The following is a 55,999-nucleotide window of genomic DNA, read 5'->3' as shown; positions in this document are numbered from 1 at the left end:
TAAGAGAGTAATTGATATTGCATGATTGATTCCTTTTTGAATTAACGTTTTTGCCGTAAAAGCCAAGAAATAGCCTCCGGACTGTTAAATACCGCATCCCAAGTATTATGTGGATTATTATTGAGAATACCGTTGTCACCGAGTTGATTGAAACTGAATTCAGTATATTTAACATATGGATTTTTAAGTTGTTCAGCAATTATTTGATAGTTAATACGTGAGCCTGCAACAGGAGAAACTTTATCTTCTTTGCTGTGGAAAAACCAAATAGGTGTTTTGTTTACCGGAGCAAGATTTTCTTTCGTTGCATTACCATCGAGCCATTCTATTGTGTAAGCTTCTCTGCCGCTCATCAGTAGCGCAGCAGCAAAGAAATCAGGACGATCGAGTAATAAATATAGTCCGCCTTCCGCCCCTCTGGAAAGTCCAACAATATAAATACGGCTTGTATCAATTTCGGGATTTTCTTGAATTGTTTTATCTATCATGGCTAATAGTAGTTTACGGCGATTTTCAGTTTGCCAATGAACGCCGCCTTATTGCCCTTTGGTAGTATCATCAAAAGGGTCAAATACACTGGCATATTGCGGTGCTAATACAAAACCGTCCTCATATTTTAGGGTTGAGATAGCGCCTTTGCTGGACGACAACTGGGCAATATTATCAGTACCGAGTTGTCCTGAACCATGCAAAAAAATTGTCAGGGGGTATTGCTTGCGAACCGCACTTTGTTGTGGCTTATAAAGTTGGTAATGCAGCGTATTTTGCGGATTGGTTAAGTGAACTTGATTGGCTTGGAATTGATCAATAATGGAGTTTTTTAGGTTATTCGGTTCTGCACTTATATGAATCTTATTCGGGGCGATAGTTTTACCGTTGCTGAGTTTAATCATCCCTTTTTGCTGTATGACATATTGTAACCGCACTTTATAGTATTCGGGAACACGGTTACTTTGTACAATTTCTCTGGTAATCAATGCATTTTCTTCATTTCTCGCACGAAATGACATCGGTTCGTTATTTTCCGTTTTTAATGAATATAAATCGGCGTTTTCATCTTGTTTATTGAGTTCAAGAACAATATATTTACCGGATTTGGGGAGAGAAGATAATACGGCACTATCCATACTGTATGCTTTTAGAATTTGGCGCTTGCCTAGGGGGGTATCATCTAAAAATACGTCGATTTGATACAGATCTTGCAGTTCATCACCACTCAACAGATTATCTTCATATTCCAATGCGACGGCTGCGATTTTTTGCCCTTTGGCGGTCACTTCAGTCAGCAGGGCGGCATGAATCGATTGAGGCTGTAATGGTTGATCCGAAAGTGCGGTATTGGTATTTTCCGCTAATATGGGTGAGGAAGAAAACAGGGAAAATAACACGATAAAAATCGTTCTAAACATAACAGCCCCTTTTGTACGGAATAAAAACGGGCAATCATGCTTGCCCGTTGCGTCGAAAAATTAAAGTTTTCGGTTTTGTGTTTGAACATAGACAAGGATAATCGCCAGTATGCCGAGTGGGAAGATTAAATCAAGAATCGATCCGTCTTGCCCCCAAACCAAATTGGCCAGAACCACGCCGCTGCCACCGATTGCCCAAGCAATCGTTGTCGGGATTGACCAGACAATCATTTGTTTCTTCACATCGTTGATACCCATCATACGGTTAACCACCCAGAAAAGACTATCATTGAAGTAACCGAAGAAGAGTGAGCCCATCGTGGCGGCTTGTGCGGCGAGTAACATATTAACACCGGGAATCTCCATTAAAATCGGTGCGGAAATTGAAGCTGCGGTAATCATGGCGACAGTCCCGGATCCTTGGATAAAACGTACCAAAGTAGAGACGATAAACGGAATCAGAATCGGTGAAATCGGTAAATTTGCGACTTGCTCCGCTAGCTGTTGACCTGCGCCGCTGTCGCGTAATACCGCGCCTAACGCACCGCCGGCACCGGTGACTAGTAAGATAATCCCTGCCGTTTTTACCCCTTCTTCCAAGTGAAGTGCGGTCGTATTTTTATCTGCGTTCGGCAATAAGGCATAAATCGAAACCAATACACTGATCGCCAATGCAATAATCGGGCTCCCGACGAAGGCTATCAGCTGGTAAATGGTTGAATCCAGAATCCAAGCAAATTGTTGCTGTTTCGCCATCAGATCAACAATTGCTTTGATGAAGATAAGCACAATTGGCAGTGCGATTGGCAGCATAGAAATTCCTAAGCCCGGTAGGTTTTTCTTTTCTCTGCTTTCAATATAATTATCAAATTTTTCTTTCAGTTCTTCTTGCGTAAAGACTTCTTGGTTAAAGGTCGGATATTTTTTATCTAGCCATTTGGCATAAAGGACAATCCCGATAACAGCAGGAATTGCCAGTGCCATCCCTACCAACAACATCGCACCAATATCAACGCCGAACAACCCGGCAACACCTAACGGCCCTGGTGTCGGCGGCACGGTATGGTGGGTAACTACCAAACCACCGGCCAGTGCGACCCCCAGTGTGAGCAGCGAACGTTTACCGTTTTTAGCCAATGCTTTGGCGACGGGGTAGAGAATGACGAAAGCGGAATCAACAAAAATAGGAATACTGACCACATAGCCGGTGATTGCCAATGCCCATTCTTCTTTTTTCTTGCCTAAAAATTTAATGAAGCTGTACGCCATTTTCTCGGCAGCGCCTGATACTTCAAGGATACTGCCCATCATCACCCCGAGTCCGATAACAATCCCGATACTGCCGAGTGTGCCGCCAAATCCCTTGGAAATGACAGCCAGTGTTTCAGTCGCATTTAATCCGCCGACAATTCCGGCAATGGCTGAGGCGATTAACATAGCAATAAAAGCGTGGACACGGGTTCTCAATACTAAATAAACCAAGACAACAACAGCAACAATGAGACCAATAATGGGAATCGGTAATCCGAACATTGGGTTATCTCCTATAAGTCATGCTGAATAAATTGATTGATAACATCGGTGAAATTATTATCCACGTGAAAACCGAGTGCTGAGGCTTGACTACAGTCAATTTTGGCTGGCCAACTAGCAACAATGTCATGAATTTTTTTATCAAACCGGAATTCGATTTTTTCCAGAATTGTTTCGCCTTTAATAGATGCCAGATCCCGCAGCATGGACTCCACACTGACGGTGAACCCCGGCAGATTAATCACATGCCAATCTCTTGCGGCAAGCGAAGGCAGAGTCAATGCGTGGATAAAGTTACACACCACCGTATTCGGGCTGGAAATCCAGAGTAATAGCGCTTTTGAAACCGGACAGACCGCACTTTCACCGTTTAACGGTTCACGGATAATGCCACTGACGAAAGAGGATGCCGCTTTGTTCGGTTTTCCCGGACGAATACAGATGGTCGGTAAACGAACAGCGATACCATCAACAAAGCCTTTGCGCGAGTAGTCATTAATTAATAGTTCGCACATCGATTTCTGTGTGCCGTAGGTCGATTGTGGTGTGACCGCAGTGCTGTTGGTGATGACTTCCGGTAGCTGTCCGCCATAAACCGCTAATGAACTGGAGAAGATAAAACGAATATGAGGGTTTATTTTACGGCAGGCTTCTAACAGATTTTTGGTTGCTAAAAAGTTGATCTCGTAGCCTAAATCCGGATCTTCTTCGGCATGGCTGCTGACAATGGCGGCCAAGTGAAAGACAGCGGTTGTCTCTTTGGTAATAATATCGTTTAGTCCGTGGGCATGGCGTAAATCCATCTTAATACTGCGTACTCGGCTGTCATTGCTTGGAATTATAGGCTCGTTCACATCAACCAATATAAGTTCTTGAATCTTGAGTTCGTTTTGCTGCAATAGTGTTTTGGCCAAGCGTTGTCCGAGAAATCCCTGACCACCGGTAATAACTATTTTCATTGTCGGATCCTTATGCATTTGTGAGTGAAAGAGAGGCTATTTATATGGTTTAAACCAGCCCAAACCATCTGTTGTTTTGCCACGTGGGTTATATTCGCAACCGACCCAACCTTCATAACCGATTTCGTCCAGTTTATCGAAGATGTGGCGATAGTTGATTTCGCCCTCGTCCGGCTCATGGCGTTCAGGAACTGAGGCGATTTGAACGTGGGCAAATTTACCGTTGAGCGTGTCGGTTAATCGGGTTAGGTTGCCGTCTACATTTTGTGCATGGAAATAATCGAGCTGCACAAAGACATTGTCACGATCGATCAAATCGACCAACTCCAACGTTTGGAATTGACTGGCGGTAAGATAGTTAGGTTTGACTTGCGGGCTGAGTGCTTCTAACAAGATCTTGATTCCGTGCGGTTGGAATTTATCAGCGGCATAGCGCACATTGTCGATAAAGGTCTGTTTGTATTTTGCATAGTTTTCACCCGGTGGAACGACTCCGGACATAATATGGACATTCGGACAATTCAACGCTAAGGCATATTCCAGCGCTAAATCAATATCACGATGACTGTCAGCTTCTCGCCCCGGAATCGCTGACACGCCCCATTCACCGGCCTGAACATCACCGGCGGCAGTATTAAATAAGACTTGTTGCAAGTCATTGTCTTGTAATTTGGTTTTTAGTACATCTTTTGGATAATCATAAGGGAACAGATATTCCACATATTTAAAACCGGCTTTGGCGGCGGCTTCAAAACGCGCTAAAAAAGGAACTTCAGTAAACATCATAGATAGATTAGCAGCAAATTTAGGCATATTATTTCCCTCTATTTTTTAAATCATTGACTTCATCATCGGTCAGATACCGCACTTTTTGTGTTTGTAGCAGGAACATCAGTTTGGCGGTTTCTTCCAATTCTTCGGTATTGTCCACAGCATCGAATAAATCGCTGCCACAGACAACAACGCCGTGGTTTGCCAGTAAAAACGCTTTGGCGTCTAACGCTCTTTCACTGAGTTCGCGCGCAATTTCCGGCGAGCCGGGGCGGTAGTAAGGGATCACCGGCAGTTTGCCGACGCGCATTACGTAATAAGGTGTAAATGCTTTGATGGCATTTTCAGTATCCAATCCTGCCAGACAGGAAAGTGCGGTCAGGTAAGTCGAGTGCAGATGAACAATCGCATGACACGCCGGATTACGTTTGTAGATGGCCAGATGGAAAACAGATTCTTTTGACGGTTTTTTGCCTTCAAGCAGGTTGCCGTCGCTATCCAATACCGAAAGATCATCGGCTTGCAGCCGTCCTAATGAGGAGCCGGTCGGGGTAACCAAAAAGCGATTGTTGTCCAGTCGAACAGAAATATTGCCGGCACCGCCGACACTGTATCCGCGTTCAAACAGTGAACGAGCCAGATTAACCAAATCGATTTTTTGTTGTTTTTCATGTGCAAGTGCGGTCATACAAACATCTCCTGTGCATAGGCAAAAAAGGTTTCGCTGCCGAAGTTGCCGGATTTCAGCGCTAAAAAGACCTCCTCATCCAGCGCTTTCAGCCAAGGCACGCCGGGGGCAATCTGTTTGCCGATTTGAAAACCGTCAAAACCCAATTCCTGCACCACAATACTGGAGGTTTCGCCGCCGGCGGTGATGAAGTTTTTCACGCCGTACCGTTTTAATTTTTTCGCCAATGTCGCAAAGGTGCTTTCAATGGCATGGCTGGCGTTATCGGCGCCAAATTGTTGTTGGATTTCTTTTAGTTTTTGTGGCGGTACGGTGGCGTAAACCATCGGCGCATAATCGTCGTTCAGGTGTTCAATCACCCATTGATACAGTTCATCGGCATAATTCGGGTTATTCAGGCTTTGCTCCACATCGAGCCATTTGTGTGCCGCTTTGGTTTTGTAGGCTTCGACTTGTTTATTGGTCATCACTGAACATGAACCGGATAAAACGACGCTGTCGGCTTTTGTCGGTAAAAGTGCGGTTTTTTGTGTTTTTTGCGGGGTATTTTTGCTTTTATGCGCCGCCATATAGGCTGCTAAGCCGGAGCCGCCGGTCACCAGTTTGAAATCATCGATCGCTTTTGCCAGCACCGCCAGTTGTACGTTATCGACAGCATCGACAACGGCGTAGCGATAGCCTTGCTGTTTCAGTTGATCAAAACAACATTTAACGTGATCGGCTCCCCGAATGACATCGGCGTAGCCGACCAATCCGGTTTTGCCGTCGGCTTGCGCATCCATCAGCCGCATTAAATTGGCGTCTTTCATCGGCGTAATCGGGTGGTTTTGCATACCGGATTCATTCAATAGGGTTTGCCCGACAAACAGGTAACCGTTGAAAATCGTACGACCGTTAATCGGCAATGCCGGGGTAATCACGGTAAAGTCGGTATCCAGTGCATTCATCAACGCATCGGTTACCGGCCCGATATTGCCGTTTGCGGTGCTGTCGAAGGTGGAGCAGTATTTGAAATAAAATTGGGTGCAGCCGTTATGTTGCAACCAATTCAGTGTGTTGAGCGACTGTTGTACGGCTTCCTCAACCGGATTGGAGCGGGATTTCAGGCTGATCACCACGGCATCGACCGCACTTTGCAGCCGGCGTTTCGGCACACCGTTCATTTGTACGGTGCTGAGTCCGTTTTCGACTAAAAAACTGGCGATATCACTGGCGCCGGTAAAATCATCTGCAATAACACCTAACATGGTTATGCCTCCTCTTTTTTCGGCAGTGTGATGCCGTTGAAAATCTTGATCACGGCACTGTCGTCTTCTTTGCCGTAACCGGCATTACTGGCGGAGGTAAACATATTGAACGCTGTGCCGGCAAGCGGTAACGGAAAATGTAGCGATTTGGCGGTATCGGTTACCAATCCGAGATCCTTGACGAAAATATCAACCATGGAAAGCGGGGTGTAATCACCGTCGACAACATGTTTCATTCGGTTTTCAAACATCCAAGAGTTACCGGCGGCATGAGTCACCACGTCATACATTAAATCCAACGGAATGCCGGCTCGGGCGGCCAATGCCATCGCTTCCGCACCGGCGGCAATATGTACGCCTGCCAACAATTGATGAATAATTTTAACCGTTGCGCCCAACCCGATTTCTTCACCGATGTTATACAGTTTTCCGGCAACCGCATTGAGTACCGGTTGCAGCTTGTCAAACGCTTCGGCAGAGCCGGACGCCATTACAGTCATTTCCCCTTGAGCGGCTTTTGCAGCCCCGCCGGATACCGGTGCATCCAACATAATCAGTTTTAATGCTGTTAATTTTTGTGAAATCTCTTTAGCATCTTGTGCGGATATTGTCGATGAAACCATCACGGCGGTGCCGGCTTTCAGTTTGGCGGCGAGGCCGTTTTCACCGAATAAAACGCTTTTGACTTGCCGGGCATTGACAACCAGTAATAATACGGCATCGAGTTTGTCTGCAAATGTGTCGGCATTGGCGGCGGCTTGTTTGGCGCCTGCTTGCTTTAATTTGTCGAGTAAAACCGGGTTTAAATCAATTCCGTAGGTCTCTAGTCCGGCATTAATGCAGGAAAGTGCGGCACCCATGCCCATTGCTCCAAGCCCGACGACTGCGACTGAATAACTCATATCATGCTCCGTTTGTTGTAAAGCCATTGAATAGAAATTGTGTGAACGTATCTTGCCTTAATTCAAACTGGAAAACCACGATCAGGATCACAAATATTCACAAATTATGTTATTTATTGTTAATTATTGGTTTTTAATGCGGACGGTTTGAGTTGTCTGCACATAAAGTGTTATTATTTCACTAAATTTCACAATAAATAATGAGACTGGCGAGATGATTCCGGCAGAAAGGCAAAAAAAATTACTGACATTGGTGACGGAGCATGAATTAATCAGCATTACGGAGTTGGTCGACATTATGCAGGTGTCGCATATGACGGTGCGCCGTGATATTCAAAAGCTGGAAGAGCAAGGGAAAGTGGTGTCGGTTTCCGGTGGCGTTCAGTTGTTGCAGCGTTTGTTGAGTGAGCCGACCCATGACGATAAATCATTGTTGTTCCAGTTGCAGAAGCAGGCGATCGGTGAAAAAGCGCTGGCGCTGATTGGTGAAAGTAAAACCGTTTACCTTGATGCCGGCACGACCACGCTGGAGATTGCACACCAAATTGCCAAACGCAGTGATTTATTGGTGATTACCAATGATTTTGTGATTGCCCATTTTTTGATGAAAGAGGGAAAAGGCGAGCTGATCCACACCGGCGGTTATGTTTGTAAAGAGAATTATTCTTCCGTCGGCGAACTCTCCGCTCAGTTTTTGCGCAATATTTCGATTGATGTGGCTTTTATTTCGACGTCATCTTGGAATTTGAAAGGCTTAACCACGCCTGATGAGAAAAAACTGCCGGTGAAACGGGCAATTGTGGCGTCCAGTAAGAAAAATATTTTGGTCACCGATGCTTCTAAATACGGCAAAGTGGCAACTTTCCGGATTTACGGCTTGGAGGTCTTTGATACGATTATTACTGACCGTACTTTGCTCGAAAGCGTGCAAAAAAATATTCAGAATTTGAATATCGAATTGGTATTGGCGTGAGACTGCGTCAGCCGCCGCGCGCTGTGTGGAATCGAGGGCGCCGGTATGGCTTTTTACTATGTCGGGCTTGTCGGTAAACACAATCCGGCAGAGATTGTCTGCCGGAGGTCTAAAGTGCGGTCAGCTGCCGATTAAGCGGTACAGGTCGGTATCTTTGCGATCCAGATAATGGAATGACTGAATACGGCGAATGGTTCGGGAGCGGCCGCGAATCAGCAGGGTTTCCGTGGTGGCGAGATTGCCTTTACGGTGGATCCCTTTCAGCAGATCACCGTTGGTGATGCCGGTGGCGGAAAAAATCAAATTATCGTCACGTACGATATCTTCCAGTTGCAATACGCTATTGACTTCTACGCCCATTTGCTGACAACGGGCGATTTCTTGCCGTGCGATAGCACGGTTTGCTTCGGTATCGCCTTTCACTTGGTTGCGTGGTAATAACCGCACTTGCATTTCGCCGCCCAACGCACGGATTGCCGCCCCGGCAACCACGCCCTCCGGCGCTCCGCCGATGGCGTACAGCATATCGACATTATTATCCGGCAGGCAACACAAAATAGATGCGGCGACATCGCCGTCGGGAATCGCCAGCACTTTGACGCCCAATTGCTGCATTTGGGCAATGGTTTCCTGATGGCGCGGTTTATCGAGCGTGATCACGGTCAGTTGAGAGAGTAGTTTGCCGAGTTTAGAGGCAACACGACGTAAATTTTGCTCCAGCGGCAGGTTGAGATCGATCATGCCTTTCACTTCCGGACCGACCACCAGTTTTTCCATATACATATCCGGCGCTTGTAGAAAGGTTTTCGGGCCGCCGGCAGCCAGCACAGACAGAGCATTGGCTTGCCCCATTGCCGTCATGCGCGTGCCTTCAATCGGATCGACCGCGATTGAGATCTGATCGCCTTGTCCGTTTCCCACTTTTTCACCGATATATAACATCGGCGCTTCGTCAATTTCGCCTTCGCCGATAACGATCTCGCCGTTAATGTCAATTTGGTTTAACATGATTCGCATGGCTTTGACGGCGGCTTCGTCGGCGGCGTCTTTATTGCCGCGCCCCAACCAGGCAAATCCCGCCAGTGCGGCGGCTTCGGTAACGCGGGAAAATTCGATTGCAAGAGCTCTTTTCATTTTGTGTGACCTTATTCGTGAGAGGTTAACGGTGATGTAGCCTGATGGATTTTGCTATTATCCACACAAAATAGTATTCTAGCACAGACTGGGGCGATATGGCAGAGCTGCGGCAAGATGCGGGCGGGAAAGGCAAAAAACGCCGCGGACTTTCAATTTCTATGTGAAATCTGCCGTCAACTAGGCTAGAATAAAGCGGATTTTATTGGACACTTATTACTATTAAGGATTTACTATGTCTTTCGAACTTCTTGAACAACTCGATGAAAAAATCAAACAAGCCGTTGAAACCATTCAATTACAGCAATTGGAAATTGAAGAGTTGAAAGGCAAACATGACAATGCGCAAAATGAATTGAATGATCTGCGCGGCGAACGTGATGCGATTGCCGGTGAGAATGAACATTTGAAAAATGAACTGAATAACTGGAAAGAAAGAATCAGCTCTTTGTTGGGAAAAATTGATAATATCTAGTTCTTTCCTTTTGTGAACCGCACTTTTGTGTTTTGAAGCCGAGATATCCGTCTCGGCTTTTTCTTTCCGATATCCCTTTTTTGAATAAATATAAACTCCATCTCGAGCATTTATTTAATTTGATAAAATAATGTGATCTATACCCTGATTTTTGACTTTTCCGATTGTATCTTAAACACTCTTATGCCACTCTTAGAAATAAGCACATCAATGGTGGTGCAAGTTTCATGAAGCTAATTTAAATTGATATTTTTTAATGAAATATTAAGTTCATTTGAATTTTTTTATCAACATCGAAATAAATCATTCGGTGCTTAAAGTAATCGAAATGGAGATAAAAATGAGCGTTTTGGTAGAAACAGCAGTAATAGAAGCCCTGTTAAGCGGCAGGCACTCGGATCCTTTTGCCGTATTGGGGATGCATGAAACGGATAACGGGATCGAAGTGCGGGTATTGATGCCGGACGCTTCCAGTGTTTCGATTATTGATAAAGAGAGTCAGCAGGAAGTCGTGGCATTGACGTGTTTGCATGAGGACGGCTTTTTTGCCGCCGTAGTGCCTGATGTACATGATTTTTTTACCTATCAGCTGAATGTTTTCTGGGGACATGAAAACCAGATTTTAGAAGATCCTTACCGTTTCAGACCGATTTTGTCGGAGTTGGACAATTGGCTGCTGGCGGAAGGCACACATTATCGCCCTTATGAGAAATTGGGGGCGCATTTCACCGAAGTGGAAGGGGTCGCAGGCGTTAATTTTATCCTGTGGGCGCCGAATGCCAAGCGGGTCTCCGTGGTCGGGGATTTCAATTTCTGGGACGGTCGTCGCCATCCGATGCGTTTTCATCCGGAAAACGGCTTGTGGGAAATTTTCATTCCGAAAGTCAGCTTGGGCAGCCTGTATAAATACGAATTGCTTGATGTGAACGACACCGTCCGTTTGAAAGCCGATCCTTATGCCTTTGCCTCGCAATTGCGTCCTGATACCGCTTCTCAAGTCAGCCCCTTACCGAACATTGTGCCGATGACCGAGGCGCGCAAAAAAGCCAATGCGTTTGATGCGCCGATCTCGATTTACGAAGTCCATTTGGGATCGTGGCGGCGTAATCTGGAAAATAATTTCTGGCTCGATTACGAGCAAATTGCGGATCAGTTGATTCCGTATGTCAAAGAAATGGGGTTCACCCATATCGAATTGATGCCGATTAATGAGTTTCCGTTTGACGGTTCTTGGGGGTATCAGCCGTTAGGATTGTATTCGCCGACCAGCCGTTTCGGCACGCCGCAGCAACTGCGTGCTTTTATTCGGAAAGCCCATGATGCGGGGATCAATGTGATTTTGGATTGGGTGCCGGGTCATTTTCCGAGTGATACGCACGGTTTGGCGTATTTCGACGGCACCGCACTTTATGAACATGCCGATCCGCGCGAAGGTTTCCATCAGGATTGGAATACCCTGATTTACAATTACGGCCGTAACGAAGTGAAAAACTTCCTTTCAGGGAACGGATTATATTGGCTGGAGCGTTTCGGGATCGATGCATTACGTGTCGATGCGGTGGCGTCGATGATCTACCGCGATTACAGCCGTAAAGACGGCGAATGGATTCCGAATCAGTATGGCGGCAGAGAGAATCTGGAAGCGATTGATTTTCTGAAACACACGAATTATGTGATTGGCAACGAGCTGGACGGCAGTATGACGATTGCCGAAGAATCCACGGCGTTTCCGGGAATTACCAACCCGCCGGAGATGGGCGGATTGGGCTTCCACTATAAATGGAACATGGGCTGGATGAACGATACGCTGTCTTACATGAAGCTGGATCCGGTCTACCGACAACATCACCATAATCAATTGACGTTCGGTATGCTGTACAACTACACCGAAAACTTCATTTTGCCGTTGTCACATGATGAAGTAGTGCACGGCAAAGGCTCTCTGTTGGATAAAATGCCGGGCGATGCGTGGCAGAAATTTGCTAATTTACGTGCTTATTACGGCTATATGTGGGGGCATCCGGGTAAAAAACTGCTGTTTATGGGGGCGGAGTTTGCACAAGGGCGTGAATGGGATTATCAGGAAAGTTTGGACTGGTTCCTGCTGGATGATCAAAACGGCGGCGGTTGGCACAGCGGCGTACAAAATCTGGTAAAAGATTTAAACCGTTTTTATACCCGCACCCCGGCAATGCACCAATTGGATTTTGATCCGCAAGGCTTTGAATGGTTGGTGGTTGATGATTATCAAAACTCGGTCTTTGCATTTTCTCGTAAGGATCGGGAAGGCAGGGAAGTGCTGGTGATCAGTAACTTCACGCCGGTGCCGCGTGAAAATTATCGCATCGGCGTTAATCTCGCCGGGCGCTATCAGGAAGTGTTGAACACCGATTCCGAGTTTTATCATGGTTCGAATGTCGGCAATGCCGGACTGTTGCAGAGCGAGGAAATCGCCAGTCATAACAAAGTGCGGTCGATTTCGGTCACACTGCCGCCATTGGCGACAATTTATTTACAACATCAGGATTAACGGCTTTTTAAGAAGGTTTTGGCAAGATGATCGGCAGGGTGAAAAACGGCATGAAGCAACCGATGGGGGCTTCTTTGCAAGTTATTGACGGGGTAAGCGGTGTCAATTTTGCGGTCTTTTCCGAACACGCATCACTGATTGAACTGTGTCTGTTTTCGTATAGTGGAAAAGAGCACCGTTTCAAAATGAATTGCAACGACGGGCATATTTGGAGTTTATGGCTGGCGGGCATTGAGCCGGGAATCAAATACGGTTTCCGTGCACATGGGGAAAACAGACCGCACTTGGGGCTTTGTTTCAACCCGCAGAAATTGCTGCTGGATCCTTATGCCAAAGCGGTCGACGGCAAACCGCAATGGGAGACGGAGCAACAGGCCGCACTGTTTGATTTGAACAACGATTTAGATAATGCCGATGCCGCCCCCAAAGGGATAGTAGTGGATCTGCCGCTTGACGGGCAAGACGACGGTTCGCCGAATCACAGCTGGGCGGAAACCATTATTTACGAATTGCATGTGAAAGGGTTCAGCCAACTGAATTCCGCCATTCCGCCGGCGTTGCGCGGCAGCTATGCCGGCTTAGCGCACCCGGCGTCGTTGGATTACTTGAAAGGTTTGGGCGTAACCGCACTTGAATTGATGCCGGTCGCTTTCCATGCCGATGAAATGCATTTGCAACGTAAAGGGCTGCGTAATTATTGGGGTTACAACGTATTGGCGCCTTTTGCTGTGGATGACCGCTATTGGTCGGGACGGGCGGGAACGACACCGGCCGGTGAATTCAGGCAAATGGTTAAAGCGCTGCATCAAGCGGGATTCGAGGTCATTTTAGATGTGGTGTTTAACCATACCGCCGATTCCGATTTGCAGCAACCGACACTCAGCCAGCGCGGATTGGACAACGCCAACTACTATTGGTTGACTGAACAGGGCGAATATCATAACTGGAGCGGTTGCGGCAATGCGCTTAACCTGAGCAGGCCGAATACGCTGCAATGGGTGCATGATTGTTTGCGTTATTGGGTAGAAACGTTTGGTGTGGATGGTTTTCGTTTTGATTTGGCGACCATTATTGGGCGTGAACCGCACTTTAACCGACAGGCGGAAATTTTTCGTCGAATTGCCGCTGATCCGCTGCTGAAAGATAAAAAATATATTGCCGAACCTTGGGATATTGGTTGGGGCGGATATCAATTAGGGAATTTTCCGGATTATTTTGCCGAATGGAACGACCGTTTCCGTGACGATATGCGGCGTTTTTGGCTGCATCATCAGGGCAATATGGGGCTGTTCGCCCAACGGTTCAGCGCATCTGCCGATATTTTCCAACATGACGGCAAATGTCCGAGTGCATCAATTAATTATATTTGTTCCCATGACGGTTTTGTGTTGACTGATTTGGTCAGTTACCAATATAAGCAAAATTGGGCAAACGGCGAAGAGAATCGGGACGGACACGGCGAAAATTTCAGTCGGAATTTCGGCGAAGAAGGCGAAAGCCGTGACGCGCAGATTTTGGCGCAAAGGCAAACAATGAAGCGCGCATTGCTGGCAACCGCACTGTTAGCCAACGGCACACCGATGTTGTTGGCCGGCGATGAGTTCGGTCATACGCAGGGCGGCAACAATAACGCGTATTGTCAGGATAATGACATCACCTGGATTGACTGGTCGAAACAAGATCAGCAATTATTAGCCTACAGCAGGGCAATTATTCAGGTACGTAAACAGATTACCGCACTTTCCGCCGGTGATGACTGGTGGAATGATAGCCATGTGCAGTGGTTGAATCGGGAAGGACAGGGCATGAGCATTGCCGACTGGGAAGACGGTGGCAGTGGCGGCTTCCAGATTCAGCTGGGCGGAAAATGGTTATTGCTGGTCAACCGTGGCGACGGGGAACGGCATTTCCGCCTTCCGAATGGTGAGTGGAACAGTATTCAGCAACAATCTATTGTTCTGGATAACAATAATTTGAAGCTCGAAAAACCGGGTCTTTATATTTTATATCGTTAAGTGGAGTTGTATGTAGTACCACGTAGTATTTTATTGCGTTTGTTTGAGAATATTACCCAAGGGGAAAGTTATGGATGAGATTTTGAAAAATTCACCAAGTATGTTACGTATCACGGATGATACTTTAGTTCTGATTCTAGCCGGAGGACGAGGTTCCCGTTTGTACGAGCTGACTGATAAGCGAGCCAAGCCGGCCGTTTATTTTGGTGGCTCTTGCCGTATCATTGACTTCGCCTTGTCCAATTGTATCAATTCCAACTTGAATCGCATCGGCGTCGTCACGCAATATATGGCGCACTCTTTGTTGCGTCATTTACAGCACAGTTGGTCATTTCTGCCGCGCGAGCGCAATGAATTTGTCGATATGCTGCCGGCACGCCAACAGCTGGACGACAGCACTTGGTATCGCGGTACGGCAGATGCGGTATATCAAAACTGTGACATTATGAAAGGCCATTACAAACCGAAATATGTTTTGATTTTGGCCGGTGACCATATTTATAAAATGAATTACGCCCAAATGCTGCTGGATCACGTTTCCAGCGGCGCAAAATGTACGGTCGGCTGTATTGAGGTCGAGAAGGACAAGGCCTCCGAATTCGGCGTAATGGGCGTGAATGAAAACTTACAAGTGACGGATTTTATTGAAAAACCAAAAAATCCGCCAACTATGAAAGGCAAGCCGGATACATCGTTGGCATCGATGGGAATCTATGTTTTTGATGCGGATTATCTGTATGAAATACTGGATCGTGAATTTGCCAAACCGGAATCAAGCCATGATTTCGGCAAGGATATTATCCCGCAGTCTTTGAAAGAGGGCGTATTGTATGCCCATCCGTTCAGTCGTTCTTGTATGGGGCGTAATCCGCAAGGCGAAATTTACTGGCGCGATGTGGGCACGATTGATGCGTTGTGGGAAGCCAATATTGACTTGGTGACGGAACATCCGCAACTGGATATTTTCGATCAGCGTTGGCCGATTCGTTCGACGCCGAAACAGACTTTCCCGTCCAAGTTTTTCTATAAAAACCTGCGCAAAACCCGTGCGCTGGATAACTCTCTGGTCGGCGGCGGCTGCATTATCAACGATGCGATTATCAGCAACTCGGTTCTGTTCGATCATGTGGTGGCGAAAGAGGGATCGCAAGTCGAGTATTCCGTGGTTTTGCCTGAAGTTACAATCGGTAAAAACGCCGTGATTAAACGGGCAATTGTCGATCGCCATTGCCAAATTCCCGACGGTATGGAAATCGGGGTGGATTTGGCGTTGGATGCAAAACGTTTTCGGGTCAGTAAAGGGGGGGTTGTGTTGGTGACCTCCAGAATGTTGAACAAACTGAAAACCGAGGCGGAAGAACAGGACAAAAAAGCCTATAAGGCGGAGCCGTAAAATGAATTATCGTCTCCGCCGGAATCGGCGGAGACGGTTTTTACGGATAACAGATACAGGTAGGAAAAAATGAAAATTTTACATGTTTGCTCGGAACTCTATCCTTTATTGAAAACCGGCGGATTAGCCGATGTGACCGGTGCTTTACCCTTTGCCCAGCAGCAAAACGGCGATGATGTGCGGGTTTTGCTGCCGGCATTTCCGTCCGTGGCGGCGGGGCTGCCGGCGTCAACGGCGGTCGGTACGTTTGATACCTTTGCCGGCGAGGCTACCCTGCGCTATACCACATACCACGGTTTGGGAATCTATCTGATTGATGCACCGCACTTGTATCACCGTGAAGGCAATCCTTATCATGACAGCGGCTATAACGATTATGCGGACAATTATCAACGGTTTGCTTTATTGGCATGGTTCGGTGCCGAATTGGGCGACAATTTAGACGGCTGGTGGAAAGCCGATGTCGTACACGCTCATGATTGGCACGCCGGCTTAGCCTGTGCCTATTTGTATGCCAAAGGCAGACCGGCAAAATCGGTATTCACAATCCATAATCTGGCTTATCAGGGGCAATTCCATTACAACCATATGTTTGAAATCGGCTTGCCGCTCGAGATGTTCCATGTCGACGGATTGGAATTGAACGGGCAAATTTCTTATTTGAAAGCCGGTTTATATTATGCCGATCACGTCACGGCGGTCAGCCCGACCTATGCGCGGGAAATCACTACGGCGGAATACGCTTACGGGCTGGAAGGGTTATTGATCACTTTACAACGACAAAACAAATTAAGCGGCGTGTTGAACGGCGTGGATTATACGATTTGGAATCCGGAAAACGATACGCATTTGCCGGCCAATTACAAACTGAAAAGCATGACGGGGAAAGGCAAATGTAAAGCCGAACTGCAAAAAGCGTTCCGCTTGCCGCAAGAGAAAAACGCACTGCTTTTTGTGATGGTCACCCGTCTGACCGCCCAAAAAGGGGTAGATTTGCTATTGCAAGCACTGCCGCAAGTATTGCAGGAAGGCATGCAATTTATTTTGCTCGGTTCCGGCGATAAGGAATATGAGCAGGCTTTTTCCCAATTGGAATTACAATATCCGCAGCAAGTCAGTATCGAAATCGGCTATAACGAAGCATTATCGCACCTTGTCATTGCCGGCGGTGATGTGATCCTAGTGCCGAGCCGTTTTGAACCTTGTGGCTTAACACAGCTATATGGGTTAAAATACGGCACATTACCATTGGTTCGGGCGACCGGCGGGCTGGCGGATACCGTAACGGACAGCAGCAAAGCGAATCTGAAAGATCGCAGTGCGACCGGATTTGTTTTTGATGCGGCCGATGCCGAGGAGCTGGCTTCCGCTTTTGAGCGGGCGGCAACGCTCTGGCGCGCCAAACCGCAATGGTATAAAGTTCGTATTAATGCCATGGAGGCCGATTTCAGCTGGCGGTTGGCGGCTGAAAAATATTCTGTTATCTATCAACGTTTATTCAACTGAACTCTCTGTATTAAACGTTTTAATTAAGGAACTTAATCTAATGAGCAATACCATTCTCCACCATTCTCCATTGTCCAATGTTGCGGCGGTCAAAGACTCAATTGTGCAAAAATTGGTTTTTGCAATCGGGCGTGATCCCGGTGTGGCCAGCCAGCGCGACTGGCTGAATGCAACATTATTGGCTGTGCGTGATCTGGTCTCTGAAGGCTGGCTGAAAACACAGCGTGCGACACAATCGCAAGATTGCCGACGGGTCTACTATCTTTCAATGGAATTTTTGATGGGGCGCACTTTATCCAATGCCATGATGGCGGTCGGAATTTATGATATCGTGCATGAAGCGTTGGAGCAATTGGGGCTGGATCTGGAAGATGTGATTGAAAAAGAGGTCGATCCGGGCTTAGGAAACGGGGGCTTGGGACGTTTGGCCGCTTGTTTTTTGGATTCCATTGCGACATTGAATTATCCGGGCATGGGATATGGAATTCGTTACGAGTACGGTATGTTTCGCCAGAAAATCGTAGACGGTCAGCAGGTTGAGCGCCCTGATATTTGGCTGGAAAAAGGTATGCCGTGGGAGTTTGTACGTCCGACCAAACGCTATAAAGTGGAATTCGGCGGACGTATCTATTTTGAAGGCGGTAAATGCCGTTGGATCGATACCGATCAGATTGTCGCATTGGGTTATGATCAAATTATTCCCGGCTATGAAACCGATATGGCCAACAGTTTGCGGCTGTGGTCGGCTCATGCCGGCGATGTTTTTGACCTGAATAAATTTAACCGCGGTGACTATTTTGCTGCGATGGAACGTCAAAACAAATCCGAGAACGTATCTCGGGTACTTTATCCCGATGATTCAACTTATGCCGGCCGTGAGTTGCGTTTGCGTCAGGAATATTTCCTAGTGTCGGCATCGCTGCAAGATATCATCAACCGCCACAGATGGCAGCACAAAACACTGAAAAACCTTGCCGAAAAGGTCGCAATTCATCTGAACGATACTCACCCGGTTTTGGCGATTCCGGAATTAATGCGGATTTTAATCGACAAAGAAGCGTTTGCTTGGGACGATGCATGGGAAATTACCTGCCAAGTGTTCTCCTATACCAATCATACCTTGATGAGCGAAGCGTTGGAAACCTGGCCGGTGGATATGATGGGTGCGATTCTGCCGCGTCATTTGCAACTGATTCTGGAAATTAACGAAAAATTCCTCAACAGCATCAAAGCCTATACGGAAAAAGATCCGGATTTGCTCCGTCGGGTTTCATTGATTGATGAAAACGACGGACGTAAAGTGCGGATGGCATGGTTGGCAGTTGTGGCGTCACATAAAGTCAACGGCGTGGCAAAATTGCATTCCGATTTAATGGTTAAATCCATTTTTGCCGATTTTGCCAAAATTTATCCGGAACGTTTCTGCAATATGACCAACGGCATCACGCCGCGGCGCTGGATCGGCGTGGCCAATCCGGGGTTATCGGCGGTATTTGACAAATATATCGGAAAATCCTGGCGCAAAGACTTAAGTCATTTGGAACAGTTGAAACAGTATGCGGATTTCCCGAAATTTATGGACGAAGTGCGGTCGGTGAAACAAGCCAATAAGGTGAAGCTGGCTAATTATATCGCACACAATTTGAATATTGTGGTAAATCCGGATTCCCTGTTTGACGTGCAGATCAAGCGAATTCACGAGTATAAGCGCCAACATTTGAATTTGTGTCATATTATTGCCCGTTACAACGAAATTCTGCGCAATCCGGAAAAAGACTGGGTGCCGCGTGTGTTCATTATTGCCGGTAAGGCAGCATCGGCTTACTATCAGGCTAAGCAGATTATCCGTGCGATTAATGATGTGGCGAAAGTGATCAACAATGATATGCGGGTGCATGATAAGTTAAAAGTGGTCTTTATCCCGAACTACAGCGTCAGTCTGGCGCAGTTGATTATTCCGGCGGCGGACGTGTCGGAACAGATTTCGCTGGCCGGCACAGAAGCTTCCGGTACCAGTAATATGAAATTTGCCTTGAACGGGGCGTTGACGGTCGGCACACTCGACGGTGCCAATGTGGAAATTCTACAAAACGTCGGTGAGGAAAATATTTTTATTTTCGGCAATACCGTTGAACAAGTGGAAGAGCTGCGCAGTAAAGGCTATAACCCGTCGACCTATTATGAAAATGATCCGCAATTGCGTGAAGTTTTACAGCAAATTACCGGCGGTGTTTTCAGTCCGGAAGAACCGGGGCGTTATCAGTCTTTTTCGCTGTTAAATGATTATTATCAGGCGTTTGCCGATTTCCGCAGTTATGTCGATGTTCAAGAGAAAGTCGATGAAGTGTATGCCGATCATAATCTTTGGGTGGCAAAAGCAATCCAAAATATCGTTAACATGAGTTATTTCTCCTCCGACCGCACAATTAAAGAGTATGCGGATCAAATCTGGAACTTGGAGCCGGTGAAATTGTAATCCAACGCTGACAAACAAACCCGTTATTTTGCAATAACGGGTTTTTTATTTTGGATTGAAAACTGCGATTCTGTGTCTCCGAAGAGGCGCTTAAAGCAATTTTACCAAGCGGTTGAGATCGCTTTGAATAGCGCCGGCAGTCATGGCGGGGCCGGAACTCGGGCCATGGATAACTAACGGTTTGTCGCGATACCATTGGCTGCGGATAATATACAGATTTTCGCCGGGCAAGGTTCGGCTGATCAAATCGTCGGGTTCCAATTCTTCCAGACAGACACTGGATTGCCCGTCGGCATTAAAGCGGGCGACATAACGTAATGTCAGGCCGTCGTCATGTGTGTTCAGATACCGCTCTTCCAGCCGTTTATTCAACGGATTCAGCGATTCGAAAAACGTATTCAGCGACAGTTCTTCCGCATTGGGGTCAAGTAACGATTCAACTTTGATTTGCTGCGGATCCAAATCATAGCCGGCACTGCGGGCGGCGATCACCAGCTTACGCATGGCGTCCATGCCGCTCAGATCTTCACGCGGGTTACGTTCGCTCAAACCCTGTTCCCATGCCTGTTCAATCAGCTCGGCAAAGCTGTGGCTATGCTGCTCGTATTGGTAAAAAAGCCAAGTCATCGTATCGGAAAACGTGCCTTCCACCGATAAAATGGTGTCGCCGCTTTCGACTAAGTCGCGTAAAATGGTATTAATCGGCAGACCGCTGCCGATGGTGGCGTTATACAGCCAGTGGCTGCCGGATTGTTGAAACGCATTTTGCAGTTCATGAAACGCCGCCAGCGGAAAGGCGGCACCGCGTTTATTGGCGCTAATCACATGAAAGCCGTGTTTGGCGAAGCTCATATAATGTTTGGCAACTTCTTCGCTGGCAGTGATATCCAGAATCACCAGTTCGTCAAACGGATGCCCGCTCATCCAATTCAGTAATTGATTCGGTTCCAGTTCTTGTGCCTGCTGCTCGAAAGCATCGTCCAAAGTGCGGTTTTTCAGCTGCGGAATCAAGCCTTGATAGCTCAGCCAGCCTTTAGTGCTGGAGACCAGCCCGATTAAGGTGAAATTGAATTTGCTGCGAGCGGACAGTTCTTCACGCCGTTGACGGTACAAGTCAAGCCAGGTTTTGGCGATCGGGCCCTTGCCGAGCACAACCAGTCCGATGGTTTTATGCGGACGAAACAAATCGTCATGCACATTACGCAGTAATTCACGGTTGACTTGACGGCGCAGAATCGCCACTACGCTGATCTGATCGGGCGATTGCCAGACGAATTCAACCGGCTGGGTTTTCAGCATTTGCAGAAAACGCATCATCTGCAATGAGTTACGGCAAACGCCGTAACCGACAATGGCCAGTAACGACAAATCGTAACGAATGGAAGACGATTCCACCGGCAGCGGCAATTGCTTGAATTGAATATACACATTGTCGATATATTCCACCGGGTAGGCCAATTTTAACAGACGTTGCTGATGATCCACGCTTTGTGCCAGCGGCAGCAGTTGCTGTTGCCCGATCCAAGAGCGACATTGCTGCAGCCACTGCTCTAAATCTTGGGTCGGTGGAATCGTAAGTTCAATCAGACCGATTTGATTGTGATGGGTGACAATCTTGCCGTTTTCACTGGCGGACAGGGCGTGTTCAATGCGGGTCGAGCCGTTTTCCGGTTGCAGACTGCTGCGCAGCAACAGTGTCAATTGATGGCTTTTGACCGGTTGCAGCGTGCGCGCATGTAACACCGGTGCCGCCAGACGGGAAAGTTCGGTGGCTTCGTCCACCCGTAAAAAACTCAGCAGGTTGGCATTGCCGATTTGGTGCGGATCGGCACTGTAAACACCGGCGACATCGCTCCAGATAGTTACTTTTTTGATGTCCGCCAAGGCGGCGATTTGTGTGGCGGAATAATCGGAGCCGTTGCGCCCCAACAGCACGGTTTCTTTTGCTTGATTTTGGCAGATAAAACCGGTGACCACTAAGCGTTTGCCGTCAGCCTGTTGCAAGTGCGGTTGCAGTTGACGCTGGCTGTGTTCGACGTCTACTTGCGGCAATACCGCTCTTTCGGCATACATAAACAATCGGGAATCCAAATAGTGGTTGGCAATCCCGATTTGGTTAAGGTAGGCGCTGACCAGTTTTGCCGTCCAGATTTCGCCGTGTCCGACCACTTCGGCATAAATCGCGTCGCTCAGCGGCTTATCAAGCAGCGAAGAGAGTGACAGAATATCTTCCAGAAATTGTTGCGAAACCGTTTCCGGCGCATTTAACAGCGTATTCGCTTGGGTCAGATAATGAAATTTGATTTTTTGCAATTGTTGGTTGGCCGTGACGGGATCGGTGCTTGACAAGTGGATCCATTCAATCAGATTATTGGTCATGTTGCCCATAGCCGAGACCACAATCAAATCACTATGTCGGGTGTATTTTTTTATAATTTGTGCGACATTGCGGATGTGTTCCGCATCGGCCAGACTGCTGCCGCCGAATTTATGCATTTCTTTCGTTGGATGAATTGCCATAACAATCCTCAAATCAAGAGTAAAAATCGGGCTTATTTTATCAGTTTTCAGCGGCGATCAAAATAAAAGGTCACTATTTTTAGCAGTCTTGACGTCCAGATTGTTATTTCTGTGTTTTTTGTTAAAATAGCCAAAGTTTTTATGGGGATTTTAAAAGGATTCATTATGGCGGAGTGGGACGGAAAATATATCAGCCCTTATGCGGAGCATGGCAAGAAAAGCGAGCAGGTTAAAAAAATCACGGTTTCTATTCCGATCAAAGTCTTGGAAATTTTGACTAATGAACGTACCCGTCGCCAAATCCGAAATTTGCGCCATGCCACCAACAGTGAGTTATTATGCGAAGCGTTTTTGCACGCATTTACCGGACAACCGCTCCCGACCGATCATGATTTGATGAAAGATCGCGATGACGAGATTCCCGAAGAGGCGAAAGCGTTGATGCTGGAATTAGGCATCGATCCGAAGACGTGGGAATATTGATAATCGATGAAAAACAGCCCGGTTGACCTCAATCGGGCTGTTTTATTTTTCGTTAAGGCAGTTCGCCGTTTTTGCGTTTTTCGATAAAGTCTTTGGTTTCACGCACAATCACACCGGAGAGGAACAACAGTGCAATCAAGTTCGGAATCGCCATCAGACCGTTAAACACATCCGCTGCCGACCAGACTAAATCCAGTTGCAGCACTGCACCGGCCATCACGGTGGCGACATAGACAATTCGGTAAAGATTGACGTATTTATCGCCGAACAGGTAGGTCGCGCATTTTTCACCGTAATAACACCAACCTAAAATGGTTGAATAGGCGAAGAAAATCAGGCCGAAAGTCACAATCCAGCCGCCGGGACCCGGCAGCATTTTATTGAACGTCAGGGTCGTTAAGGCGGCGCCGGTTTGTCCGTCGTTATACAATCCGCCCATCACCAGCACGATTCCGGTAATACTGCAAACAATAATGGTATCCAAGAATGTCCCGGTCATAGAGACCAATGCCTGCCGTACCGGATGATCGGTTTTGGCGGCGGCGGCGGCGATCGGGGCGGAACCCATACCGGCTTCATTGGAAAATACCCCGCGTGCGACCCCGTAGCGAACCGCATTGCCTAAAATCGCACCACCGACGGCATCGGCGCCGAAAGCGTGATCAATAATGGTGGAAAGTGCTGGGAGGAACAAATCGGCATTTACCACGATAATCGCCACTCCGCCGAGAATATAAGAAACGGCCATAAACGGGACGATAATCGAGGAGGCGCGGGCAATGCTTTTGATTCCGCCGAGTACCACAATCGCCGTCAGTAACGTCAAGGCAACGCCGGTGGTCGTGGTATCGATACCGAAAGAGGTATGAATCGCATTGGCAACCGAGTTGGATTGTACCGAGCTGCCGATGCCGAAAGAAGCAATGGTGCCGAACAGCGCAAACAGTAATGCCAGCCATTTGAGTTTCATACCGCGCTCAATGTAATACATCGGGCCGCCGGACATCTCCCCTTTATCGTTTACGATGCGGTATTTGACTGCCAATACGCCCTCGCCGTATTTGGTCGCCATGCCGAAAATGGCGGTGATCCACATCCAGAAGACCGCTCCCGGCCCGCCGCTGACCACCGCAGTGGCAACCCCGGCGATGTTACCGGTGCCGATAGTGGCGGAAAGTGCGGTCATCAGTGCGCCGAAATGGGAAATATCGCCATGGTGATCACTGCCGTCCTCTTTTTTCGGGTGTGGGGTAAATGCCTGCTTCAAGGCAAAAGGCAGTAGCCTGAATTGTAAAAAAATCAGGCGCAAACTGAGATAAATCCCGGTGCCGACCAGCAATGCCAGCATATAAGGGCCCCAGACATAATTACTGAGCGAATTAAAAAAGAGTTGGATATCCTGCATAAAAAAACCTCCGAGGAATGTGCTGCATAAAATTATTCAAACATAAAGCGAATGACTATCCAATAATTAAAGCCATTTATTACGTTATTTTCTTGTTTTTGTCTATTTGATTATATTAATCTTAATAAAAATGAGTTTTTTTGTGAAAAATTAACCTTGTTACCGGCTTAGCGGGTGTAAAATGAGATGACGGTTATGAGTAATCACATCGCACAGCAGATCGATATTCGGGTGTTTGCCGGGATTATTTTCGGCATCGGCAACGTGTTCGGCAAACCACAATAAGCCTTGTCGGGCGGCTTGCGCAGTCAATTGCTGTTGAAATTGTTCTGACAATGCATTGTATAGCCGCAGTGATCCCAGTTTTCCGGCCACGGCGGGAATATGGTGTACGATTTCATCTTGCTGATTTAAGACATTCAGACCGCTCAAATGGTCTATATTCGGCATAGCAGCCAGATTTTGTTGAAAATTCATAAAATAATCCTTGTGTCATATCACGGTGTTACGGGGTTAGCGGACGTACCGAAATTTCGCCGACGTTAAAGCGTTGCAGGGTGCCGTCTGCCGTTTGCAGCAATAATTCGCCGCTGTCGGTGTCGATACCGCGACAGATTCCCTGTATGGTGTGTTGTTGTAATAACAACTTAACCGGTTTTTGATAAAAATGATCGTATTGCTGCCAGCGTAATAAATAGGGCGTTACGCTATGCTGTTCTACTTGCAGCAGCATATGTTGAAGATTGTTTGCCAGTGTCGCCACCAGTTGGTTGCGTTCCGCCCGAACCGCACTTTCGTTGAGATTCGCCCACGCCTGATCGATCTGTGCGGCTGCGTTTTGCTGCATAGCCAGATTTAAACCGATACCGATTACCATCTCCTGTTTTTGTCGTTCGAAACGTCGGCTTTCGATTAAAATGCCGCCGAGTTTGCGTCCGTTGAGGTAAATATCGTTCGGCCATTTGATGCTGATATTCTCCACGCCCAATTCGGCCAGCGTATCCGCCAGACAAATACCGACCACCAGACTGAGCGCCTGTAATTGATTCGCCTGCATTTGGAAATGCCATAACAGCGAGAAGTAGAGGTTCTGCGCAAACGGTGATTGCCACTGCCGCCCACGCCGTCCGCGCCCTGCGGTTTGCATTTCGGCGGTGCAAATCGTGCCTGACGGCAGGGATTTGTTTTGCAACAAAAATTCGTTGGTTGAATCAATACAACGGAAAACCACGGCTTTGCCGTAATGCAAAGTGCGGTTTATAACGGCTTGATCGAGCAGATTTAACGGCTGTTCGAGTTGATAAATCTGATTTTCCAGCCGTTTGGGCGTTAATCCCCAAGCAAGCAACTGTTGTAGGATTTCGCTGCGTTGTTGTGCCGACATCGGCGGCAACAAGTGCGGTTTCCCGTCAGCCAGCGACACCAAAACGGATTCGAGGAGGGCGGTATTCATGCTTCAACTGATCGCCTGTTCACTGTCGATTTCGCCGTCGGCATTAAAAAACCGCACTTCGGGTTGCAGCGCAACGTTAAAGCGCTGCAGCACTTGTAGACGAACATGGCGGGCAAGCGCCACCACATCTTGCGGCGTAGCCTGCTCTTGATTGATTAGCACCAATGCCTGTTGCCGATGTACCGCGGCGCCGCCGATTTGACAACCTTTCAATCCGCAGCGGTCGATTAACCAGCCTGCCGCCAGTTTGACCGAACCGTCCGGCTGCGGAAAAGCGGGCATGGTCGGATATTGGCTGATGAGTCGTTGATAATGCGCTTGATCGACAACCGGATTTTTAAAGAAACTGCCGGCATTGCCGATGTTGCCCGGGTCGGGCAGTTTGCTGCGCCGCACACGGCAAACTTCGTTATAAATCTGTTGAGCGGTGACGGTTTGCGGATCAAGGGCGGCGAGGGAGCCGTATTGCAGTTGCGGCTGCCAATGCCTAGCCAGTTTCAAACCGACGGCGACAATGGCGTAATGGTCGCGGTATTGATGTTTGAAAATACTGTCGCGATAGCCGAAAGCACACTGTTCCGCCGTCAGTCGTGTCAGCTGACCGCACTTGAGATCCAGTACGTCGACATAGTCGCATACGTCTTGAAATTCAACGCCGTAAGCACCGATATTTTGAATCGGCGCCGTGCCGGCACAGCCGGGAATCAGCGCCAGATTTTCCAGCCCGTTATAGCCTTGTTCCACACAAAAGGTCACTAAATTATGCCAGTTTTCGCCGCCGTTGACGTGTAGATAATGAAACTGCCCGTCTTCACGGTAATGTATCCCGATTATTCGGTTTAGCAGCACGATGCCGTTAAAATCCTCCAAAAACAAGACATTACTGCCTTGTCCGAGTAATAATTTCGCTTGATCGGCATAAGCCTGCCAAACTTGCAGCAGCTGTGAATCGGATTGGATTTCCACAATGGCTTGCGCCTGTACCGGCAGGGCAAACGTGTGGAACGGTTGTAAATTCTGCATATTGGGTTTCCGCTATCGATTAATCCGCTTAGTTTACCGATCAAATCGAGATGAGCAATCAGAAATTTAGCCTAAATCGCTGTTGCCGTGCTGTCACAAGCCGTAGAATGGATTATACTGAACGAATAACGGACAATAACAGGTTGAAAAACGTGTATAAATATCGTGGCGAACTGATTTTGTTGCTGGTCAGCCTTTTGGCGGCATCGGGATGGCTATTTTCCAAATATGCCTTGCAGGTGTTGCCGCCGGCTGGGTTTATCAGCGTCCGTTTTTTGGCGGCCGGATTGTTGTTTTTGCCGTTTGCCTGCCCACAGCTGCGTCGCCTTTCACGCGAACAGCTGAAAAGTGCGGTCACTGTCGGTTTGGCTTTTAGCCTGAACCTGTTTTTGTGGGTGCAGGGAATGAGCTACACTGAAAATATGGGCGAAGGGGCGTTTATCGTCAGCCTGTCGATGTTGCTTGCGCCGTTGGTGTCGTGGCTGATTTTCCGCCATCGTCCGCAGCGAATGTTTTGGTTTTGCCTGCCTTTGGCGGGCGGCGGGCTGTTTTTGCTGGCATCAGGCAGCGGCTTGCATCTCTCGTTGGGTAATACCCTGTTTTTATTGTCGTCACTGGTGGCGGCAACCTCTTTCGTGCTGAACAATCAGTTTTCCAAGTCGATTCCGGCATTGTCGTTGACCACGATTCAATTATTGATGGTCGGGCTGTTTTGCGGGCTTTTTTCATTGCTGTTCGAAACATGGACAATGCCTGTTTCACGCGCAACATGGGGTTGGGTTGCCGCCAGTGTGCTGATTGCGACCGGTTTTCGTTTTTTGTTGCAGGCGATTGGACAGAAGCACAGTCAAATTACCAATGCGGCGATTATTATGGTGCTGGAACCGGTCTGGACACTGTTATTGAGTGTCAGTCTGCTGGGCGAAATCATTACTTGGCAAAAAGCCTTGGGGTGCGGGTTAATCCTGACTGCACTTTTTGCTTACCGTCTGCAACCGCAGCTGCGTTATCGGTTGTTGCTATGGCGCAAACATAACAGACGCAAAGGGCGACAATAACATGAAAACGTATTATGGCGAATGGATGCTGTTAATGGTGACGATGTTAGCCGCTTTAAGTTGGCTGTTTTCTAAATACGCCTTGTTGGAACTGCCGCCGGCGGGGTTTATCGGCGTGCGGTTTTTTATCGCTGCATTACTGTTTCTGCCGTTTGCTTGCCCCCAATTGAAGCATCTGTCCAACGTGCAATTGAAAAATGCACTGACTGTCGGTATCTGTTTCAGCTTATTTCAGTTTTTATGGGTACAAGGCATGAACCATGCGGAAAATATAGGCGAAGGCGCTTTTATCGTCAGTTTATCTATGTTGCTTGCGCCACTGATTTCTTGGACGCTTTTCCGACACCGCCTTCAGTACATGTTTTGGTTTTGTTTGCCGCTGGCGGGCGGCGGGCTGTTCTTATTGGCATCGGAAACAGGATTGGCTTTTTCTCAGGGTAACGGGTTGTTTCTCCTTTCGTCATTAATGTTGGCAACTTTTTTCGTCTTAAATAATCAATTTTCCAAATCCGTACCGGCGTTATCGTTAGCCACCATTCAATTGGCGATGGCAGGGCTTTCCTGCGGCGTATTTTCGCTGGGCTTTGAAACTTGGCCGCAAACCGTCTCCGGCGCAGCGTGGGGCTGGGTTGCCGCCAATATTTTTTTAGCGACCGGCTTTCGCTATCTGTTACAAGCAATAGGTCAGCGCCGCAGTCAAATCACCAATGCCGCAATTATTATGATTTTGGAACCGGTATGGGCGTTGCTGCTCGGCGTAGCATTACTGTCGGAAGTGATTACTTGGCAAAAAGCGCTGGGTTGTTTTTTGATTTTAACCGCACTTTTCGTCTATCGCCTGCAGCCGCAAGAACAGTCATGATAAAAAAATATCGGACATTTGCATGCCCGATATGGTATTTGGTCGGTGAGAAATCAAAAATCAATGTTTATGTTTGCCGCCGCAACAGCCTTCATGACCGTGGTGGTGATCATGTCCGTGATGATCGTGTTCATGGTGATGTCCGCAGCCACAGCCGTGGCCGGCTTCATCGCTGTCATGACCGCCGCAACAGCCGCCTTCCGCATGAATATGACCGTGGGAAATCTCTTCCAGCGTGGCTTCGCGGGTGGCGATGATTTCAACATTAAACAGCAGCTCTTGCCCTGCCAGCATATGGTTGCCGTCCACCACGACATAATCGTCTCCGACCTCGGTGATCACGACCGGCAGCGGGCCGATATCGGTATCGGCGATAAAACGCATACCAACGGTCAGCTCGTCAACGCCGACAAAGACATCTTTCGGTACACGTTGTACCATATTGTCGTTGTATTCGCCGTAACCTTCTTCCGGTTTGACCCGCACATCAAACTTTTCACCGACTTCACGCCCTTCGATGGCGTTTTCCAGACCGATAACCAGATTATTGTGTCCTTGAAGATATTCCAACGGTTGATTTACCGGGGCTTCATCGACCAATACGCCGTCTTCGGTGCGAACTTGATATGCAATGCTGACCACTACGTTTTTTGCTGCTTTCATCGGCTACTCCGCCTTAAATTAATGGATAAAATGAATCGAAAGCAGGATTATACGCAAATCCTGCCCGTAAGTTAACTAACGTTATTCGTTAATCAGGTTTATGGTGGCATTTAGTTGGATTTTCAAGTCCGCCATGCCGCTTTGTACTTCCATCATGCTCGGTGGTGTCTCTGCGGAAGAGAATGACAGCTGGCGCTCATAATACACCGGCGGGCTGTCGGCGCCGACATCGGTCGGGCTGCCGATATCCAGATTGGAAATCCGATAGCCTTTGGCGGATAAGTTCCGACCGATCAGCTCGGCTTTTTGTTTGAATGCCTGTAACACCTCTTCGGTCAGCGCTTTTTCCAGACTCTGTTTTTTCTCATCGGAAACGGTAAAACGAATATTTTGTACCGCCAGCTGACCGCCGGTGGCGGTAATCAGTTCGGAAAGTGCGGTAAAATCGTTGCTCTCCAGTGCGATTTCAACATGATCAATCCAGCCGTTCGGTTTGCCTTGTTTGTCATAGCTAATATTGGTACGGCGGTTGGTCATACCGGTTTGAATATTGCGTTTTTTCGCCTCGTCCACCGCCAGATTCAGCTTTTGGGTAAGCGAGGCATTAATCGCTTTCAGATTTTTGCCCGATTCTTGCGCATACAGCACCACCTGCATGGTATCGCGTTCAACTTGGCGGGCGGACTGCACGCTGAAATTGATGCGTTGCGGCTCGTTATCTTGTTGTTCGGCGGCTTGTAGCGGAAGTGCGGTCGCTAACAGTAGAATACTGCCGCCGAAGAGGGTTTTTAGCAGATGATGTTTCATGTTGTCGTTTCCTTTTGTTTAGCTTTGTAACCAGAATGTCACCGGCCCGTCGTTGGTCAGGTTGACCTGCATATCCGCCGCAAAAATGCCGGTTTCGGTATTAATCTGCTGCCGGCATTGTCGGCTGAAATAGTTATACAGCTGTTCGGCCTGTTGCGGCGAAGCGCCGTGCGAGAAGCTCGGGCGCAAACCTTTGCGGGTATCTGCGGTCAATGTAAATTGAGACACCACCAGAACGCTTCCGTTCGCTTGTTTCACGTTTAAATTCATTTTGCCGTCATCGTCGGAAAAAATCCGGTACGCCAAGATTTTCTCCAGTAAACGGCAGGCTTTGGTTTCGTCATCGGCTTTTTCAACGCCGAGCAATATCAGTAAACCGTGTTTGATCTCGCCGACGATTTGGTTTTCGACACTGACTGAGGCGTGTTTAACGCGTTGAATTAGGGCTATCATGTTGTGATTCCTGTGACTTTGCGGGCGTGCTGTTTTCTATTTTTTTGATCAGACGCTTCAGATCGCCGTGAAATTTTTGCTGTTTTTGTTGATATTCCTTGTGTAAATCCAGATTACCGTGTTTGACCAGATGAAAATCTTCCAGTACGGCGGTGAGCTGGGCTCCGAGCAGAACAAACGTCCAGCTGAGCTGAATCCACAGCAATAAAATCGGTAGGGTTGCCAAGGCGCCGTAAATCAGTTGGTAAGAGGGAAACATGGTCATATACCACGTGAACGCCCGTCTGCCCAAGGTAAAAAAGATTGCGGCGACCAGTGCGCCGATCATGGCGTAACGCAAGTTGACTTTGGTGTTCGGCACGACTGTATAAATCAAGGTAAATGCCAGCCAAGTGAGGACAAACGGCACTAGACTCAGCAGTTTGGTGCCGAGCGACATCACCGTTTGATGGCTGAAAAACTGAATTGAGAAAATATATGAGCTGATAATCAGGCTGACCGCCAGAAAGAGCGGTCCCAGCGTCAGAATCATCCAATAAACGGCAAAGGAAAACAGCGGCGTGCGGGCGTTGGTATTCGGCCAGATATCGTTCAGGGTATGATCAATCGAGGAGATTAACATCAGCGCCACCACAATCAAACCGACAATCCCGACCCCGCTCATTTTGGTCGAATTCATCACAAATTCATTGAGATATTGCTGTAACACGCCCCCGGTTTCCGGTGCGAAATTACTGAAAATCAGGTGTTGAATCTGACCGCTGACCTCCTCAAAAACCGGAAAGGCGGAGAAAATAGCCAACACGACCATCATCAGCGGAACCAGTGCCAGCATGGTGCTGTAGGTTAAATAACCGGCGGCCATATTCAGCTTGTTTTGGTTGAAACGGTGCCAAAACAGCTTTAAGAACAGCAATAATTGTGAAAAAAAACGTGCCATACAGTTTGCCTCTTTGTTAGCTTGTCAGCCAGTTACGCAGTAACTGTTCGCCGTATTCGGTCATAAATGATTCGGGGTGGAATTGCACCCCGTAAATCGGTAATGTGCGGTGTTGCATTGCCATCAGCGTTCCCGCTTGATCCTGCGCAATCGCTTGCAGGCAGGTCGGCAGGGCGGCGGCATCGATCGCCCAAGAGTGATACAGCCCTATCTTAAAGGATTGCGGCAGGTTTTTAAACAGTAACGAGTTTTCCGTTCGGGTTAAAACCGCACTTCGCCCGTGCCTGACCTGCGGCAGGTTATACAATGTGCCGCCGAAGAATTGGCACAACGTCTGATGCCCTAGACAGACGCCGAGAATGGATTTTTGCCGGTGATAGTGCCGCAAGATCTGAAACAGTTGCGGATACGCCTGCGGCACATCGGGGCCGGGCGACATCAAAAGATGGCTGAATTGCCCGATCTGCTGCAAATCGACCTTTTCCGTATCGCACACCGCCATTTCCAGCCCCTCAATCCGGCGTAACAGATCGACCAGATTATAGGTGAACGAGTCATGGTTGTTGATGATCAGTAGCATAAGTCGGTTTGCCTCAAAGTGCGGTTGAATTGGGTTAAGGCAGACTATTATCCATAATTTTCGGATTGTGCCAACCGTACATTATTCAATGCCGAGCAATTTATGCGTCTGCAAGCTGAGTTGCCATTTTCGGCCGTTGAGCCGTTGATTGAGTTGTCCCAGTTTGCGGACGGTATCCAGCAGATTCATTTCACCCTGTTGTTCGCAAGGCGAAAGGTAATAGTGTTTCGCCTGAATTTGCCGTTCGATCTGTTCGCAAAACGGCAGAATATCGCCGTCATTGACGATCCGCACTTCATCGGCGGACGGAATGCAGCGCTGTCGGTATTTGTGCTGATACAGCAGTTTGGGGCTGGTCGCAATGTAATCGATTTGTGGCGGAATCGTTTTCAAGCCGTTGGTTTCGATTGCCAGAAAATAGCCGTCAGCCTTGAGCCGATCGAGTAAGCTCTCCAGTTTGGGCTGAATAGTCGGTTCGCCGCCGGTGATGATGATGTTTTTGGCACCATATGACCGCACTTGTCGTAAGATCCGACTAAATGTCCAACGCTCGAATTGGTTGTAGTTCGTGTCGCACCACGGGCAGGCAAGATTGCATTTGCCGAAACGGATAAAAATACTCGGCATTCCGGTGTTGAACCCTTCGCCTTGCAAGCTTTCGAAGATTTCGACAATGTTATACTCGATTTCTGCCGTCATGCCGGATCCGTGTATTCACAATAGGAGGTCGGCGTTTCCCATAGCCGTACCGCAGAAACCGGTAGGCCCGCCTGTTGTAGGCGCTGGAAAATAAATTGCGACATCTGCTCGGCGGTGGTGCGATAGGGCAGGGCAAACACTTTGGAATCGAGTGTTTGCAGCAGATCGGCGACTTTACGTTCTTTTTCGCTGTTTTGATCGAAAATAAACGCATGATCCATCGGTTTTAGGATCAAGTCGTCGACAATGCGTTTCAAATCGCTGTAATCCATCACCATACCGCACTTTGCCGGATCGGTCAGCAGCGGTGCGCAAAGTTCGACTTGTAATTTATAGGTGTGCCCGTGCAGGTTCTTACATTTGCCGTCGTGTCCGTCGAGCATATGCGCCATATCGAAACTGAATTCTTTGCTGATTTTAAACATACGGTTGTCCTTTTTGCTGCAAGTAGTCGTTAAGCCCTTTTTCACGCAGTTTACAGCTCGGGCATTGATGACAGCCGCCTTCCACGCCCAGATAGCAGGTGTGGGTGTGCCGCATGACATAATCCAGACCGCCTAGTTGATCCGCTAATGCCCAAGTCTGTTTTTTGTCCAGATACATCAGCGGCGTTTTAATATTGAACGGATAATCCATCGCCAGATTGAGAGTGACGTTCATGGATTTGATAAAGACATCACGGCAGTCGGGATAGCCGCTGAAATCCGTTTCGCAAACGCCGGTGATAATATCCGAAATGCCTTGCCCTTTGGCGTAGATCGCCGCATACAACAAAAACAGGGCATTACGTCCGTCAACAAAAGTATTCGGCATATCGTTATCGGTTTGTTCGATAACCGCACTTTGATCCATCAGCGCATTGCCGGTGATGGCTTTGATGACCGAAGTATCGATCAGGGTCTGCTTAACGCCCAGATCTTGTGCGATCCAGCGCGCCTTTTCCAGCTCGATGGCGTGGCGTTGTCCGTATTGAAAGGTGACGACTTCGACGTTTTCTTTGCCGTAGTCGTGAATGGCCTGTAACAGGCAGGTGGTGGAATCTTGTCCGCCGGAGAAGATCACCAAGGCTTTTTTTGTTTGTAACATGATTTATCCTAGTTTTTTTGCGTGGGAGGGTTACGAACCACGTTGATTAAGGGGGGAACATTCTACAGGACTTTGGCGGCGAAGAATATAGCGCATTTTCACTAAACTACAAATTTCTTATTAAGATTTATATCCAAAGTGCGGTTTAGAATCTCATACTTTGGGTTATGTTTTTCGGGGTCCCTGATGAACTGCCTGTTGCAAAGATTAGCACTTTATCAGGGCGTTTTTCTTTCTTTGGCGAAACAAAGAAAAGCAAGTCGCCGCAAGGCGAAATAACAATAGCGATAACATAAAACAACTCGCCATCGGTAGAAGCCGACGGCGAGGTTTAGATTCAGGTGAGTTTATTCTGTTTTTTCCGATTTTTCATGCGGTAGCACCAAATTCAGGGTCAGTGCCAGCAATGATCCGACGGTGATGCCGGAGCCGAAAATTTCTTTGACGAAGGAGGGCAGTTTGTCCAGAATTTCCGGACGGGTGGTCACGGCTAAACCGCAGCCGATTGAAATTGCAATAATTAAACCGTTGCGCTTGCTGCGTTCCACTTTATCCAACATCTGAATCCCGGCGGCGATAATCATTGCAAACATCATCAAGCCCGCCCCGCCCAGCACCGGTAACGGAATGGAAACAATCAACGCCCCGAATAGCGGAAAAAGCCCGGCCACGACTAGCAAAGCGCCGGTTATGGTCACCACGTAACGGCTGGCAACGCCGGTCAGAGAAATGACACCGATATTTTGTGAAAACGATGAAAATGGCGTTGTCGACATTACGGCTGCCAGCGCCGAACCCAAACCGTCACACAATACACCGCCACGCAGGTGCTTGCCGCTGATCTCGGTTCGGGTGGCATTACCGAGCGCCAGAAAGTTCCCGCTGGATTCGACAATCGTCACCAGATAGGCGATGCTCATGCCGATAATACCGGAAAGTGGAAATGTCAGTCCGAAATGCAACGGTTGCGGCAAGGCGAACCCATCGGCTTGACGAACAGCGCTGAAGTCAATCCAGCCGAGCAAAAGTGCGGTCAAATAGCCGGCAAACATACCGATTACAATCGCTGCGGCTGAAAAAATGCCTTTGCCCCATTGCACCAAGATCACCACAATGGTCAACACAAACAACGCCATAGCGAGATTTTCAGGTGAGGCATAATCGGCGTCACCGCGCTGTCCGCCGGCGAACCAATCGACGGCAACCGGAATCAGGCTGAGGCCGATCATCATCACGACCGTGCCGGTGACGATCGGTGGAAACAGTTTGCGAATGGTCGGCATAAAGAAACTGCCGATGATCATCACCAGCGAACCGACCAGCGATGCGCCTAAAATCCCGGCGACACCGTCTTCACTGAAACCGATCGACAATGCGGCGGCAACAAAGGTAAAGCTGGTGCCCATCACACTCGGCAGGCGAATGCCGATCGGACCGATACCCTGACTTTGAATCATCGTGACCACACCGGAAATCAATAGGGCGGCATTGACCAGAATAATCGTGTCATGACTCGGCAATTGCAGTACATTGCCGATGACCAACGGCACGGCGATAATCCCACCGAGTGCAGCAAGCAGATGTTGCGCGCCCAATAACAGGCTTAATAAAAAAGGCGGTTTGTCTTCAACGGAGTAGAGCAGTTTGTTCATATTTAATGCGTTACCTTAGGTGATGAAAAGAAACGGATAAAAAAATACCAACTACAGCGGTAATTGGTATTTAAAGTGCGGTTTGGTTATTCGTCGATATAACCCAGGCTGCGCAGGGCGCGTTCATCGTCCGCCCAACCGGATTTGACTTTAACCCAAAGTTCCAGATGCACTTTGTTTTCAAACAGTTTTTCCATATCTGCACGGGCTTCGATACCGATGGTTTTGATTTTTTGACCTTGATGGCCGATGACCATTTTTTTCTGCCCTTCACGCTCAACCAGAATCAAGCCGTTGATTTCGTAAGTGCCGCGCTCGTTGGTTTTAAATTGTTCGATTTCGACCGTCACCGAATACGGCAGCTCTTCGCCCATAAAGCGCATCAGTTTTTCACGAATGATTTCCGACGCCATAAAGCGTTGTGAGCGGTCGGTGATGTAATCTTCCGGAAAATGGTGAATGCCGGGACGCAGGGAATTTTGTACGATTTTTTTCAATTGATGAACATTGTTGCCGCGTTGGGCTGAAATCGGCACGGTCGCCTTAAATGCAAAGCGTTGGTTCAATTCGGTGATAAACGGCAACATCTCGTCTTTGTTTTTAACATGATCAATTTTGTTAATAACCAAAATCACCGGCGCTTTGGCGGCACGTAGTTTGTTCAGTACCATTTCGTCGTCGTCGTTCCAGTGTGTGCCGTCCACCACGAAGAAAATCAAATCCACATCACCGATGGCACTGCTGGCGGCTTTGTTCATCAGGCGGTTGATCGCCCGTTTTTCTTCGATATGTAATCCCGGCGTATCGACATAAATCGCCTGATACGCTCCTTCGGTATCAATGCCGACAATGCGGTGACGGGTGGTTTGCGCTTTGCGTGAGGTGATTGAAATTTTTTGCCCCAGCAGTTTATTCAGCAAGGTGGATTTGCCGACATTCGGGCGACCGACAATGGCGATAAAGCCGCAGTAGGTTTCAGGAGTGTTGTCGACAAGAGTAGAATCAGTCATGTTATCGCCTTATGGAGTTTGAGTAAGGTTGAGCTGTTGCAGAATGGCTTCTGCGGCGGCTTGTTCGGCTTTGCGACGGCTTTGTCCCTGACCGATAACGGTTTTATCCAGACTGCTGACACGGCAGGCGACTTTAAAGGTTTGTTTATGTGCTTCGCCTTGAATATCGATCACGTCGTATTCGGGTAACGGCTGGCGGTTGCCTTGCAGATATTCCTGCAAGCGGGTTTTCGGATCTTTTTGGTTATCGCCCGGTTTGATTTCGGCAAGGAAGGATTTATACCACAGACGCACAATCGGCATAATATTTTCCAAACCGCTATCCAGATACATCGCACCGATAATCGCTTCCACGCCGTCGGACAGAATCGAATCGCGCCGATAACCGCCGCTTTTCAACTCGCCCTGCCCCAGTCGCAGATAATCCCCCAGTTCGAATTGACGCGCAAGAATCGCCAGCGTTTTTTCCCGAACCAAGGTGGCGCGCATTCGGCTGAGATCGCCTTCGTCGACATTGTCGAATTGTTTGAACAATGCTTCGCCGATAATAAAATTCAAAATCGAATCGCCGAGAAATTCCAGCCGTTCGTTATGTTTGCTGTCGGCGCTGCGGTGTGTCAATGCCTGTTTCAGCAAAGTAATATTTTGGAATTGATAGCCGATTTTACGTTGTAATCTGTCCAGATTCTGCATGGTGTCGCCTTACTGAATAGCCGTAAACAGGCGTTCGGTGCGGATTCCGGTCGGCCATTGGTTGGCTTTTTTATCCAGACTCAACCAAATCCAGCTGGCCTTGCCGACCAACGCTTTTTCCGGTACAAAGCCCCAAAAACGGCTGTCGTCGCTGTTGTCGCGATTATCGCCCATCATAAAGTATTCGCCGGCAGGTACGGTCCATTCGCCAGGCGGATTCCCGGCCTGTTTGTAGTAAGCCGCATCATAATAAAAGCGTACCGGATTAAGCAGGATCTGATGTGTCGTTGCCCCTTTTTCCGTCATTTCAATTTGTGCATTGCCATGATAAAAGTAGTCCGGATTCGGTTTGGCATCGCTGTATTGATAGACTTCCGGCTCACATACCGCCTGACCGCACTTTGCCGGGGTAACGGTGAGCGTGCCGTTCGCCTGATCGTATTTAATATGGTCGCCCGGCAGTCCGACTACACGTTTAATATAGTCAATCGTCGGTTGCGGCGGCGCTTTGAAAACCACCACATCACCGCGTTTCGGTTCGCCGATAGGAATCAGGGTATTTTGCAAAATCGGATCTTTGATCCCGTAGGCATATTTTTCCACAATCACGAAATCGCCAATCCGCAAGCTCGGCTCCATTGAGCCTGATGGAATTTGAAACGGTTCGAACAGAAACGATCTTACCAACAGCACGATAGCCAATACCGGAAACAGCGAGGCGACAAATTCACTGCCTTCGGAAATCGGCTCGACTTGCGCTCGCTCTTGTTCGCTCAGTGTTTTGCCGCTGCGTTGTTCAAGACGGGCGATCTGACGTTGGCGTTTCGGTTCGACGGCAAAGCGGTTATAACACCAGCTTGCACCGGCAATCAGGGTGAAGATGATCAATAGGATGGAAAAGGTGTTCGGCAGTGCCAGATGATCCAGCACTTTCCACAAGACATATCCACAGACCAGAAGAATCGGAAGAAAGAATTTTGACATGAATTTTCCTTATTTGTCTTTACCGACATGCAGAATAGCCAAAAACGCTTCTTGCGGCACTTCAACGTTACCCAATGATTTCATGCGTTTTTTACCCTCTTTTTGTTTCTGCAACAGTTTTTTCTTACGGCTGACATCACCGCCGTAACATTTTGCCAATACGTTTTTACGCAGTTGTTTCACGGTCGAGCGGGCAATGATATGGTTACCGATCGCCGCCTGAATCGCAATATCGAATTGTTGGCGCGGAATCAGCTCTTTCATTTTTTCCACTAATTCACGTCCACGATATGGCGCATTGTCTTTATGCACGATTAACGCCAAGGCATCAACCCGTTCGGCGTTGATCATAATATCGACCCGCACCATATTTGCCGCTTGAAAACGTTTGAAGCTGTAATCCAGCGAGGCATAACCGCGTGAGGTGGATTTCAGGCGATCGAAGAAATCCAAGACCACTTCGCCGAGCGGAATTTCATAGGTCAGTGCGACCTGATTGCCGTGATAGACCATATTGGTCTGCACGCCGCGTTTTTCCACGCACAGGGTAATGACATTGCCCAAATACTGCTGCGGCAACAGCATATTGCATTCTGCAATCGGTTCGCGGATTTCACTGATATTGTTCAACGGCGGCAATTTTGCCGGGCTGTCGACGTGTTCGGTTGTGCCGTCGGTCAGTTCCACTTCATAAACCACGGTCGGTGCGGTGGTGATCAAATCCAGATCATATTCCCGTTCCAACCGCTCTTGGATAATTTCCATATGCAACAGACCGAGGAAACCACAGCGGAAACCGAAGCCAAGTGCGGTTGAGTTTTCCGGTTCGTAGAACAATGAGGCGTCATTCAGGCTTAGTTTGCCCAACGCATCGCGAAAGGCTTCGTAATCGTCGGAGCTGATCGGGAACAGTCCGGCATACACTTGCGGTTTCACTTTTTTAAAGCCGGGCAGCGGCTGATCGGCGGATTTGTGTTGTAAAGTCAAGGTATCACCGACCGGCGCCCCTAAAATATCTTTGATGCCGCATACAATCCAGCCCACTTCTCCGCACTTCAGTTCGGTGGTGTCTACTTGTTTCGGGGTGAAAATCCCCAAACGATCAACCCCGTAAGAGATGCCGGTACTCATCACTTTGATTTTGTCGTTTTTCTTTAATGTCCCGTTTTTTATCCGAACCAGTGAGACCACACCGAGATAATTATCGAACCACGAGTCGATAATCAGCGCTTGCAACGGCGCATCGGGATCGCCTTCCGGCGGTGGAATTTCTCTGACGATTTCTTCCAGCACATCTTCAATGCCCTCGCCGGTTTTCGCCGAACAGCGCACCGCATCGGCGGCTTCGATGCCGACAATATCTTCGATCTCTTCCGCAACCCGTTCCGGATCGGCGGCAGGCAAGTCGATTTTGTTTAGAATCGGCACGACGTTCAGATCCATGTCAAGTGCGGTATAGCAGTTTGCCAAGGTTTGCGCTTCCACGCCCTGACCGGCATCAACCACCAGCAATGCCCCTTCGCAAGCCGCCAGTGAACGGGAAACTTCATAAGAGAAGTCGACATGTCCCGGTGTATCGATAAAATTCAATTGATAGGTTTCGCCGTCTTTGGCCTTATAATTCAGGGTAACGCTTTGCGCTTTAATCGTGATCCCGCGTTCACGCTCCAGATCCATCGAATCCAGTACCTGTTCCGCCATTTCGCGTGCGCTCAACCCGCCGCAAGTTTGAATCAAGCGGTCGGACAACGTCGATTTTCCGTGGTCGATATGGGCAATAATGGAAAAGTTACGAATATTTTTCATCTAAAAGGCATTCTCTGTTGCAATTTTTACGGATAAGTTAATTGGCGGATTGTACCTGAATATTGGCTTGGGTGCTATAGAGACGGTAAGATTTGAAAGCGGGACGGAAAAAAGATCGGTTTAGCCGTGATGAAAAATTATGCTTTGGTTGGCAGATCTTTTAAGATAGAAGCGGTAAGTGATTTAACCCCCGTAAACAAAAGGAGAACTCGATGAAACTGTTCATTTATCAGCATTGTCCGTTTTGTGTGAAAGCTGCGATGATTTTCGGGCTGAAAGGCGTGCCGGTGACGCAGGAAGTGCTGGCGGAAGACGATATTGAGACACCAACCGAGATGGTCGGGCGTAAGGTCGTGCCGATTTTGCAAAAAGATGACGGCAGCTTTATGCCGGAAAGTATGGAGATTGTGCATTATGTCGATCGATTGGACGGCAAACCGCACTTGAGCAATCGGCACAATCCGACCGTCGGCGAGTGGCTGAGTGCGACCAAAGACATGACGGCGGCGTTGTTTATCCCACGATTTACTAAAGCGCCGTTTGCAGAGATTGTCACGGATTCTGCCCGAGCGCGTTATGTGAAGCGGATGAGCGATTGGGTTGGCGATCCGGATCAATTAATTAAGGAAACCCCGCTTTATCTGGAAAAACTACAACCGCACTTGGCGCAACTGGAGCAATTGATAGTCAGTGAAAGTGCGGTCAACGGCATGCTGTCGGAAGATGACATTCATCTGTTTCCGATATTGCGTTCGTTGACGATTGTCAAAGATCTGGTGTTGCCGCCAAAAATCAATGCGTATGTTGAAAATATGTCGCGGCAGAGTAAGGTGGAATTGTTACGTCATATGGCAATTTAACGGGACAAGTGCGGTTTATAAACCGCACTTAACTGTTGTTGAACCATTCGGCTTTGGGCTTGGATTTCGATTCCGCCTTGTTGAAGCCGCTGTCTCTAAATTGCGGAATTATTGCTTCAGTACATAGGCCGAAGCGTGTTTACGACCGAATTCGTCCGCTTCCAGATAAACTCCTTGAATTTCCGGTTCAAAGCCCGGCAATTCATTAATGCCTTGTTCCAGTGCGAGGAAGTATTCCAGCACGGCGCCGTCCCAGATTTCACCCGGTACGATACACAATACCCCGGGCGGGTAAGGTAAGGCGCCTTCGGCGGCAGTACGACCGCGAATTTCAGATAACGGTACCAGCTCGACTTGATTACGGATAAAGGCATTGTGGCATTCGTCCGGTGTGATATCCATTTTCGGCCAGGCATCACGCAGGAACATATATTGTTGCAATTCATTCAGGCGGTGTTTGGCGTAAAAATCGTGCAGTTTTTGGCACAGTTCCTTAATGCGCATTTTGCCGTATTGCGGGTAGGCTTTTGCCAAGGTCGGCAGCATTTCGATGACCGGGGTGTTGTCCTGAATATGTTCTTCAAAGCGGGCAATATTGGCAACCAAATGTTGGAATTTCGCCATCGTTTCCGCCGGCGTCAGCAGGAACAGAATCGAGTTGAGATCGGCTTTTTCCGGAATCACCGAACGTTCACGCAGGAAATGCGCCAAAATAGTGGCCGGAATGCCGAATTCTTCATATTCGCCGGTTTCCATATTGATTCCCGGCGTGGTCAGCAACAGTTTGCACGGGTCGATAAAATATTGCTCTTCGGCATAACCGTCGAAATCGTGCCAGCGGGCATCTTTGGCAAACTGGAAGAAGCGGATATTGTCGGCAATGTCTTCCGATTTATGGTTTTCCCACGATTTTCCGTCCACCATCGGCGGCACGAACGGGCGAATCAGTTTACAGGTTTTCAGCAACATTTTCCGCACTTCGACACTGCTCAGCACGCACTCCTGCCACATGCGTTTACCGGCTTTGCCGGCGTGCATTTTGGCATTTACATCAAGTGAGGCAAACAGCGGATAGAACGGGCTGGTAGAGGCGTGCATCATGAATGCGTTATTAAAACGCTTATGGTTGCAATACCGCGCTTGCAAGCGAATATGATTATCCTTTTTATGGATCTGTGAAGCTTGCGAGAAGCCGGCCTGTTGTTTGTGTACGGATTGGGTCACCAGAATGCCCGGATCATTTTCGTTCAGTTCCAATAATAACGGCGAGCAGTCGCGCATCATCGGAATAAATTGTTCATAGCCGACCCAGGCCGAGTCAAACAAAATGTAGTCACACAAATGCCCGATACGATCGACTACTTGACGGGCGTTATAAATGGTTCCGTCATATGTGCCCAATTGAATTACGGCAAGGCGGAACGGGCGTTTGTCATTGGCTCGTTGCGGCGCTGTTTTGGCGATTTGGGCGCGGATGTCATCTTCCTCGAAACAGTGCGACGGAATGCCGCCGATAAAGCCGTAGGCGTTGCGGGTGGTTTCCATATACACCGGCGTGGCGCCGCTGATGGTCAATGCGCCCTGATGCACCGATTTATGGTTATTGCGATCGAACAACACCAGATCGCCTTTAGTCACCAGTGCGCCGATAGCCACTTTATTGGCGGACGACGTGCCGTTCAGCACAAAATAGGTTTTGTCGGCATTAAAAACACGGGCGGCGTGGGCTTGTGCCTGAAAGGCGGGGCCTTCGTGAATCAATAGGTCGCCCAAACGCACATCGGCATTACAGGAATCGGCTCGAAACAAGGTTTCGCCGAAATATAAATAGAAGCGGCGTCCTGACGGGTGTTTACGAAAAAATTGCCCGCCCTGGTGTCCCGGGCAGTCGAATGCGGCGTTGCCGTAGTCGGTATATTCTTTCAGCGCCTGAAAAAAGGGCGGATCAAGGGTATCGATATAGTCTGCCGCCGCAGCATTGATTAACTGGCCGTTATAATATTTTTGATCTTCGGCCAGTTCGATCACGCCGTAGAGTTCGGTCAGCCATTCGTCCGGCACGGTTTCGCCGTATTCAATCGCCGCAAAAATCGGAATGGCAAAGCCTAATCGCTCCAACTCTTCCCAAACTTCGGGTAAATCTTTAATGGTGGTAACCACGGCACAGACATTGGTGAAATCGGTCATATCAATGTCCATGATTTTATAGTCAGACAAAAAGGCAAATTCGGTCCCTTGGCTGGCGGCAATTTTCATCGGCGTTTTCCTATCGGCAGACGAGTGAATTCAGGGGAAAGACAAGATCTTTCCGGTCTTGTTTTGCGGGTGCAAAAGAGCGGTTTCGGCTCGCGCAAACGATAACAAATTTAGCGAGCGAGGGAAAGGAGATAACCGCAGAAATTGACGGCGCAAGGCATAATGACGCAGGAAAGTGCGGTATGCCTCACGGCAAGGCAAATTGTCGGGCTATTTTTGAAAAACCGCTTGCAATCTGTGTGATGATTCTATAGAATCTGCGGACTTTCATTAGGAAGTCGTTTGATGTAATCATTTATCAAACGAGCGACAGTCATGTATTGTTGCTGACAATGTTCCCGATTTGGGGGCTAAAATAGGCTTAATCGCACATCATTTCACATATAAGCAGTAGGGAAATTGAGGTGTCGGTTTTTTGTTATCTAATTTTTAGAATGGAGCTCTGGTCTCATGCAGAACCAAAGAATCCGTATCCGTTTGAAAGCGTTTGATCATCGTCTGATCGATCAATCCACTGCGGAAATCGTAGAAACAGCTAAGCGCACAGGTGCTCAAGTTCGCGGTCCAATTCCATTGCCGACCCGTAAAGAGCGTTTTACCGTGTTGATTTCTCCACACGTTAACAAAGACGCACGTGACCAATACGAGATTCGTACTCACAAGCGTTTAGTTGATATTGTTGAACCAACAGAAAAAACTGTTGATGCGCTTATGCGTTTAGATCTGGCTGCCGGCGTTGACGTGCAGATCAGCCTAGGTTAATTAAGAGGTTATTACAATGATTGGTTTAATCGGTCGTAAAGTTGGTATGACTCGCGTCTTCACTGAAGCAGGCGTTTCTATTCCAGTTACCGTAATCGAAATCGAAGCCAACCGTGTGACTCAAGTGAAAACTCTTGAAACAGATGGCTATTCTGCAATTCAGGTTACTACCGGCGCTAAAAAAGCAAGTCGTGTAACTAAGCCAGAAGCAGGTCATTTCGTTAAAGCAGGTGTTGAAGCTGGTCGCGGTTTATGGGAATTCCGTACCAACGGTGAAGAATTCACGTTGGGTCAGGAAATTAATGTTGATGTCTTCGCAGACGTTCAAAAAGTAGACGTAACAGGTACATCTAAAGGTAAAGGTTTTGCCGGTACGGTAAAACGCTGGAACTTCCGTACCCAAGATGCTACACATGGTAACTCTTTGTCTCACCGTGTTCCCGGTTCTATTGGTCAAAACCAAACTCCGGGCCGTGTATTCAAAGGTAAAAAAATGGCAGGACATTTGGGGGCCGAACGCGTAACCGTTCAATCCCTTGAAGTAGTTCGTGTTGATGCTGAACGTAAATTGTTATTGGTAAAAGGCGCCGTTCCTGGTGCAACCGGTAGCGATTTAATTGTTAAACCAGCTGTTAAAGCTAAAGCATAAGTCTAGGAGATAGGAATGGAATTAGTAACTAAAGATGCACAAAGTGCATTGACTGTTTCTGAAACTACCTTCGGACGTGAGTTTAACGAAGCGTTGGTACACCAAGTTGTTGTTGCTTATGCAGCAGGTGCTCGCCAAGGTACTCGTGCTCAAAAAACTCGTGCGGAAGTAGCAGGTTCAGGCAAAAAACCATGGCGTCAAAAAGGTACCGGTCGTGCGCGTTCCGGTAACGTAAAAAGCCCGATTTGGCGTTCAGGTGGTGTGACATTTGCGGCTAAGCCACAAGATCACAGCCAAAAAGTGAACAAAAAAATGTATCGTGGTGCAATTAAGAGCATTCTTTCCGAATTGGTTCGTCAAGACCGTCTGGTTGTGGTGGAAAAATTCGAGGTTGCCGCCCCGAAAACAAAAGTTTTGGTTCAAAAATTAAAGGAAATGGCACTTGATGATGTGCTGATCATTACAGCGGCTTTGGATGAAAATCTGTTCTTGGCGGCACGTAACCTTTACAAAGTAGATGTGCGTGATGTTCAGGCGATTGATCCGGTCAGTCTGATTGCTTTTGAAAAAGTGGTTATTACTGCTGACGCTGTTAAGCAAATTGAGGAGATGTTGGCATGATTCTGGAAGAACGTTTGCTGAAAGTGCTCAAAGCACCTCATGTCTCTGAAAAAGCGACTAATAATGCCGAACAGTCAAACACGATTGTTTTCAAAGTAGCGAAAGAAGCCAACAAAGTTGAAATCGCCGCAGCTGTTGAAAAACTGTTTGAAGTGAAAGTGGATTCTGTACGTACCGTCGTCGTTAAGGGTAAAACCAAACGTCATGGCGCAAGAACAGGCCGCCGCAGCGACTGGAAAAAAGCATATGTAACACTGCAAGAAGGCCAGGAACTGGACTTTTTGGACAGTGCCGAATAATCAGAGGAGTAGAAAATAATGGCTATCGTTAAATGTAAGCCGACCTCCGCTGGTCGTCGTCATGTAGTTAAAATCGTTAACCCTGAACTACACAAGGGTAAACCGTACGCTCCGCTTTTGGATACCAAATCTAAAACCGGCGGACGTAACAACTTCGGACGTATCACTACCCGTCATATCGGTGGTGGTCACAAACAACATTACCGTATCATTGACTTTAAACGTAATAAGTTAGATGTGCCGGCGGTTGTTGAACGTCTGGAATATGATCCGAATCGTTCCGCAAATATTGCGTTAGTGCTGTATAAAGACGGTGAACGTCGTTATATCTTGGCACCGAAAGGTTTGTCGGCAGGCGATCAAATCCAAGCGGGTACGCAAGCGCCTATTAAAGTCGGTAACGCGTTACCGATGCGTAATATTCCGGTTGGTACAACTGTGCATAACGTAGAATTAAAACCAGGCAAGGGCGGTCAAATTGCACGTTCTGCCGGTGCGTATGTACAAATCATTGCTCGTGAAGGTAACTATGTAACTCTGCGTCTTCGTTCAGGCGAAATGCGCAAAGTGTTATCTGAATGTCAGGCAACTATCGGTGAAGTCGGTAATTCCGAACACATGCTGCGCGTACTGGGTAAAGCCGGTGCCAGCCGTTGGCGTGGTGTTCGTCCTACTGTTCGCGGTACTGCGATGAACCCGGTAGATCACCCTCATGGTGGTGGTGAAGGTCGTAACTTTGGTAAACACCCTGTAACGCCATGGGGCGTTCAGACCAAAGGTAAGAAAACTCGCCACAATAAACGTACCGATAAATATATCGTACGTCGCCGTGGTAAATAATTTTAATATAAAAAGAGGATAAGCCATGCCACGTTCTCTCAAGAAGGGTCCTTTTATTGACCTACACTTGCTGAAGAAGGTAGAGAAAGCGGTGGAAAGCGGGGATAAAAAACCAATTAAAACCTGGTCCCGTCGTTCAATGATCATTCCATCAATGATCGGATTGACCATCGCAGTCCATAATGGTCGTCAGCACGTTCCTGTTTTTGTGTCCGATGAAATGATCGGACACAAATTGGGTGAATTTGCCCCGACTCGTACTTACCGCGGTCATGCCGCTGATAAGAAAGCTAAGTAAGGAAGGAAGTAAAAGATGGAAACTATTGCAAAACATCGTTTCGCTCGCACTTCAGCTCAAAAAGCTCGCTTAGTTGCTGATTTAATTCGCGGTAAAAATGTTGCTCAAGCTCTGGAAATCTTGACTTTCACTAATAAAAAAGCTGCTGCTTTGGTGAAAAAAGTTCTGGAGTCTGCAATTGCTAACGCAGAGCATAATGACGGTGCAGATATCGATGATCTTAAAGTTGCCAAAATCTTCGTTGACGAAGGTCCAAGCATGAAACGTGTTATGCCACGTGCCAAAGGTCGTGCAGATCGTATTTTAAAACGTACAAGCCACATCACTGTGGTTGTGTCTGACAAGTAGGAGAATAGCAATGGGTCAAAAAGTACATCCTAATGGTATTCGCCTTGGTATTGTTAAACCTTGGAGTTCAACCTGGTTTGCGAATACACAAGATTTCGCTGATAACTTGGAAGGCGATTTCAAAGTACGTAAATTCTTGAATAAAGAATTAGCCAACGCTTCTGTTGCCCGTATCGATATCGAGCGTCCGGCGAAGAGCATTCGTGTGACGATTCACACTGCTCGTCCGGGAATCGTAATTGGTAAAAAAGGCGAAGATGTTGAAAAATTGCGTAATAAACTGGCGGAAATCACTGGTGTTCCTGCGCAAATCAATATCACTGAAGTTAAAAAGCCTGAACTGGATGCGAGATTGGTCGCAGAAAGCATCGCTTCACAATTAGAGCGTCGTGTTATGTTCCGTCGCGCTATGAAACGTGCTGTACAAAACGCAATGCGTTTAGGTGCGCAAGGAATCAAAGTTGAAGTAAGCGGCCGTTTGGGTGGTGCAGAGATTGCACGTTCCGAATGGTATCGTGAAGGTCGCGTACCTTTGCATACATTACGTGCAGACATCGATTATAACACTGCGGAAGCTCATACTACATACGGCGTTATCGGCGTTAAAGTATGGATTTTCAAAGGTGAGATTCTTGGTGGAATGGCTGCAGTTATGCAATCGGAACAACAACCTGAAGCGCAGCCTAAAAAAGCGCGCAAAGGTCGTAAGTAAGGAGATTGAATAAATGTTGCAACCAAAACGTACAAAATTCCGTAAAGTCCACAAAGGTCGTAACCGTGGATTAGCGGCAGGTACCGATGTGAGTTTCGGTACATTCGGCTTAAAAGCAGTTGGTCGTGGTCGTTTAACCGCTCGTCAAATCGAAGCGGCTCGTCGTGCGATGACGCGTGCGGTTAAACGTCAGGGTAAAATCTGGATTCGTGTATTCCCAGATAAACCGATTACTGAGAAGCCATTGGAAGTCCGTATGGGTAAAGGTAAAGGTAACGTTGAGTACTGGGTAGCCTTGATTCAACCGGGTAAAGTGCTATATGAAATGGATGGTGTGTCTGAAGAAATCGCAAGAGAAGCGTTTGCATTAGCGGCGGCGAAATTGCCAATCAAGACAACCTTCGTAACTAAAACGGTGATGTAATGAAAGCTCAAGAACTACGTACAAAAAGTGTTGAAGAGCTGAATGCTGAATTGGTTAACTTGTTAGGTGAGCAATTCAAGTTGCGTATGCAAGCAGCCACCGGTCAGCTTCAACAAACCCATCAGTTGAAACAAGTGCGTCGTAATATTGCACAAATTAAAACTGTTCTAACCGAAAAGGCGGGTGAGTAATGACTGATAAGATTCGTACAGTACAAGGTCGTGTTATCAGCGATAAAATGGACAAATCGTTCACAATCGCTATCGAACGTATGGTTAAACATCCGCTTTACGGGAAGTTTATCCGTCGTACAACCAAGTTACACGTACATGACGAGACCAATGAGGCGAATGTCGGTGATTTAGTGGAAATTCGCGAATGTCGTCCTATTTCTAAAACTAAATCATGGACTTTGGTTCGTGTAGTAGAAAAATCTGTAATTTAATTATTTGATTTACAATATTTTTCTAAATGAATAAAAGTAAACGGATTATCCGTTTACTTTTTTGTACCCATTTGTCGAAAGTGGTGATATAATGCCGCTCCCCGACAATGTGGGGGAACGTCCCGAAAGGGTTTTTTTTGATTTTAGCGGAGCACTAATATGATCCAAGAACAGACTATGCTGGACGTTGCTGATAATTCAGGCGCTCGTAGCGTAATGTGTATCAAGGTTCTAGGTGGCTCACACCGCCGTTACGCCGGTATTGGCGACATTATCAAAATTACTGTGAAAGAAGCAATTCCTCGCGGTAAAGTAAAAAAAGGTGATGTATTAAAAGCGGTAGTGGTGCGCACCAAGAAGGGTGTACGTCGCCCAGATGGTGCAGTTATTCGCTTCGATGGTAATGCCTGTGTTATTTTAAATAATAATACCGAGCAACCAATCGGTACACGTATTTTCGGACCGGTGACTCGTGAACTTCGTTCAGAGAAGTTTATGAAAATCATTTCATTGGCCCCGGAAGTAGTGTAAGGAGAGTGTCATGGCTGCAAAAATCCGTCAAAACGATGAAGTAATCATGTTAACCGGAAGTGCTGAAAAGGGCAAAGGTAAGCGTGGTAAAGTAACAAAAGTACTGTCTAACGGTAAAGTTATCGTTGAAGGTTTAAACATGGTTTCCAAACATGAGAAACCGGTTCCGGCTTTAGGTAAAGCCGGTGGCATTGTAAAAAAAGAAGCGGCAATCGACGTTTCTAACGTAGCAATCTATAATCCGTCAACTAATAAAGCTGACCGCGTAGGCTTCCGGTTTGAAGACGGCAAAAAAGTCCGTTTCTTTAAATCTACTGGTGAAACAATTAAATAATACTGGAGTATAGCGATGGCGAAACTGCATGATTATTACAGAGATCAAGTAGTAAACGAATTGAAAGATAAATTCGGCTACAAATCTGTCATGCAAGTCCCACGAGTCGAAAAGATAACCCTGAATATGGGTGTGGGTGAAGCGCTGACCGATAAAAAACTGTTGGATAACGCAGTAGCGGATCTGGCAGCGATTAGCGGTCAAAAACCTTTAATCACTAAAGCACGCAAATCCGTTGCAGGCTTTAAGATTCGTCAGGGATATCCAATCGGCTGCAAAGTAACACTACGTGGTGAACGTATGTGGGAATTCTTTGAACGATTGATTCATATTGCGGTTCCTCGTGTCCGTGATTTCCGTGGTTTAAGCGCGAAATCATTTGACGGCCGCGGAAACTACAGCATGGGTGTGCGTGAGCAAATCATCTTCCCTGAAATCGATTACGATAAAGTGGATCGTGTTCGTGGTTTGGATATTACTATCACAACGACTGCGAAAACGGATGAAGAAGGTCAAGCACTACTGGCTGCCTTTAACTTCCCATTCCGTAAATAAGGCAGGTTACAAATGGCTAAAACATCAATGAAGATGCGCGATTTGAAACGCGCAAAACTGGCTGAAAAATTCTATGCTCAACGTATTGAGTTGAAAAAAATTATTTCAGACGTGAATGCCTCTGACGAAGATCGTTGGAATGCTGTGTTAAAGTTACAATCTTTACCACGCGACTCCAGCCCGTCTCGTCAACGTAATCGTTGCCGTCAAACCGGTCGTCCGCACGGTGTGTTGCGTAAGTTCGGTTTGAGCCGTATTAAGGTTCGCGAAGCTGCCATGCGTGGTGAGATTCCGGGTCTTAAGAAAGCAAGCTGGTAATTTAACCACTTTAATTTGGAATCATGGGAGTAAAGACACATGAGCATGCAAGATCCAATCGCAGATATGTTGACCCGTATTCGTAACGGTCAAGCTGCGAACAAAATCGCGGTCAACATGCCTTCCTCCAAGCTGAAAGTGGCTATTGCCAATGTGCTTGCGGAAGAAGGTTATGTTGAAAACGTAAAAATTTCCGAAGGTGTTAAGCCTGAATTGGAAATTACTTTAAAATATTTTCAGGGTAAACCTGTTGTAGAAAGTATCCAGCGTATCAGTCGTCCAGGTCTGCGTATCTATAAACGCAAAGACGAATTACCAAGTGTAATGGGTGGATTAGGTATCGCTGTGGTTTCTACTTCTAAAGGTGTGATGACTGACCGTGCCGCGCGTAAAGCCGGTTTGGGCGGTGAGATCATCTGTTACGTAGCTTAATAGAGAGGTAGGAAGATGTCTCGTGTTGCTAAAGCACCCGTTAATATTCCTGCCGGCGTTGAGGTAAAACTTAACGGCCAGCTATTAACGGTAAAAGGTAAGAATGGCGAGTTATCTCGTACCATTCATAATGAAGTTGAAGTTAAACAAGAAGATGGTGCGCTGACTTTTGTTCCTCGTAATGACGGCAAAGGTGCGAATGCACAATCCGGTACGGCTCGTGCACTTGTTAACGCAATGGTTATCGGTGTTACTGAAGGCTTCACTAAGAAGTTAAGATTGGTGGGTGTAGGTTACAGAGCTCAAATTAAAGGCAATAGTATTGCTTTAAGTTTAGGTTTCTCTCATCCGGTTGAGCACGCATTGCCGACTGGTATCAAAGCTGAATGTCCGTCACAAACAGAAATTGTTTTGACCGGTGCAGACAAACAGCTTATCGGACAAGTCGCTGCAGATATTCGTGCTTATCGCCGTCCTGAGCCTTACAAAGGTAAAGGGGTACGTTATGACGATGAAGTCGTGCGTACTAAAGAGGCTAAGAAAAAATAATAAGGTAACACTATGGATAAGAAATTGGCTCGTATCCGTCGTGCAACTCGCGCACGTCATGCGATGAGAGAGCAAGGAGTAACCCGTTTGGTTATCCACCGCACTCCTCGTCACATTTATGCGCAAGTTATTGCACCTAACGGTTCAGAAGTACTTGCTGCTGCTTCAACTGTTGAAAAAGTAATTAGTGAGCAAGTGAAATATACCGGTAATAAAGATGCTGCTGCTGTAGTGGGTAAAGCCATTGCTGAACGAGCATTAGCCAAAGGCGTTGAAAAAGTTGCCTTTGATCGTTCCGGTTTTAAATATCATGGTCGTGTGCAAGCATTGGCCGACGCTGCTCGTGAAGCTGGTCTACAGTTCTAATAGAGGTAATTTGAGATGGCAAACATCGAAAAACAAGCTGGTGAACTGCAAGAGAAGCTAATCGCGGTAAACCGTGTTTCTAAAACAGTTAAAGGTGGTCGTATTTTCAGCTTCGCTGCATTGACAGTGGTAGGTGATGGTAACGGTCGCGTAGGTTTTGGTTACGGTAAAGCCCGTGAAGTTCCGGCAGCGATCCAAAAAGCGATGGAGAAAGCCCGTCGTAATATGGTTAACGTAGCGATTACAGAAGGTACTTTACAGCACCCTGTGAAAGGTAGTCATACTGGTTCCCGTGTTTTCATGCAGCCGGCCAGTGAGGGTACCGGTATCATTGCAGGCGGTGCGATGCGTGCAGTATTAGAAGTTGCTGGCGTACGTAACGTATTGTCTAAAGCATACGGTTCAACCAACCCAATTAACGTTGTCCGTGCGACGATTGATGCATTGGCAAATATGAAATCACCAGAAATGGTTGCTGCTAAACGCGGTAAAACCGTTGATGAAATTTTGGGGTAATGGATCATGGCAAAAACTATTAAAGTAACACAAACACGTAGCTCAATCGGTCGTTTGCCGAAACATAAAGCTACGCTTCGTGGCCTAGGTCTTCGCCGTATCAACCACACAGTAGAGTTAATTGATACGCCTGCTGTTCGTGGCATGATCAACCAAGTTTCATACATGGTTAAAGTAGAGGAGTAAGAGAATGCGTTTAAATACTCTGTCTCCGGCTGATGGAGCTAAAAAAAGTGCTAAACGTCTTGGACGTGGTATTGGTTCCGGATTAGGTAAAACAAGTGGTCGTGGTCATAAAGGACAGAAATCCCGTAATAACGGTGGTGGTGTTCGTCGTGGCTTTGAAGGCGGACAAATGCCTTTGTATCGCCGCTTGCCAAAATTCGGTTTCACTTCGCAAAAAGCACTGGTTTCAGCTGAAATCCGTTTGAATGACTTGTCAAAGGTTGACGGTGAAGTAACATTGGAGTCACTGAAAGCCGCAGATGTTATTTCTAATAACATCCAATTTGCCAAAGTTATTCTGGCCGGTGAAGTTAAAGGTCCTGTCGTTGTACGTGGTTTACGTGTAACTAAAGGTGCTAAAGCAGCAATCGAAGCTGCTGGCGGCTCAGTTGAGGAATAATTAGTCAATGGCAAAACAACCAGGTTATCAAGCAAAAAGTACCCAAGGTGGTACAGGTGAGCTTAAAAGAAGATTATTGTTTCTGTTAGGAGCATTGATCGTTTTTCGGATAGGCTCATTTATTCCGGTTCCTGGTATTGATGCCGCTGTATTAGCTCAGTTGATCAATCAACAACAAGGTACTATCATCGACATGTTCAACATGTTCTCAGGTGGTGCCTTGAGTCGTGCCTCCGTCTTTGCGTTAGGGATTATGCCGTATATATCGGCATCGATCATTATCCAGTTATTAACTGCGGTACACCCAGCATTGGCTGAATTGAAGAAAGAAGGTGAAGCAGGTCGTCGTAAAATTAGTAAATACACTCGATATTCCACATTGGTGTTAGCTACGATTCAGGCGATAGGCATTTCCACCGGATTACCAAGTATGATTCCCGGACTGGTTCCAAATCTCGGTTTGGGCTTTTACGTAACTGCAGTTGTCAGTCTTGTTACCGGAACAATGTTCCTTATGTGGCTGGGCGAGCAAATTACCGAACGGGGAATCGGAAACGGTATTTCTTTAATCATCTTTGCAGGTATCGTTGCCGGACTGCCTTCTGCGATTGGTCAAACCATTGAGCAGGCGCGTCAAGGACAGATGAATGTGCTGGTATTATTGTTGATTGCCGTTATTGTGTTTGCAGTAACATATTTTGTTATCTTTGTAGAAAGAGGACAAAGAAGAATAGTGGTTAACTATGCGAAACGCCAACAAGGCCGGCATATGTTAGCTGCACAAAGTTCACATTTACCATTGAAAGTGAATATGGCCGGTGTTATTCCTGCTATTTTTGCTTCAAGTATTATTTTGTTTCCGGCTACTTTAACCCAGTGGTTCGGACAAGGTACTAATATGGATTGGCTGTCGAACTTATCATTGTTATTGGCACCGGGAGAACCGATTTATCTGGTTCTTTATGCGGTAGCAATTATTTTCTTCAGCTTTTTTTACACTGCAATGCAATATAATCCACGCGATACTGCGGATAATCTGAAAAGATCCGGTGCTTTTATCCCGGGTATTAGACCAGGTGAACAAACATCTCGCTATATTGACAAAATCATGACTCGTTTGACCTTGATTGGTGCATTATATATTACGTTTGTTTGTTTAGTGCCTTATATTATGACTTCAGCTTGGAATGTACAATTCTACTTTGGTGGAACCTCACTTCTAATCGTTGTAGTAGTAATTATGGATTTCATCGCACAGGTTCAAAGTCACTTGATGTCGACCCAATATGAATCTGCGCTGAAGAAAGCAAACCTTAAAGGGTTCGGGCAATAGTCGCCCATAAGATAAAAGGGAAAAGCAATGAAAGTTCGTGCTTCCGTAAAAAAAATGTGTCGTAACTGCAAAGTGATCAAACGTGACGGTATCGTTCGAGTGATCTGTAGTGATCCGCGACATAAGCAACGTCAAGGTTAACCTCAATTTTCCTTGCAAAGAACAAGCTGAGCGGGTATACTGCTCAGCTCATTTCGTCCTGATATGCTGTTTGAGTATCCTGAAACGGGCTTTTCAAGATCAGCATATCAATTAACTTTAAGTAAATAGGAGTGCATAGTGGCCCGTATTGCAGGCATTAACATTCCTGATCACAAGCATACTGTAATTGCACTAACTGCAATCTACGGAATCGGCAAAACCCGTTCAAAAGCGATTTGTGCTGCGGCTGGTATTGCTGAAGATGTTAAGATCAGAGAATTGTCTGAAGAGCAGATTGATATTCTGCGTGACGAAGTTGGTAAATTTACCGTTGAGGGTGATTTACGCCGTGAAGTAACCTTAAACATCAAACGTCTTTTAGACTTGGGATGTTATCGTGGTTTACGCCATCGTCGTGGTTTACCGGTACATGGTCAACGTACTAAAACAAATGCGCGTACCCGTAAGGGTCCTCGTAAGCCGATCAAGAAATAATCGGGGTAAATGATAATGGCTAAAACACCAATTCGTGCACGTAAACGTGTAAAAAAACAAGTCGTAGATGGCGTGGCACATATCCATGCGTCTTTCAATAACACAATCGTTACCATTACAGACCGTCAAGGTAATGCTTTAGCATGGGCTACAGCAGGTGGTTCAGGTTTCCGTGGTTCACGTAAATCTACTCCGTTTGCTGCACAGGTTGCTGCTGAGCGTTGTGCCGAAGTTGTTAAAGAGTTCGGTTTGAAAAATTTGGAAGTTATGGTAAAAGGACCTGGTCCTGGTCGTGAGTCAACAATTCGTGCGTTGAATGCTGCGGGTTTCCGTATCACCAACATCACTGACGTGACTCCGATTCCTCATAACGGTTGTCGTCCACCGAAAAAACGTCGTGTTTAATGGCGTTATAGGATAGTTGGAGAAAGAAAATGGCAAGATATTTGGGTCCTAAACTCAAGCTAAGCCGTCGTGAAGGGACTGACTTATTCCTTAAGTCCGGTGTCCGCGCGATTGAATCAAAATGTAAATTAGATACGGCACCCGGTCAACACGGTGCTCGTAAAGCGCGTTTATCCGATTACGGTAGTCAATTACGTGAGAAACAAAAAGTCCGTCGTATGTACGGCATTTTGGAACGTCAATTTCGTAATTACTACAAAGAAGCTAATCGTTTAAAAGGTAATACCGGTGAAAATCTATTGGTATTATTGGAAGGTCGTTTGGATAATGTTGTTTACCGTATGGGATTTGCAGCAACTCGTGCCGAAGCTCGCCAATTAGTGAGCCATAAAGCGATTGTGGTAAATGGTCGTGTGGTTAATATTCCATCGTTCCAAGTTTCTGTTGAAGATGTTGTGGCTGTGCGTGAAAAATCGAAAAAACAAGCGCGTATCAAAGCATCGTTAGAATTAGCAGAGCAAAGAGAGAAACCAACATGGTTGGAAGTTGATGCTGCTAAAATGGAAGGCGTATTTAAACGTATTCCTGAACGTTCTGATTTATCAGCAGACATTAACGAACATCTGATCGTTGAGCTTTATTCTAAATAATAGAGCTTAGAAGCAAAGAGAGGATAAAATGCAGGGTTCTGTGACAG

General features: G+C 47.2%; 65 protein-coding genes, 1 pseudogene and 1 riboswitch (2 of these 67 only partly in view). Of the genes and pseudogenes, 38 read left to right on the top strand and 28 right to left on the bottom strand.

Features of this window, described 5'->3' with window-relative positions; all coding sequences use genetic code 11:
* The 8 genes and pseudogenes from OA57_RS06760 to ltnD all read right to left on the bottom strand — a co-directional run.
* Positions 1-23, bottom strand: partial view of a cyclase family protein gene (locus OA57_RS06760; protein WP_034615287.1) — the beginning only. 667 nt of this gene lie to the left of the window's left edge; only the first 23 of its 690 coding nucleotides appear in the window; the start codon lies at positions 21-23; its stop codon lies beyond the left edge, outside the window.
* 18 nt (positions 24-41) lie between these two features.
* Positions 42-1,409: pseudogene (locus OA57_RS12965) on the bottom strand (alpha/beta hydrolase-fold protein).
* A 60-nt stretch (positions 1,410-1,469) separates the two neighbouring features.
* Positions 1,470-2,942, bottom strand: a complete 1,473-nt coding sequence (locus tag OA57_RS06750; protein WP_034615284.1) for a GntT/GntP/DsdX family permease — start codon at positions 2,940-2,942, stop codon at positions 1,470-1,472.
* A gap of 11 nt (positions 2,943-2,953) precedes the next feature.
* A complete protein-coding gene (gene denD, locus OA57_RS06745; protein WP_034615280.1) occupies positions 2,954-3,901 on the bottom strand; it encodes a D-erythronate dehydrogenase in 948 nt (315 codons plus the stop codon).
* Positions 3,902-3,937: 36 nt separating this feature from the next.
* On the bottom strand, positions 3,938-4,714 hold the full coding sequence (otnI, locus tag OA57_RS06740) for a 2-oxo-tetronate isomerase (protein WP_034615277.1): 777 nt from the start codon (positions 4,712-4,714) through the stop codon (positions 3,938-3,940).
* Between the two features lies 1 nt (position 4,715).
* Positions 4,716-5,360 carry a 3-oxo-tetronate 4-phosphate decarboxylase gene (gene otnC / locus OA57_RS06735; protein WP_034615274.1) on the bottom strand — a complete coding sequence of 215 codons (645 nt, stop codon included), beginning with the start codon at positions 5,358-5,360 and terminating at the stop codon, positions 4,716-4,718.
* Positions 5,357-6,607, bottom strand: coding sequence for a 3-oxo-tetronate kinase (gene otnK / locus OA57_RS06730; RefSeq protein WP_034615272.1), 1,251 nt, complete (start codon positions 6,605-6,607; stop codon positions 5,357-5,359). Before otnK ends, otnC begins: the two co-directional genes overlap by 4 nt.
* Positions 6,608-6,609: 2 nt before the next feature.
* Entirely contained in the window at positions 6,610-7,509 is a 900-nt protein-coding gene (gene ltnD / locus OA57_RS06725) for an L-threonate dehydrogenase (RefSeq protein WP_034615271.1), read from the bottom strand.
* 214 nt (positions 7,510-7,723) lie between these two features.
* Between ltnD and OA57_RS06720 the strand changes: the two genes are divergently transcribed.
* Positions 7,724-8,482 (top strand): DeoR/GlpR family DNA-binding transcription regulator, encoded by a 759-nt coding sequence (locus OA57_RS06720; protein ID WP_034615264.1) that lies wholly within the window; start codon positions 7,724-7,726, stop codon positions 8,480-8,482.
* 120 nt (positions 8,483-8,602) lie between these two features.
* On the opposite strand, the gene glpX is transcribed toward OA57_RS06720, so the two are convergent.
* Positions 8,603-9,616, bottom strand: a complete 1,014-nt coding sequence (glpX, locus tag OA57_RS06715) for a class II fructose-bisphosphatase (RefSeq protein ID WP_034615263.1) — start codon at positions 9,614-9,616, stop codon at positions 8,603-8,605.
* A 235-nt stretch (positions 9,617-9,851) separates the two neighbouring features.
* Between glpX and zapB the strand changes: the two genes are divergently transcribed.
* From zapB to glgP, 6 genes are all read left to right on the top strand, one after another.
* Positions 9,852-10,091, top strand: coding sequence for a cell division protein ZapB (zapB, locus tag OA57_RS06710; protein ID WP_034615262.1), 240 nt, complete (start codon positions 9,852-9,854; stop codon positions 10,089-10,091).
* Positions 10,092-10,431: 340 nt separating this feature from the next.
* Entirely contained in the window at positions 10,432-12,621 is a 2,190-nt protein-coding gene (gene glgB, locus OA57_RS06705) for a 1,4-alpha-glucan branching protein GlgB (RefSeq protein WP_034615260.1), read from the top strand.
* A 26-nt stretch (positions 12,622-12,647) separates the two neighbouring features.
* Entirely contained in the window at positions 12,648-14,636 is a 1,989-nt protein-coding gene (gene glgX / locus OA57_RS06700; protein WP_034615258.1) for a glycogen debranching protein GlgX, read from the top strand.
* 70 nt (positions 14,637-14,706) lie between these two features.
* Positions 14,707-16,029, top strand: a complete 1,323-nt coding sequence (gene glgC / locus OA57_RS06695) for a glucose-1-phosphate adenylyltransferase (protein WP_034615255.1) — start codon at positions 14,707-14,709, stop codon at positions 16,027-16,029.
* Positions 16,030-16,098: 69 nt separating this feature from the next.
* Positions 16,099-17,535, top strand: coding sequence for a glycogen synthase GlgA (glgA, locus tag OA57_RS06690; protein ID WP_034615253.1), 1,437 nt, complete (start codon positions 16,099-16,101; stop codon positions 17,533-17,535).
* A 40-nt stretch (positions 17,536-17,575) separates the two neighbouring features.
* Positions 17,576-20,011: a glycogen/starch/alpha-glucan family phosphorylase gene (gene glgP, locus OA57_RS06685; RefSeq protein WP_034615251.1), complete on the top strand. Its 2,436-nt coding sequence runs from the start codon at positions 17,576-17,578 to the stop codon at positions 20,009-20,011.
* Between the two features lie 90 nt (positions 20,012-20,101).
* On the opposite strand, the gene metL is transcribed toward glgP, so the two are convergent.
* Entirely contained in the window at positions 20,102-22,531 is a 2,430-nt protein-coding gene (gene metL / locus OA57_RS06680) for a bifunctional aspartate kinase/homoserine dehydrogenase II (RefSeq protein ID WP_034615250.1), read from the bottom strand.
* A gap of 165 nt (positions 22,532-22,696) precedes the next feature.
* Here metL and metJ point away from each other — a divergent pair, with 165 nt between their 5' ends.
* Entirely contained in the window at positions 22,697-23,014 is a 318-nt protein-coding gene (metJ, locus tag OA57_RS06675; RefSeq protein WP_034615248.1) for a met regulon transcriptional regulator MetJ, read from the top strand.
* Positions 23,015-23,066: 52 nt separating this feature from the next.
* On the opposite strand, the gene OA57_RS06670 is transcribed toward metJ, so the two are convergent.
* The 4 genes from OA57_RS06670 to murB all read right to left on the bottom strand — a co-directional run bounded on the left by OA57_RS06670 (position 23,067) and on the right by murB (position 26,895).
* On the bottom strand, positions 23,067-24,419 hold the full coding sequence (locus OA57_RS06670; RefSeq protein WP_034615246.1) for an alanine/glycine:cation symporter family protein: 1,353 nt from the start codon (positions 24,417-24,419) through the stop codon (positions 23,067-23,069).
* Between the two features lie 159 nt (positions 24,420-24,578).
* Positions 24,579-24,896: a DUF2322 family protein gene (locus OA57_RS06665; protein ID WP_034615243.1), complete on the bottom strand. Its 318-nt coding sequence runs from the start codon at positions 24,894-24,896 to the stop codon at positions 24,579-24,581.
* A 28-nt stretch (positions 24,897-24,924) separates the two neighbouring features.
* Positions 24,925-25,872: a bifunctional biotin--[acetyl-CoA-carboxylase] ligase/biotin operon repressor BirA gene (gene birA / locus OA57_RS06660; protein WP_034615240.1), complete on the bottom strand. Its 948-nt coding sequence runs from the start codon at positions 25,870-25,872 to the stop codon at positions 24,925-24,927.
* 3 nt (positions 25,873-25,875) lie between these two features.
* Positions 25,876-26,895, bottom strand: a complete 1,020-nt coding sequence (murB, locus tag OA57_RS06655) for a UDP-N-acetylmuramate dehydrogenase (protein WP_034615237.1) — start codon at positions 26,893-26,895, stop codon at positions 25,876-25,878.
* A 107-nt stretch (positions 26,896-27,002) separates the two neighbouring features.
* Between murB and OA57_RS06650 the strand changes: the two genes are divergently transcribed.
* Complete coding sequence (locus tag OA57_RS06650; RefSeq protein WP_052122405.1) at positions 27,003-27,953, top strand: DMT family transporter; 951 nt, start codon at positions 27,003-27,005, stop codon at positions 27,951-27,953.
* Position 27,954: 1 nt separating this feature from the next.
* Positions 27,955-28,815 carry a DMT family transporter gene (locus tag OA57_RS06645; protein ID WP_034615231.1) on the top strand — a complete coding sequence of 287 codons (861 nt, stop codon included), beginning with the start codon at positions 27,955-27,957 and terminating at the stop codon, positions 28,813-28,815.
* A gap of 60 nt (positions 28,816-28,875) precedes the next feature.
* Here OA57_RS06645 and slyD read toward each other — a convergent pair whose 3' ends face one another.
* The 13 genes from slyD to lepA all read right to left on the bottom strand — a co-directional run bounded on the left by slyD (position 28,876) and on the right by lepA (position 40,188).
* Positions 28,876-29,478 (bottom strand): peptidylprolyl isomerase, encoded by a 603-nt coding sequence (gene slyD, locus OA57_RS06640; RefSeq protein ID WP_034615230.1) that lies wholly within the window; start codon positions 29,476-29,478, stop codon positions 28,876-28,878.
* Positions 29,479-29,559: 81 nt separating this feature from the next.
* Positions 29,560-30,285 (bottom strand): SIMPL domain-containing protein, encoded by a 726-nt coding sequence (locus OA57_RS06635; RefSeq protein ID WP_034615227.1) that lies wholly within the window; start codon positions 30,283-30,285, stop codon positions 29,560-29,562.
* Between the two features lie 18 nt (positions 30,286-30,303).
* On the bottom strand, positions 30,304-30,738 hold the full coding sequence (dtd, locus tag OA57_RS06630; protein ID WP_034615224.1) for a D-aminoacyl-tRNA deacylase: 435 nt from the start codon (positions 30,736-30,738) through the stop codon (positions 30,304-30,306).
* The gene (locus OA57_RS06625; RefSeq protein WP_034615220.1) at positions 30,713-31,678 is read right to left on the bottom strand and encodes a virulence factor BrkB family protein; all 966 of its coding nucleotides are present in this window, start codon (positions 31,676-31,678) and stop codon (positions 30,713-30,715) included. The genes dtd and OA57_RS06625 overlap by 26 nt, the downstream gene beginning before the upstream one ends.
* 16 nt (positions 31,679-31,694) lie before the next feature.
* A complete protein-coding gene (locus OA57_RS06620; RefSeq protein WP_034615217.1) occupies positions 31,695-32,258 on the bottom strand; it encodes an anthranilate synthase component II in 564 nt (187 codons plus the stop codon).
* 81 nt (positions 32,259-32,339) lie between these two features.
* Positions 32,340-32,957, bottom strand: coding sequence for a 7-carboxy-7-deazaguanine synthase QueE (locus OA57_RS06615; RefSeq protein WP_034615214.1), 618 nt, complete (start codon positions 32,955-32,957; stop codon positions 32,340-32,342).
* Complete coding sequence (gene queD / locus OA57_RS06610; RefSeq protein WP_034615211.1) at positions 32,954-33,382, bottom strand: 6-carboxytetrahydropterin synthase QueD; 429 nt, start codon at positions 33,380-33,382, stop codon at positions 32,954-32,956. The genes OA57_RS06615 and queD overlap by 4 nt, the downstream gene beginning before the upstream one ends.
* Entirely contained in the window at positions 33,375-34,043 is a 669-nt protein-coding gene (gene queC, locus OA57_RS06605; RefSeq protein ID WP_034615208.1) for a 7-cyano-7-deazaguanine synthase QueC, read from the bottom strand. Before queC ends, queD begins: the two co-directional genes overlap by 8 nt.
* 2 nt (positions 34,044-34,045) lie before the next feature.
* Positions 34,046-34,090, bottom strand: a riboswitch (PreQ1 riboswitch).
* Between the two features lie 300 nt (positions 34,091-34,390).
* Positions 34,391-35,695: a nucleobase:cation symporter-2 family protein gene (locus OA57_RS06600; protein WP_034615205.1), complete on the bottom strand. Its 1,305-nt coding sequence runs from the start codon at positions 35,693-35,695 to the stop codon at positions 34,391-34,393.
* Positions 35,696-35,781: 86 nt separating this feature from the next.
* A complete protein-coding gene (gene era, locus OA57_RS06595) occupies positions 35,782-36,705 on the bottom strand; it encodes a GTPase Era (protein ID WP_034615189.1) in 924 nt (307 codons plus the stop codon).
* 9 nt (positions 36,706-36,714) lie between these two features.
* Positions 36,715-37,398, bottom strand: coding sequence for a ribonuclease III (gene rnc, locus OA57_RS06590; RefSeq protein ID WP_034615186.1), 684 nt, complete (start codon positions 37,396-37,398; stop codon positions 36,715-36,717).
* A gap of 9 nt (positions 37,399-37,407) precedes the next feature.
* A complete protein-coding gene (gene lepB / locus OA57_RS06585; protein WP_034615182.1) occupies positions 37,408-38,382 on the bottom strand; it encodes a signal peptidase I in 975 nt (324 codons plus the stop codon).
* A 9-nt stretch (positions 38,383-38,391) separates the two neighbouring features.
* Entirely contained in the window at positions 38,392-40,188 is a 1,797-nt protein-coding gene (lepA, locus tag OA57_RS06580) for a translation elongation factor 4 (RefSeq protein WP_034615177.1), read from the bottom strand.
* Positions 40,189-40,400: 212 nt separating this feature from the next.
* Here lepA and grxB point away from each other — a divergent pair, with 212 nt between their 5' ends.
* Entirely contained in the window at positions 40,401-41,048 is a 648-nt protein-coding gene (grxB, locus tag OA57_RS06575) for a glutaredoxin 2 (protein ID WP_034615174.1), read from the top strand.
* Positions 41,049-41,156: 108 nt separating this feature from the next.
* Here the strand turns inward: grxB and speC are convergent, their stop codons facing one another.
* On the bottom strand, positions 41,157-43,304 hold the full coding sequence (gene speC / locus OA57_RS06570; RefSeq protein WP_034615171.1) for an ornithine decarboxylase: 2,148 nt from the start codon (positions 43,302-43,304) through the stop codon (positions 41,157-41,159).
* 450 nt (positions 43,305-43,754) lie between these two features.
* Between speC and rpsJ the strand changes: the two genes are divergently transcribed.
* From rpsJ to OA57_RS06445, 27 genes are all read left to right on the top strand, one after another.
* Positions 43,755-44,066, top strand: coding sequence for a 30S ribosomal protein S10 (gene rpsJ / locus OA57_RS06565; protein WP_001181005.1), 312 nt, complete (start codon positions 43,755-43,757; stop codon positions 44,064-44,066).
* 16 nt (positions 44,067-44,082) lie between these two features.
* Entirely contained in the window at positions 44,083-44,715 is a 633-nt protein-coding gene (gene rplC, locus OA57_RS06560) for a 50S ribosomal protein L3 (protein WP_034615166.1), read from the top strand.
* 15 nt (positions 44,716-44,730) lie between these two features.
* On the top strand, positions 44,731-45,336 hold the full coding sequence (rplD, locus tag OA57_RS06555; protein ID WP_034615163.1) for a 50S ribosomal protein L4: 606 nt from the start codon (positions 44,731-44,733) through the stop codon (positions 45,334-45,336).
* The gene (rplW, locus tag OA57_RS06550; protein ID WP_034615160.1) at positions 45,333-45,635 is read left to right on the top strand and encodes a 50S ribosomal protein L23; all 303 of its coding nucleotides are present in this window, start codon (positions 45,333-45,335) and stop codon (positions 45,633-45,635) included. The genes rplD and rplW overlap by 4 nt, the downstream gene beginning before the upstream one ends.
* A gap of 18 nt (positions 45,636-45,653) precedes the next feature.
* The gene (gene rplB, locus OA57_RS06545; protein WP_034615157.1) at positions 45,654-46,475 is read left to right on the top strand and encodes a 50S ribosomal protein L2; all 822 of its coding nucleotides are present in this window, start codon (positions 45,654-45,656) and stop codon (positions 46,473-46,475) included.
* A 25-nt stretch (positions 46,476-46,500) separates the two neighbouring features.
* A complete protein-coding gene (gene rpsS, locus OA57_RS06540; RefSeq protein ID WP_034615154.1) occupies positions 46,501-46,773 on the top strand; it encodes a 30S ribosomal protein S19 in 273 nt (90 codons plus the stop codon).
* Between the two features lie 15 nt (positions 46,774-46,788).
* Complete coding sequence (gene rplV / locus OA57_RS06535; protein WP_034615150.1) at positions 46,789-47,121, top strand: 50S ribosomal protein L22; 333 nt, start codon at positions 46,789-46,791, stop codon at positions 47,119-47,121.
* A 10-nt stretch (positions 47,122-47,131) separates the two neighbouring features.
* A complete protein-coding gene (rpsC, locus tag OA57_RS06530; RefSeq protein ID WP_034615147.1) occupies positions 47,132-47,833 on the top strand; it encodes a 30S ribosomal protein S3 in 702 nt (233 codons plus the stop codon).
* 13 nt (positions 47,834-47,846) lie between these two features.
* The gene (gene rplP / locus OA57_RS06525) at positions 47,847-48,257 is read left to right on the top strand and encodes a 50S ribosomal protein L16 (protein WP_034615144.1); all 411 of its coding nucleotides are present in this window, start codon (positions 47,847-47,849) and stop codon (positions 48,255-48,257) included.
* Positions 48,257-48,448: a 50S ribosomal protein L29 gene (rpmC, locus tag OA57_RS06520; RefSeq protein ID WP_034615141.1), complete on the top strand. Its 192-nt coding sequence runs from the start codon at positions 48,257-48,259 to the stop codon at positions 48,446-48,448. The genes rplP and rpmC overlap by 1 nt, the downstream gene beginning before the upstream one ends.
* Complete coding sequence (rpsQ, locus tag OA57_RS06515) at positions 48,448-48,702, top strand: 30S ribosomal protein S17 (protein WP_034615138.1); 255 nt, start codon at positions 48,448-48,450, stop codon at positions 48,700-48,702. Before rpmC ends, rpsQ begins: the two co-directional genes overlap by 1 nt.
* Before the next feature lie 159 nt (positions 48,703-48,861).
* Positions 48,862-49,233 carry a 50S ribosomal protein L14 gene (rplN, locus tag OA57_RS06510; protein WP_034615134.1) on the top strand — a complete coding sequence of 124 codons (372 nt, stop codon included), beginning with the start codon at positions 48,862-48,864 and terminating at the stop codon, positions 49,231-49,233.
* A 10-nt stretch (positions 49,234-49,243) separates the two neighbouring features.
* Positions 49,244-49,567, top strand: a complete 324-nt coding sequence (gene rplX / locus OA57_RS06505; protein WP_034615132.1) for a 50S ribosomal protein L24 — start codon at positions 49,244-49,246, stop codon at positions 49,565-49,567.
* Positions 49,568-49,582: 15 nt separating this feature from the next.
* Entirely contained in the window at positions 49,583-50,122 is a 540-nt protein-coding gene (rplE, locus tag OA57_RS06500) for a 50S ribosomal protein L5 (protein ID WP_034615129.1), read from the top strand.
* A 12-nt stretch (positions 50,123-50,134) separates the two neighbouring features.
* Positions 50,135-50,440: a 30S ribosomal protein S14 gene (gene rpsN / locus OA57_RS06495; RefSeq protein WP_034615126.1), complete on the top strand. Its 306-nt coding sequence runs from the start codon at positions 50,135-50,137 to the stop codon at positions 50,438-50,440.
* A gap of 39 nt (positions 50,441-50,479) precedes the next feature.
* Positions 50,480-50,872, top strand: coding sequence for a 30S ribosomal protein S8 (rpsH, locus tag OA57_RS06490; RefSeq protein WP_034615123.1), 393 nt, complete (start codon positions 50,480-50,482; stop codon positions 50,870-50,872).
* Between the two features lie 15 nt (positions 50,873-50,887).
* Positions 50,888-51,421, top strand: a complete 534-nt coding sequence (gene rplF / locus OA57_RS06485) for a 50S ribosomal protein L6 (protein ID WP_034615120.1) — start codon at positions 50,888-50,890, stop codon at positions 51,419-51,421.
* A gap of 12 nt (positions 51,422-51,433) precedes the next feature.
* On the top strand, positions 51,434-51,787 hold the full coding sequence (rplR, locus tag OA57_RS06480; protein ID WP_034615117.1) for a 50S ribosomal protein L18: 354 nt from the start codon (positions 51,434-51,436) through the stop codon (positions 51,785-51,787).
* A 15-nt stretch (positions 51,788-51,802) separates the two neighbouring features.
* Positions 51,803-52,303, top strand: coding sequence for a 30S ribosomal protein S5 (rpsE, locus tag OA57_RS06475; RefSeq protein WP_034615114.1), 501 nt, complete (start codon positions 51,803-51,805; stop codon positions 52,301-52,303).
* A 6-nt stretch (positions 52,304-52,309) separates the two neighbouring features.
* Entirely contained in the window at positions 52,310-52,489 is a 180-nt protein-coding gene (rpmD, locus tag OA57_RS12395) for a 50S ribosomal protein L30 (RefSeq protein WP_084257858.1), read from the top strand.
* A 4-nt stretch (positions 52,490-52,493) separates the two neighbouring features.
* Positions 52,494-52,928: a 50S ribosomal protein L15 gene (rplO, locus tag OA57_RS06470; RefSeq protein ID WP_034615111.1), complete on the top strand. Its 435-nt coding sequence runs from the start codon at positions 52,494-52,496 to the stop codon at positions 52,926-52,928.
* 7 nt (positions 52,929-52,935) lie between these two features.
* On the top strand, positions 52,936-54,261 hold the full coding sequence (secY, locus tag OA57_RS06465; RefSeq protein WP_034615109.1) for a preprotein translocase subunit SecY: 1,326 nt from the start codon (positions 52,936-52,938) through the stop codon (positions 54,259-54,261).
* Positions 54,262-54,288: 27 nt separating this feature from the next.
* Positions 54,289-54,402 carry a 50S ribosomal protein L36 gene (rpmJ, locus tag OA57_RS12390; RefSeq protein ID WP_084589884.1) on the top strand — a complete coding sequence of 38 codons (114 nt, stop codon included), beginning with the start codon at positions 54,289-54,291 and terminating at the stop codon, positions 54,400-54,402.
* 138 nt (positions 54,403-54,540) lie between these two features.
* Positions 54,541-54,897 carry a 30S ribosomal protein S13 gene (rpsM, locus tag OA57_RS06460; RefSeq protein ID WP_034615108.1) on the top strand — a complete coding sequence of 119 codons (357 nt, stop codon included), beginning with the start codon at positions 54,541-54,543 and terminating at the stop codon, positions 54,895-54,897.
* 15 nt (positions 54,898-54,912) lie between these two features.
* Positions 54,913-55,302, top strand: a complete 390-nt coding sequence (rpsK, locus tag OA57_RS06455) for a 30S ribosomal protein S11 (protein WP_034615403.1) — start codon at positions 54,913-54,915, stop codon at positions 55,300-55,302.
* Positions 55,303-55,331: 29 nt separating this feature from the next.
* Positions 55,332-55,952, top strand: a complete 621-nt coding sequence (rpsD, locus tag OA57_RS06450) for a 30S ribosomal protein S4 (protein WP_034615105.1) — start codon at positions 55,332-55,334, stop codon at positions 55,950-55,952.
* Between the two features lie 28 nt (positions 55,953-55,980).
* Positions 55,981-55,999: the 5' end (the start) of a DNA-directed RNA polymerase subunit alpha gene (locus OA57_RS06445; RefSeq protein WP_034615103.1), read on the top strand. The gene runs 971 nt beyond the window's last position; 19 of the gene's 990 nt are visible here — the first part of the coding sequence; the start codon lies at positions 55,981-55,983; the stop codon falls past the right edge of the window.

It is taken from the genome of Chelonobacter oris (assembly GCF_000772535.1).
GTDB lineage: Bacteria > Pseudomonadota > Gammaproteobacteria > Enterobacterales > Pasteurellaceae > Chelonobacter > Chelonobacter oris.
This window is presented reverse-complemented; position numbering and strand designations above follow the sequence as displayed.

What these genes read in the sequence shown, in the direction of transcription:
- denD (WP_034615280.1), bottom strand. Translation starts at nt 3,901, where the DNA reads ATGAAAATAGTTATTACCGGTGGTCAGGGATTTCTCGGACAACGCTTG.
- OA57_RS06615 (WP_034615214.1), bottom strand. Translation starts at nt 32,957, where the DNA reads ATGACGGCAGAAATCGAGTATAACATTGTCGAAATCTTCGAAAGCTTG.
- OA57_RS06750 (WP_034615284.1), bottom strand. Translation starts at nt 2,942, where the DNA reads ATGTTCGGATTACCGATTCCCATTATTGGTCTCATTGTTGCTGTTGTT.
- rpsH (WP_034615123.1), top strand. Translation starts at nt 50,480, where the DNA reads ATGAGCATGCAAGATCCAATCGCAGATATGTTGACCCGTATTCGTAAC.
- rpmJ (WP_084589884.1), top strand. Translation starts at nt 54,289, where the DNA reads ATGAAAGTTCGTGCTTCCGTAAAAAAAATGTGTCGTAACTGCAAAGTG.
- rplO (WP_034615111.1), top strand. Translation starts at nt 52,494, where the DNA reads ATGCGTTTAAATACTCTGTCTCCGGCTGATGGAGCTAAAAAAAGTGCT.
- lepA (WP_034615177.1), bottom strand. Translation starts at nt 40,188, where the DNA reads ATGAAAAATATTCGTAACTTTTCCATTATTGCCCATATCGACCACGGA.
- rplD (WP_034615163.1), top strand. Translation starts at nt 44,731, where the DNA reads ATGGAATTAGTAACTAAAGATGCACAAAGTGCATTGACTGTTTCTGAA.
- grxB (WP_034615174.1), top strand. Translation starts at nt 40,401, where the DNA reads ATGAAACTGTTCATTTATCAGCATTGTCCGTTTTGTGTGAAAGCTGCG.
- metL (WP_034615250.1), bottom strand. Translation starts at nt 22,531, where the DNA reads ATGGCAATTCATCCAACGAAAGAAATGCATAAATTCGGCGGCAGCAGT.
- rplC (WP_034615166.1), top strand. Translation starts at nt 44,083, where the DNA reads ATGATTGGTTTAATCGGTCGTAAAGTTGGTATGACTCGCGTCTTCACT.
- murB (WP_034615237.1), bottom strand. Translation starts at nt 26,895, where the DNA reads ATGCAGAATTTACAACCGTTCCACACGTTTGCCCTGCCGGTACAGGCG.
- glgP (WP_034615251.1), top strand. Translation starts at nt 17,576, where the DNA reads ATGAGCAATACCATTCTCCACCATTCTCCATTGTCCAATGTTGCGGCG.
- dtd (WP_034615224.1), bottom strand. Translation starts at nt 30,738, where the DNA reads ATGATAGCCCTAATTCAACGCGTTAAACACGCCTCAGTCAGTGTCGAA.
- speC (WP_034615171.1), bottom strand. Translation starts at nt 43,304, where the DNA reads ATGAAAATTGCCGCCAGCCAAGGGACCGAATTTGCCTTTTTGTCTGAC.
- rplX (WP_034615132.1), top strand. Translation starts at nt 49,244, where the DNA reads ATGGCTGCAAAAATCCGTCAAAACGATGAAGTAATCATGTTAACCGGA.
- era (WP_034615189.1), bottom strand. Translation starts at nt 36,705, where the DNA reads ATGACTGATTCTACTCTTGTCGACAACACTCCTGAAACCTACTGCGGC.
- glgB (WP_034615260.1), top strand. Translation starts at nt 10,432, where the DNA reads ATGAGCGTTTTGGTAGAAACAGCAGTAATAGAAGCCCTGTTAAGCGGC.
- rpsK (WP_034615403.1), top strand. Translation starts at nt 54,913, where the DNA reads ATGGCTAAAACACCAATTCGTGCACGTAAACGTGTAAAAAAACAAGTC.
- rpmC (WP_034615141.1), top strand. Translation starts at nt 48,257, where the DNA reads ATGAAAGCTCAAGAACTACGTACAAAAAGTGTTGAAGAGCTGAATGCT.
- queC (WP_034615208.1), bottom strand. Translation starts at nt 34,043, where the DNA reads ATGTTACAAACAAAAAAAGCCTTGGTGATCTTCTCCGGCGGACAAGAT.
- OA57_RS06620 (WP_034615217.1), bottom strand. Translation starts at nt 32,258, where the DNA reads ATGCTACTGATCATCAACAACCATGACTCGTTCACCTATAATCTGGTC.
- rpsN (WP_034615126.1), top strand. Translation starts at nt 50,135, where the DNA reads ATGGCTAAAACATCAATGAAGATGCGCGATTTGAAACGCGCAAAACTG.
- glpX (WP_034615263.1), bottom strand. Translation starts at nt 9,616, where the DNA reads ATGAAAAGAGCTCTTGCAATCGAATTTTCCCGCGTTACCGAAGCCGCC.
- rpmD (WP_084257858.1), top strand. Translation starts at nt 52,310, where the DNA reads ATGGCAAAAACTATTAAAGTAACACAAACACGTAGCTCAATCGGTCGT.
- OA57_RS06625 (WP_034615220.1), bottom strand. Translation starts at nt 31,678, where the DNA reads ATGGCACGTTTTTTTTCACAATTATTGCTGTTCTTAAAGCTGTTTTGG.
- OA57_RS06665 (WP_034615243.1), bottom strand. Translation starts at nt 24,896, where the DNA reads ATGAATTTTCAACAAAATCTGGCTGCTATGCCGAATATAGACCATTTG.
- rpsQ (WP_034615138.1), top strand. Translation starts at nt 48,448, where the DNA reads ATGACTGATAAGATTCGTACAGTACAAGGTCGTGTTATCAGCGATAAA.
- rpsJ (WP_001181005.1), top strand. Translation starts at nt 43,755, where the DNA reads ATGCAGAACCAAAGAATCCGTATCCGTTTGAAAGCGTTTGATCATCGT.
- rplB (WP_034615157.1), top strand. Translation starts at nt 45,654, where the DNA reads ATGGCTATCGTTAAATGTAAGCCGACCTCCGCTGGTCGTCGTCATGTA.
- otnK (WP_034615272.1), bottom strand. Translation starts at nt 6,607, where the DNA reads ATGTTAGGTGTTATTGCAGATGATTTTACCGGCGCCAGTGATATCGCC.
- rplN (WP_034615134.1), top strand. Translation starts at nt 48,862, where the DNA reads ATGATCCAAGAACAGACTATGCTGGACGTTGCTGATAATTCAGGCGCT.
- birA (WP_034615240.1), bottom strand. Translation starts at nt 25,872, where the DNA reads ATGAATACCGCCCTCCTCGAATCCGTTTTGGTGTCGCTGGCTGACGGG.
- glgA (WP_034615253.1), top strand. Translation starts at nt 16,099, where the DNA reads ATGAAAATTTTACATGTTTGCTCGGAACTCTATCCTTTATTGAAAACC.
- rplV (WP_034615150.1), top strand. Translation starts at nt 46,789, where the DNA reads ATGGAAACTATTGCAAAACATCGTTTCGCTCGCACTTCAGCTCAAAAA.
- rpsE (WP_034615114.1), top strand. Translation starts at nt 51,803, where the DNA reads ATGGCAAACATCGAAAAACAAGCTGGTGAACTGCAAGAGAAGCTAATC.
- OA57_RS06670 (WP_034615246.1), bottom strand. Translation starts at nt 24,419, where the DNA reads ATGCAGGATATCCAACTCTTTTTTAATTCGCTCAGTAATTATGTCTGG.
- slyD (WP_034615230.1), bottom strand. Translation starts at nt 29,478, where the DNA reads ATGAAAGCAGCAAAAAACGTAGTGGTCAGCATTGCATATCAAGTTCGC.
- ltnD (WP_034615271.1), bottom strand. Translation starts at nt 7,509, where the DNA reads ATGAGTTATTCAGTCGCAGTCGTCGGGCTTGGAGCAATGGGCATGGGT.
- rpsD (WP_034615105.1), top strand. Translation starts at nt 55,332, where the DNA reads ATGGCAAGATATTTGGGTCCTAAACTCAAGCTAAGCCGTCGTGAAGGG.
- otnC (WP_034615274.1), bottom strand. Translation starts at nt 5,360, where the DNA reads ATGACCGCACTTGCACATGAAAAACAACAAAAAATCGATTTGGTTAAT.
- rpsC (WP_034615147.1), top strand. Translation starts at nt 47,132, where the DNA reads ATGGGTCAAAAAGTACATCCTAATGGTATTCGCCTTGGTATTGTTAAA.
- rplF (WP_034615120.1), top strand. Translation starts at nt 50,888, where the DNA reads ATGTCTCGTGTTGCTAAAGCACCCGTTAATATTCCTGCCGGCGTTGAG.
- OA57_RS06645 (WP_034615231.1), top strand. Translation starts at nt 27,955, where the DNA reads ATGAAAACGTATTATGGCGAATGGATGCTGTTAATGGTGACGATGTTA.
- rplP (WP_034615144.1), top strand. Translation starts at nt 47,847, where the DNA reads ATGTTGCAACCAAAACGTACAAAATTCCGTAAAGTCCACAAAGGTCGT.
- metJ (WP_034615248.1), top strand. Translation starts at nt 22,697, where the DNA reads ATGGCGGAGTGGGACGGAAAATATATCAGCCCTTATGCGGAGCATGGC.
- otnI (WP_034615277.1), bottom strand. Translation starts at nt 4,714, where the DNA reads ATGCCTAAATTTGCTGCTAATCTATCTATGATGTTTACTGAAGTTCCT.
- rpsS (WP_034615154.1), top strand. Translation starts at nt 46,501, where the DNA reads ATGCCACGTTCTCTCAAGAAGGGTCCTTTTATTGACCTACACTTGCTG.
- zapB (WP_034615262.1), top strand. Translation starts at nt 9,852, where the DNA reads ATGTCTTTCGAACTTCTTGAACAACTCGATGAAAAAATCAAACAAGCC.
- OA57_RS06650 (WP_052122405.1), top strand. Translation starts at nt 27,003, where the DNA reads ATGGATTATACTGAACGAATAACGGACAATAACAGGTTGAAAAACGTG.
- rplR (WP_034615117.1), top strand. Translation starts at nt 51,434, where the DNA reads ATGGATAAGAAATTGGCTCGTATCCGTCGTGCAACTCGCGCACGTCAT.
- queD (WP_034615211.1), bottom strand. Translation starts at nt 33,382, where the DNA reads ATGTTTAAAATCAGCAAAGAATTCAGTTTCGATATGGCGCATATGCTC.
- glgX (WP_034615258.1), top strand. Translation starts at nt 12,648, where the DNA reads ATGATCGGCAGGGTGAAAAACGGCATGAAGCAACCGATGGGGGCTTCT.
- rnc (WP_034615186.1), bottom strand. Translation starts at nt 37,398, where the DNA reads ATGCAGAATCTGGACAGATTACAACGTAAAATCGGCTATCAATTCCAA.
- secY (WP_034615109.1), top strand. Translation starts at nt 52,936, where the DNA reads ATGGCAAAACAACCAGGTTATCAAGCAAAAAGTACCCAAGGTGGTACA.
- lepB (WP_034615182.1), bottom strand. Translation starts at nt 38,382, where the DNA reads ATGTCAAAATTCTTTCTTCCGATTCTTCTGGTCTGTGGATATGTCTTG.
- OA57_RS06720 (WP_034615264.1), top strand. Translation starts at nt 7,724, where the DNA reads ATGATTCCGGCAGAAAGGCAAAAAAAATTACTGACATTGGTGACGGAG.
- glgC (WP_034615255.1), top strand. Translation starts at nt 14,707, where the DNA reads ATGGATGAGATTTTGAAAAATTCACCAAGTATGTTACGTATCACGGAT.
- rplW (WP_034615160.1), top strand. Translation starts at nt 45,333, where the DNA reads ATGATTCTGGAAGAACGTTTGCTGAAAGTGCTCAAAGCACCTCATGTC.
- rplE (WP_034615129.1), top strand. Translation starts at nt 49,583, where the DNA reads ATGGCGAAACTGCATGATTATTACAGAGATCAAGTAGTAAACGAATTG.
- OA57_RS06635 (WP_034615227.1), bottom strand. Translation starts at nt 30,285, where the DNA reads ATGAAACATCATCTGCTAAAAACCCTCTTCGGCGGCAGTATTCTACTG.
- OA57_RS06600 (WP_034615205.1), bottom strand. Translation starts at nt 35,695, where the DNA reads ATGAACAAACTGCTCTACTCCGTTGAAGACAAACCGCCTTTTTTATTA.